Raw genomic sequence first — 57,671 nt, forward strand, 5'->3', positions numbered from 1 at the left:
ACAGATTATACTGGTCTGTCACTTAAGAAAAACATAGAAAAGTGTTGTGTATTATCACATGATGCATTACTTAATACTGATGGTGAGAAAGGCTTTAATACACTAAATGAAGAAATACAGGTAAAGAATGAGAAGATTAGCTACGAAGAAAAGGATCATAGACTACTCTGGTTAAACATAATAATCGGTAATATTAAAAATAATATTACTGGGATATATCATGGAATAACCAAAAGAGAGATGCCTTTATTCCTGAATGAACAGGAGTATAGATTTAACCATAGAAAGATGGGAAAGACTATCATGGATAAAATCAAGAAATACCTACAGAGATCATTTCCTATCAGTCATAGACAAATAGTCTATATCCTGAATATTTCTGCTCCACACTTCTCTTAAATCGTTACCTGTAGATTATGGGTATTCAAAAGAAATACTGTTTTCTTTCTTTCTTTTTTATTTTTTTCTTATATAATCATACATAAAGGAGTAAAAAACTTATGAGTAAAGTATTTGTACCAGAGAACTATCATTCACAACTCAATCTTATTGAGACTGAAGTTGCGATTAAGATGATTAAAGATTATTTTGAAAGACGTTTATCAGAAGAATTAAGACTCACTAGAGTATCTGCACCACTATTTTTATTAAAAAACACAGGATTAAATGATGATTTAAATGGAACTGAAAGACCAGTAGCTTTCAACAGCTATGAGTTAAATAATGATGATGAAATTGAAATCATTCATTCACTTGCAAAATGGAAGCGTGATGCGCTTTATAGATATGGCTTTGAAGCACATACAGGACTATATACAGATATGAACGCAATTAGAAGAGATGAAACAATTGATAACCTTCATTCTATGTATGTAGACCAGTGGGACTGGGAATTAGTGATCAAACCTGAAGATCGTACTGTTGATTTCTTCAAACAGACTGTTAAGAAGATTTATAAAGCTTTATTAGATTTAGATTTCTTAATGATTCGTCATTATCCAAAGTTGGATAAAGGATTATTACCAGAAAAGATTTTCTTTATTACCACACAGGAATTAGAAGATGTTTATCCTGATTTAACACCAAAGGAAAGAGAAAGAGCTATTACTAAGGCTAAAAAGGCTGTATGTTTAATGAAGATTGGGGATACCCTTAAGTCAGGTATTAAACATGATGGACGTGCACCAGACTATGATGACTGGACACTTAATGGTGATATTCTTGTTTATCACCCTATTCTTGATGATGCATTTGAATTATCTTCTATGGGTGTACGTGTTGATGCGAAAGCTTTAGAAGAACAGTTAAAGAAAGCACATGCTGAAGAGCGTACTGAACTTCCTTACCATCAGAACGTTTTAAACAATGTTTATCCATTAAGTATTGGTGGCGGTATTGGTCAGTCACGTTTATGTATGTTCTTCTTAAAGAAAGCCCATATTGGTGAAGTACAAGCTTCTTTATGGGATGAAGATACAATGCGTATCTGCGAAGAAAATGATATACATTTATTATAAAGTTCACTCATGTGAACTTTTTTTGATATAATGAGAGGGAAATTGGAGGAATGTTTATGAAAGATGGTTTTATTAGAGTTGCAGCTGGTTCTTTTAAAGTCTCTATCGCAAATGTGAAAAAGAATGCGCAGGAGATTATCCGTTTATCAAAAGAAGCCAACGCAAATCATACACAGGTTCTTGTATTAAATGAGTTATGTTTAACTGGTTATACAATTGAAGATCTTTTCTTTCAGAAAAGAGTATTGAATGAATCAGAAACACAGCTTCAATATATTCTAGATGAAACAAAAGATCTTGATACAGTGATTGTTATTGGAATGCCACTTGTCATCCGTAATGATCTTTACAATTGTGCTCTTGTATTACATAGAGGAGATATTCTAGGTGCTGTACCTAAGACATATATTCCAAATTATCATGAATTCTATGAAGGTAGACATTTCAAGAGTGGTCGTGATTTAGATGAGTATATTACTTTATGTGATCAGGAAATTCATGTGACAACTGAACAGATTTTTGAAGATGTAAATCATCCTTGGTTAAAGATTGGGGTAGAAATATGTGAAGATGTATGGGTACCTCATACACCAAGTACTGATGCATGTTTAAATGGAGCAACACTTATTGTGAACCCTTCTGCATCTAATAACTTAACTGGTAAGAGTGATTATAGACGTAGTTTAATTAGTGCAACAAGTGCAAGACTTGTATGTGGCTATGTTTATAGTAATACAGGTCTAGGTGAATCAACAACAGATGTGGTATTCTCTAATCATCATCTTATTTATGAAAATGGTACATTACTTAAAGAATCTACTCAATATTCTACAGGTTTAATCTATGCAGATATGGATTTAGAAAAGATTCATACAGAACGTATTGAAATGACAACTTATGATAGTGAAGATTATTTTGATGCCGTACCATTTGCATTAGATAATGAAGAATTAGATTTAGATCGTTATTATGATCCTCATCCATTTGTCCCTAGTGATAAAGATAAACGTGCTGCACGTTGTGAAGAAGTATTTAATATTCAGACTCATGGCTTAATGCAGAGACTTGAAGCAGCTCATATTAAGAAAGTCGTTGTTGGTATGTCTGGAGGACTAGATTCTACTCTCGCATTACTTGTAATGCATAAGGCTTATAAGATGTTAGGACGTCCTGTATCAGATATTATTGCGGTGACTATGCCTTGTTTTGGGACAACTGATCGTACTTTAAATAATGCCTTAACACTTATGAAAGAACTAGAAGTCACTTCTATGACAGTCAATATCAAAGATGCCGTTAACCAGCATTTTAAAGATATTAATCATGATCCTGAAGTTCATGATGTCACTTATGAAAACTGCCAGGCACGTGAAAGAACACAGGTTCTTATGGATATTGCGAATCAGGCAGGTGGTATTGTCGTAGGTACAGGAGACTTATCAGAAGTTGCACTTGGATGGTCTACTTATAATGGTGACCATATGAGTATGTATGGCGTTAATGTTTCTGTTCCTAAGACACTTGTAAGATATCTTGTAGATTATGTATCTACTTTATATAAAGGTGAAGTATTAGAAGCTACATTACAGGATATTCTTCATACACCAGTCTCACCTGAATTACTTCCTGCCAAAGATGGTGAAATTACTCAGAAGACTGAAGATATTGTAGGACCTTATGAATTACATGACTTCTTCCTTTATCATCATGCAAGATTCCATTATGAACCACAGAAACTATTACGTATTGCGATTCATACATATGGTGATAAATATGATGAAGCAACAATTAAGAAATGGCTCACTCTATTCTATAGACGTTTCTTTACTCAGCAGTTTAAGCGTAGCTGTATCCCAGATGGACCTAAAGTTGGTTCAGTGGCTTTATCTCCTCGTGGAGATTTACGTATGCCTAGTGATGCAGATGTATCTATGTGGCTTGATGAGTTACGTTAACCTGAAGCTTTCCACTTATGTGGAAGGCTTTTTTTCTTACCTCCATTATATAGGTGTTATAGAGACTGAACTTAATGCATGATTTTAGATGCAATGATATAATAGTACCAAAGTACAAATGAAGGAGAATCATTATGCAGATTATTAAAGGGATGCACCTCAATAAAAAACTCAATGAATTGGCAGAACACTTACAGGGGCCTGCTTATATCATTACAGAAAATACAGAATATGTAGAAGATCTATTCTTGAATAAGTATTCCTGTTTATTTGATATAGAAGTTCTAACACTTAAACAATATATAGATAAGATTTTGATTTCACATAAACAGTTTGCCCGTCATATTTATTCACAGGCAGATCTTGTTTTTATAATGCGTCATATTCTTTCTTGTCATACATTTAATACAATACAGTTTAGTTCTAATTCTTATGAGATGATTCTTGAACTCATTAATACACTTAAGAAGATTCATAGAAATAATATAACTCTTGAACAGTTTTTCGAAGATACTTTATTAAGTAAAAAATGTGAAGATTTATATACAATTAATTCTCTTATTCCAGGGGGATACTGGACAATTGAAGAAATGGTAGAAGATTTAATAGATGATTCTTTAAAGACTCCTCTTTATATTATGAGTGATGATTATCCTCATATTGCATCCAAAGAGTTGTTTAAGAAGATAGACAATTATGTTCCAGTCACATTATTAGAGATAACAGATGCAGATGAAGTATTAAGTGAATATGAAGAGGCTATTATTCATCACTTATTTGATAATAGTGATGTACATAAAGTTGCAAAAGGACGTGTTATTACAGGTGGTCATCCTATGCAGGAATGTATGAAGATTGCCTGTGATATTAAATCACGTATTGTGAATGAACAGCTGCAGTATGAAGATTTTATGATCATCACAAATCAGGCAAGCTATTCAGATTATTTGACTATTTGTTTTGATGAACTCAATATTCCTGCCACATTATCACAAAATGAAACATGTCATTATAATAGTGATTATCGTAAAATGTCTCGATCATTATCAGAGTGTATTGGACATACTTTTAAAGAAATTATTCAATTCCTTCAAAAACAGGATATCAGTGCCTCTATGATTAAAACTCTTGATGCCTATAAATGTGATGATGAAATTAGTCCAGAAGAGTTTGATTTATTCCTTCAATGTATTATCCCAGGTAATAGAGTTACAAATAAGACAGGTGTTATTGTGACTTCACTTGAAAAGGGACTCACTGCAACACAAAAACATATTTACTTAACAGGAATCAATGAAACATTCTTACCTTTAGAAATCAGTGATAAAGGATTCTTAATGGAGGAAGACTATAAACAGTTTAATCCTCATCCTCTATTATTAGATGAACAGTTACAGGCACATTATAAGCGTATTATACAGGTTCTTTTAAATCCTTATTTATCTTATACATTCTCTTATAGTAAGAAGAATATGGCTGCCAATGAGTTAATTCCTTCTATTCTTATGTCACGTTTGAGTGATCTCTTTGAATTAGAATATATCAATCCTTCATTGAATCTCATCAAGAATAACCTATATTTAAATCAGTCACGTATAGATGAAGATCCTATTAATCGATTGATTGATCATTATAAGATGACAAGTAACCAGCCTGAGTTTATTAAAGATACAAATAAGCTCGGAAGAGGGGTCAGTGTATCTCGTTTAGAAACATATAATAAGTGTCCTTTCTCTTATTACATTAAATATGGATTAAAGATTACAGAAAAGAGAGAAGATACTTTACAAACAAGTGAACTTGGTTCTTTATGTCATTATTTGATGGAGAAGTGTTTAGATAATGAATCTCTTGTAGATCAAGAAGCAATGCACTATATAGAAGAGAATCTGAAAGAGAAATATGATGGTCATCCAATGAACCAATACTTTATTGATAATCTCATTAAAGATATGAAGATGACAATCAAGATTATTCAGAAACAGTTAAAACTAGGTAACTATGTTCCTGTCGCAAAAGAGAAAGAAATATCTGGTCAGATTGGTGATGTTCCTTTTTCAGGTATTATTGATAGAGTAGATGAATTTGGAAATTATGCACGTATAGTGGATTATAAATCCAGTAATAAAGAAATTGATTTAAATCTTGCGATGCAGGGATTTAATATTCAAATGCTTGTTTATCTAGATATGTTATGCAAGCAGGAAAACAAGGACCGTGCAGGTATGTTGTACTTTAATATGAAGAAACGAATACTAACACGTGATACAAGTTATGTGCTTGGTGATGAGGATGTATTAAAAGAATATCGTATGGAAGGCTATATGGTGGATGATGGATCTACTAATTCTGTAAAAGGACTCGGATCTACTCCTGAATTAGTTGCACCTGTTAAGGTAAAGAAGTCTGGAGAATATGCGAATAGCGCAAAGGTTATTTCCCCTGATGAACTAGATTCAATTATGGAATATGTGGAAAATCATATTTCCGAACTATATAAAAAGATTCATGCTGGATTAATTCCTATCCATCCTACCTTAACAGATGGTGCCCAGCCAGACAGTGATTTTAAGGTTTATCCATGTACTTATTGCCCTTATAAGTCAGTATGTTTATTTGATGTATTTGAAAATGAAAATAGAATGATTGCGAAAGATATGTATAAAAAACTAAAAGGAGATGACGAGAATGCCTAAATACAATAAAGAACAACAGGCTGCAATTGATTTAAGAGGGAAGACTATTCTTGTCAGTGCTCCTGCTGGCTCAGGAAAGACAAGAATTCTTGTGGCCCGTTTAATTAGTTTGATTGTGAATGATTATTATTCAATGGATCAATTTCTAGTATTAACTTTTACTAAAGCAGCAGGAAATGAAATGAAACAAAGATTGAATGTGTCTTTACATGAAGAAGCTTTAGCTAATCATGATGAAGAAACATTGAGACATATTCAAGAACAGATTCAATTACTGCCTCATGCCTATATCACTACGTTTGATAGTTTCTGTAAGACACTATTAGAGAAGTATGGCTATTTAATTGGTGTGATGCCCGGATTTAAGGTGAACCCTTCACCTGATTTAATTAAAGACCAAGTACTAGATCAGTGTTTAGAGAAATGGATAGAAGATCCAGATTTCAAGGATTATGCTTACCGTCATAACACAAAAAATAACTTTGATGATTTAAAGAAGACTTTAATAGACTTCCAGAATATTACCAATTCTTTTGTGGATTTCCATCAATTCCTTGATCAAGTTCATGAAAGATATTATGATTTTAATCTTTCTAGAAACATGCCTATTCTAGAAGGCATGACTCAATTATATAGAGACTGCTGTCTTAAAAGTTTAAGTGCCTATAATATTTTATATCGCTTCTGTGAAAAGCATGATATTACTTATTTCTTTGAAACTGTTGAAAATGCGAAAAAACCTGCACCTGCCACTGCATTATATGATTATTATTCTGATCTCTACGATGCCTTAAATAGACCTCTTACCTTTGATACATTAAATAGTTTACTATCTCAAAAGTTAGAAATGGCAAGTATTAAATGGAGTGAATTAGGTGTAGATGATTCTGTTAAGAAACAATATACAAAGTTAAAAGGAAATGTCACTGATCCTCTTTCAAAATTAAAGAAGTTGTTATCTTTTACTTCAACAGAGGAGTTCAAAAAATATCTTGATTATTCTTTTAAAGATATTGAATTCTTACTTGGTAAAGATGGATTATTGAATCAGTTCAATAAAGATTATAGTGAAGCAAAGAAAGCTAGAAATGAATTAGACTTCCATGATCTAGAAGAATATGCAACAAGACTGTTGCAGCCTGATCTTCCAGTTGTAGAAAGATTGAATCATACATTAAAGGAAATCATGGTGGATGAGTATCAGGATACCAATGAAATGCAGGAAAACCTTGTCTTAAAGATTGCGAACTATGATGAACATATTCCAATGTTTATGGTCGGTGATATGAAACAGTCTATTTATCGTTTTAGACAAGCTGATCCTTCTATTTTCCAGTATAAGTTTGATACATTCACTAAACTAGAAGAGATGACAGAATATGATACAAACATTCGTATTGATTTAAAGTATAACTATCGTTCTGAAAAAGTTGTATTGGATAGTGTCAATTATATTTTTGATTGTATTATGGATAGTTCTGTAGGTGGATTAGAGTATATCCATGGTGATAATGCGATTTTAAGATATGATTTTGATGCGAAAGGTACAACACTTCCTGAACTAGAGAAGAATCATGATTTTGATACAGACATACTTATTTCTCTTTATAAGAATCAGGAAGAATATACAAAATCTGAAGTAGAAGCCCATATGATTGCCCAGAAAATCATCAGTATGAGAAAGTTAAAAGATTATAAATATCATGATTTTGCGGTACTCATGCGTTCTACAACTGAATTTATTACCTATAAGAAAGTATTTGAACGTTATCATATTCCTGCAAATATTACTTTATCGAGTGGTTTATTTGAGTCCAATGAAGTCATCAGTATGATGACGTTATTAAAGGCTTTGGTTAATCCATATGATGATATTGCGATGTTATCTGTATTACATAATAACTTCTTATTCTCTCATTTTACGGAAAATGAATTATTAGAAATCAGAGACGCAGAAGATCCTCTTTACATCAACCTCACACATCATACCAACAATAAAGTTCTTCATTTCTTAGAAGTGTTTGATGATTTAAGAAATACGGCCATGACATCTTCTCCTTATGAAACATTAAAGAAATGTTTAAAAGAAACAGGATACCAATCTTTTGTATCCCAGTTAATGAATGGTGAACAACGTAGCGCAAACTTAGATATTCTATTAGAAACATTCCGTACAAATGAAGAATATCCTTATTTAAAGGATTACCTAGAACTATTAGATTCTTCTTCTAACCAGGCACCTGGTTTTATTGCGAGTGATGAAAATGATGCTGTAGAGTTCATGACTATTCATAAGTCTAAAGGGTTACAATTCCCTGTTGTTTTTGTGAGTGCGATGCAGAAGAAATTTAATACTTCTGATGAAAAAGCGGAAATTATTATTTCTCAGCACGATGGAGTGGCAGGAAGTGTATGTAAGCTAGAAGAATCTCCTTTTGGTAATATTGTATGTAAATATGAACATCCTTATTCAAAGATGTTGAAGATGTTCATTCGTCAAGAAACAGTGAATGAAGAAATGCGTATTCTTTATGTTGCCTTAACACGTGCAGAAAAGAAACTCATCCTAACCGGTACAATCAAGGATGAAGAAGAGATTATTTCTATTGCCCGTCAAGTACAGGCCAATGATACAGATCCTACTCTAAAGAAGGGACAGGGTGTTGTATATAACCTTGCCATGCGTTCTACGAATAATTATTTGAATTGGGTGATAATGGCTTTATTAAGACATAAAGACTTCCAAAATGATTTAAAGATACTAATTCCTGAAATTAGACCTTATCTTTCATTAGATCGTTCTTCTTTTAAAGAACTAGATAATAAAGATACTCAGTTAGCGCGTTTCCATTGCACAATACAAGATAGCAGTGAAACAGTACAACGTATTCCACCTTATGCGAAAATAAAGATAGAGAACCAATATCGTGCCTATAAGAAGTATTATGATTTTGAATATCCATATCCTGTTGAACCACGTAGCATTGCGGTCACAAGTATGGAAGAAATGAAGAGTGATGAAACTCACTTTGATTTCAGTAATGAAGAAACACACTATCTAGCAACAGATAGAGGAACACTCGTACATAACTTGTTAAGCTACTTTAATTTCAAAGATGATGATCCTCAAGAATTGATTGAATCACTTTATACGAATCAGATGTTTGATGAAGAAGGATTGAGTGTACTAAAGAACTATCTTCCTCATATCAATGATTTTATCAATAGCGATACATATCAATTGATTAAAGATGCAGATCAAATTTACCAAGAAAAACAATTTAGATACAAAGATGAGAATGGTCTCATCATCAATGGTATATTTGACTTAGTCTTTATAAAAGACAATAAGGTTTATGTATTAGACTATAAGACAGATAGAGTATCAAAAGATAATAGTGATGAAACACTTAAAGATCTCCATCGCACACAGTTGTCTTATTACTCTAAAGTACTTAAAGAAGTATTCCATACAGATGTACAACCTATTATCTACTATCTTCACATCAATAAAGCTATTTACTTATAGAAAAAGACTGATATCACTTATGTGATATCAGCCTTTTATTTTTCTACAGTATTGTTTTCTTCATCTCTAAATAATTCTTTTTGACAATGGGGACACACTGTTAAACTACCTGCATCTTTTGTGGGAAGGTAGTTATGACAATAAGGGCATCTCCAATAAACGAGACCAAGAATAAAATAAATAACTAAACAAATAATAATCGCGATAGTAAGTATAATCGCAATTGAGGCGTAACCTATGAAATAACAGACTAATGCTGCAATCGCAAGGAGACTAGCTAGATAACTTTGTTTAGACATAAAAAACTGTACTCTTTTTAGTTTCATAAGATCACCCATTCCCTACTTGACTTATTATATCAATATTCAAAGTAGAATAGAACACCTTTTTCTGTATTTTCTACTCCAAAATGATATCCATGTCTCTCTAATATCGCTTTTACGATAGGAAGACCGAGTCCTGTTCCACCTTGATCCTTAGAAATATAGGCTTCCCAGATAGATTCCATCTCTTCCTGAGAAAGATGATGTCCTTCATTTTCTATCTCAAAGCGATGCTTCATAATACGATATGTGATTGTACCATGTTCTTCGGTATGTTTAATCGCATTAGATGTGAGGTTGTTAATGACTCTTTCTATCTGAATAGGATCACAATCTAAATCAACAACTTCATATTCCTTTACTACATGAAGTTGTTTCTTTTCTAATTCATATTCAAAATCATCTATAACTTCTTCTACTAATTCAGATAATGAAACATAATAGTTATTGAGTTCAATCTTACCTGATTCTAAACGTGAAAGTTCCAACATTGTGAGTACAATACCATTAATACGCTCTATCTGTTCATTGATGATAGAAATATATTTTTCTCTTGATTCCTGTGTTGTAGCATCTTCTAATAATTCAGAATAACCGGCAATAATACCAAGAGGTGTTTTGATCTCATGTGTGAAGTTCGCAATAAACTGTTTTCTTGTATGTTCAAGTCTTTGGACATGTTCTAATTGTTCAGTAAGCTGATTGATTGTATTCTCTAAGTTCGTACTCATAATGTTAATATTGTTTTCTAATTGTCCTATTTCATCATGACGTGTAATTAAAAACTTCTCACTGAAATCATTTTTCGCAATTTCACTTGTAACTTCTGATACATGTCTTAATGGTTTAGTAATCATATGTGAGATTACAATAGAAATCACAACATTTAACCAGAGCACAATAATATAAATATACCAGGAATGTTCAAAATAGTTCACAGCAGCTCTTTTAGTTAATTTTGGTATAAAGCTTGCAGATACAAAATAACCTTTTACACCACTTGTATTTGATACAGAAGAGATTTCCTGATTAAGTTCTGAAAGCACAATAGTCATTGTACCATCACCTACATTAATACTCTTAGAATGCACATAATCAGACCCTTTTGAATATTCAATACTATCAATCTTCTTGATTTGTTTCTCTAATGCCTTCTTTAGCTTCTTATAATCCGTAAACTCTCTTCCACCACTTGAACCATTTCTTTCATAAAAACATCTTTCTGACATATACCAAGATATTTTATACTTCTTCAATGATTTATGTGAGTTATTAAGTAACACCTTACCATTAATCGCAAGATAAGCAGGATGAATACCTGTTGTATCCATTGATGTATAGTATTCAACTTCTTGTTCACCATCATTAATATAATATTGTTTCTTTTTAGGCTGTGCACCGCCTATAACTACTTCATAATTCTCATCCGGATGGGCAATCATATATTCATTGATTTTCTTTACTAAATTATTTTCAGATATATCTACCATGATTTCTTGACTCTTATTTTCATCAAGAATCCATAATTGAGATACATGTAAAGAAGCACTGCTCACAAATGACTTAATATTATTATCACTATCAACAATTGCAGACATACCTTCATTGGTTAGGTAGTAATTCTTTAAATATTTAGTCATATTCTTATTATCTAATGAATATTCTGTTTGATAAATACTCTGCAAACCTGAAGTGAGTGAAGCATCGTAAGTTGAACTAATAAGACGCTCTTTGTATTCTGTAATACCTTGTAAGGACATAAGTCCTAGAATAATAATAAATACAAACAGCATTAAGAAGAAAGTACGCTGTACAAGTCCAAAAGACCATTTAGTCTTCTTCATCCGTATATGTATAACCTGCCTTCATAATAGTCTGAATACGATGTGAATGTACACCTAACTTTTTTCTTAGTTTCTTAATATAAGTATCTACAGCACGTCCATCACCATAATAATCATAACCCCAGACCTTATTTAAAATCTGAGAACGAGTAAATAACTGATTCTTATTATTTAAAAACAACTCCATCAACAAATATTCTTTATTAGGAAGCGCTACCGCTTCACCATCTACATACATGAGATGCTTACTTTCATCTAACCAGATTGTTTCTTTATCTTCTTTTTCTGTCTTCTTGCTTCTATTTAAAATAGCCTGACATTTCGCATATAAAACAGAAGGTTTAAAAGGTTTAGTAATATAATCATCTGCACCTACATGATAACCATCTAGCATATTATCAGTTTCAGATAACGCACTGATAAAAATAATAGGCATATCATATTTTTCACGGATCTTCTTACATGTTTCATACCCATCCATTCCTGGCATCATAATATCAAGTAAGACCATATCAATATCCTGATTCACTTTATCTAAAGCATCATAACCATCTACAGCTTCAATGACTTCATAATCTCTTGTTGCGAAATATTCTTTAATAATATCTCTAATCAGTACTTCATCTTCTACAACTAATAATTTATACATTTTACACCTCCAAATAATAAAGGACTCTATCGAAGATAGAGCCCCCATATGAGTTATTCACCAATTAATTCCATCATTGCTTTATGGAATACTTCTGTCTTATCAGCAGCATCCTTAGCATCTTTACCCTTAATTGAGAAATAGAATTTACATTTAGGTTCTGTACCAGAAGGTCTAGCAGCAATCCAAGAACCATCTTCTAGATAATACTTTAATACATTTGACTTAGGTAAGTCAATTGTAGTGCCATCAGAACGTTCACTTGTTGCATAATCTTCACTTAATACAACCTTTACGCCACCAATTTCAGTAGGCTTATCCTGTCTTAAAGTATCCATCATTTCTTTAATGCGTGCAGCACCTGCAGCGCCAGCCTTTGCTAAGGCAATCTGTGATTCCTTGAATGTACCATACTTAGCATATAATTCATTCAATACATCAATAAGATCCTTACCCTGCTTCTTATAGTAGTTACCACATTCAGCAGCAAGTAATACAGCCTGTACAGCATCTTTATCTCTTACGAAGTCTTCTACAACACAGCCATAGCTTTCTTCATAACCGAAGATGAACTGTTTTTCATGAGTCTTTTCATACTTTCTGATTTTATCACCAATGAACTTGAATCCAGTTAATGTCTTTTCAACATCAACACCATAGTTTCTCGCAACTAATTCACCAAGATCACTTGTGACAATAGTATTATACATAACTGCATTATCAGGTAATGTACCCTTCTCTTTTCTCTGAGATAAGATATATTCAAGATATACAGCAGCACTCTGGTTACCACTCATTAATACATATTCACCATTGTGCTTTGCGACAACACCAAGTCTATCACCATCTGGGTCTGTAATTGCGACTACATCAGCATCTACTTCTTTCGCAAGCTTAATAGCTAATTCATAAGAAGCGTCTACTTCTGGGTTTGGAGACTTAGTATTTGTATAATCTGGATCAGGTGCACACTGTGCAAGTACTGGCACAATATCATAACCTAATCTCTTTAAGCATGTTCTTACAGGGATGTTATCTGCACCATGCTGTGGTGAATAAACAATCTTGAAATCAGACTTATCTAGTCCAGGATTGATTTCAATACCCATTACAGCTTTATAATAAGCTTCATCTACTTCTTCTCCTACCCATGTAATGAATGGATAAGCTTCTTCATCACTGATCTGTTCGATTTCTAATTCGTCATCAATTTCATTTACATAATCAACAACGATATCACCCCATTCAGGGATTAACTGACAACCAGTATCATCATATACTTTATAACCGTTATATTCCTTAGGGTTATGAGAAGCAGTAATCATGATACCACCTGCACATTTTAAATAACGTACTGCGAAAGATAATTCTGGAGTAGGTCTTAAAGATTCCATGATATAAGACTTAATACCAAACTTTGCGAGAATCTTTGCAGATTCAATCGCAAAACGATATGACATATGTCTATTATCATAACTAATTGCCACTCCACGTTCTTTACCTTCTGGTAAATTAGCTACATATTTCGCAAATCCCATATTTGCTTTACGAACTGTATAAATGTTCATACGGTTTGTACCAGCACCTAAAATACCACGCATTCCTGCTGTACCGAATTCAAGATTCTTATAGAAAGCATCTTCCTTCTGTTCTTCTGTCATTCCGGCAAGTTCTGCCTTTAATGAAGCGTCCATGCCTTCATAATTTAACCATTGCTCATATTTCTTATTAATATCCATTTTTAAGCGTCACCTCTTGGTTCTATTATACCATTTTCAAAAACCTATAGAAACAAAAAGCGCTACAGTTACATTATTTTCTCATAACTTTCACTTATATTTTAGATACTTCTCTAAATAAAATAGCAATATTTACGAATATCAATAAGTTTTTGTCGATAACTCCTAAGTAAACACTTACAGATATATAAAAAGAGGTTAGTGATCTCTCACTACATCCCCTGTTTTTGCATCACAATAAGTTGTAATATCCTTTGATGAAACAATCATCTGATAGCCTCTTTTACCTGCTGAGAGAGCGATAGGACGGTCTTTTTCTATGCTGGCATCAAAATATGTTGGGAACTTCTTTTTCATGCCAACAGGAGAACAACCTCCACGCATATAACCTGTAAGACCTAGTAAATCCTTCATATGAAGCATTTCTACCTTCTTATGTCCAGATAGTTTAGCGAGCTTCTTCAAGTCTATTTCCTCTAATACAGGAATACAGCATACTAAATAATCATGGTCTTCATGTAATACAAGTGTCTTATAGATATCACCTGCATCCATATCTACTTGTGATGCTACATGTTCACCACTTAAATGTTCTTCATCATATTCATATGTTTTGATCTCATAAGGAATCTTATCACGATCTAACATTCTTAACGCATTTGTTTTAATTTTACTCTTTTTCATATATATCACCTTGGATGATATTATAGCACTTTATCGTGGCCAATGTTCATTTTCTACAAAATAAGTAGCTTCCATATCCGCTGTAGATAATGCGAAAGCTTCAGGGAAGCGACCAAATACATTACCTACAGTTCTGGCATCATCCCCATAGCTAAAGCCCATATGATAGGCAATAGCTGCTGTTTCTATATCTGTAAGCTTTAAATAGCGATTCATAATATAAACACTCTTAGAACCATGTCCTACAGGGAATGCATCTTCTATTGTATAGAAAGGCACCTGTTCCCATTGTCCTTGCGCATTCTTCTTGTTACGCATTTCTGTCTTATAAATATCAACCTTGCATAAATCATGAAATAAAGCACATAATGCTATACTTTCTTCACTCATAGATAAATGATAACCTGGTTCACAACGCTTTTTTACATAGCTTCTAAAGCAGAAATAGACATGGAGACTATGGTCACATAAACCACCCTCATAATCTCCATGATAACGTGTACTTGCAGGTGCTCTATAGAAATCAGTACCTTCTAGCCATGAAAGAAGATCATAAATTCCTTCTCTTTGTATATACTTATGACAAATATCATTAAATAAAGTTTTTACTTCAATAGAAGATAAATCATCCTTTTCAGGATACATATCTTTTGCGAGTCTTAATAAAATACCATCTTTACCAATTGTTTTCATGTTTACATCTCCTCGTCTCTATTATACCAAACTTTTTTGTAAGAAAAGTGTGATTTTGTTTGATATCTCTACTATACTATTTTTAGAGGTGATTACATGAACAAACTACATTTGGCTCAGCTACCTACTCCTATTGAAAAAATAGACTATCTTTCCAACAAATATAAACCAAGTATTTTTGTGAAAAGAGATGACTTAACAGCTAGTGTGGCATCTGGTAATAAGATTAGAAAATTAGAATACAGTGTTGCAGAAGCTTTATCTTTAGGGTGTGATACACTGATCACTAATGGTGGATTCCAATCCAACCATTGTCGATCTACTGCCGCAGTAGCCGCAAAACTAGGATTGAAGTGTATTCTTATACTTAGAAAAGAACCTGGTGAAAATATTGAAACAGCCAACTTCCTTTTAGATCATATGCTTGGTGCTGATATAAGAGTAAAGGAACATGATGATTTTCAAGCACATAAAGATGAGATGATGCTGGAAGTCTACCAGGAAGTATTAGATAAAGGTGGTAAGCCTTATATTATTCCTATGGGTGCTAGTAATGGAATCGGTACTTTAGGCTATATTGATGCTTTTGATGAAATACTAGAATATGAGAAAAAGACCGGTATTGTGTTCGATACTATTATTGATGCAGTAGGTTCTGGAGGAACTTATACTGGTTTATATTTGGGTAATGAATTAAGACAAGCTCATAAAGATATTGTAGGTATTAATGTATGTGATGATGCTAATTTCTTTATTAATGAAATTAATAGTATTATTGATGATACATTACCTCATCTTGATGTAAAAGATGTAGAGAGAAGTCATATTCATATTATTGATGGATATGTAGGAAGAGGATATTCTTTAAGTCGCAAAGAAGAATTAGAAGCTATTTCTGACTTATCTAGACATAGTGGTATTATTCTAGATCCTGTATATACAGGCAAAGCGTATTATGGACTAATCCATGAATTAGAAAAAGGTACATTTGATCATGCAAAGAATATACTATTTATGCACACAGGTGGTATATATGGTTTATTCTCTAAATCAAAAGAAATAATCTCAGCCTAGGCTGAGATCTTTTTCTTATAAGCGATAATCACTGTTTCTAAATACATAATAGATGTAATACCAATAGACTCTATTAATATTCTAGGTGTATAGGTTGTTTTGATCTTTCTTGTTTCTTTTTGTGACATATTCACATCATGCTGAGATAAATAAGTATTAATTGTATATTTAGAAAGAGATGGACTTGTGAAACATGAAATAGTAAATGAAATCATAAAGATAATAAGTATCTTACTAAGATTATGTGTTTTAAATAGTTTATGGCATATAAGTATTAAAAAGAGCGAACTAATAATTAATATAATCAAAGGAATCATCTTTAACTTATCACATATATTTTCAAAGATAGAGACACATGCATTATATTGTGCATCATTGGATGTAAGCTGGAGATGATTCCAATCCAATGGTTTTCTTTGTGCTTTCTTTATAAAGCCTTCTGTATGGCTTTTTTTATTTAAATAATAAGTAACAGAAGAAACAGTTTGTTCAGCATGACTTAATGACTGCGCTTTTGATAAAGAGATAAAGATAGTATTATAAGGCTTTAAATGACTTAATAGTCCTACTTTATTCTTATAGATTCCTACAACAGATAATGATACATCTCCTTTTTCTGTGTTTAATTGAATATCGTCTCCTAAACTTAGATTATTATTTTTCGCAAGTGCATAAGAAATCACTGCATTGGATGTATTCTCATCATTCTTGTTTAAAAGTCTTCCTTCTTTAAGTTTATATTCTTTTGAATTAAAGTCCTGGATCAGCGTCATAGAGGAATAACCTGCAAGAAGAAATGTATCTTCTTGTAATTCTGTCAAACAAATACGAGGAAAAGAAAGACGTGTATTGACTGATTTAAGTGTATGTGAAGATGCATTGACTAGTTGTTCATAGTTATAAGTTTTAACATCTTTAATAGTAGTTAATTGTTTGGCATCTCTGATGCTTATTCCATTATCAGATGATAGTGTGACTTCATACTTTAATTGTTTCTTATACTTATTAATAACCTGTGATGATCCCTGCTTAATGAACAAGCACATCATAATAAGATTCATTGTGATACATACAATGATAAATAACGACAAATAATGTAGACCCTCTTTCCCTTTAGACATAATAACGCCTCCTTATAAATATAGTAAGAAATAATATTTGCGTTATTATGGAGTAAATATGGGAAAAATTGTGTAAAAAAAACAGTGGATAAAATCCACTGTCAAAAACAAAAGTATATTATTCAGCAACTTTCTGTTCTTTGATAACCTTAGCGATAGATTCGATTACGTCCTTTTCGTCTTCACCTTCAGCTTCGATTTCTACAGTAGCCTTAGTTGGAACACCTAAAGACATAACACCCATGATTGATTTAAGGTTAACGCTCTTACCGTTATAGATTAAGTTAATATTGCTAGAGAATTTGCTAGCCTGGTTTACTAAGATTGTAGCAGGTCTTGCATGTAAACCTACTGGGTCAGATACTACGAATGATAATTTTTCCATTTAAAAAATTCCTCCTTATGAATATGGTCTTATTATATCACAAATCCTAATTTTTTCTATACCTTTATGTTATTTTTTACTAACGCTTACAAAAGTATTGATATATACGCTATTTTTTTGATAATAATTTTTTATAATTGTATAAATCCGACACCTAAAACAGAACCACAATTCCATTCTTTTGTATGTCCAGGGTGTTTAAAAGCTAATGCAAGATTACCCATTTCATAGACCATTACGCCACCTTTTGGGATATCTACAACTTCTACATGATCTAATATTTCAGGTCCAAACACCTTTTCATCACTATATACTGCCGCCTGCATATTTGTGATTGTCAGAAGTTTTCCCTTAATGATAAAAGAGAATTTATAAACATTCTGAGAACCTTCTAAAGGAATCTTTTCGACAAGAATCTTATCAGGATCAACGCCTAATGTTTCAAAGATACGAGACTGCTGGAAAGACATAGCTTTCTTTAGTTCTTCATTTAATTGTTTCTCTTTAGAATAATCATTTTTACTATAGTCATGCTGTGTTGCATTAACATCTACATCTAACATCCATGGATTAAATCTAAATTCCATTTTCTTTCTCCTCTAATTCATTTTTGGTTTCCGTACGATATTCTACTAATCTTTCAAACCAGATCTTACATAATGCACCTACTGGTACAGAAACGAGCATTCCTAAGAATCCACCAATCATACTACCGAAAATAAGTGATACGATAACAAGTACAGGATGAATATCAATACTTGCACTTAATAATCTTGGGTTAATAATATTACCATCTACCCCCTGAATAATAAGTAATGCAATCAAAGCTCTTAAAGCCATATGTAAATCAGCTGTCACAAGACCAATAATTGCGATAGAAGCATATCCAAGGAACGGGCCTACATAAGGTATTAGATTACCTATACCAACTAATAATGCAATCACAATCCAGAATTTAACATGCAAGAAGCCAAATGCTACACTTACCATGACAAACATAAGAAAAGCATCAATCACCTGACCACGTACATAACCAGAGAATACACCTTCAATATCAATTAATAATTGATGAATAGCAGTGTCTACTTTCCTACTTGTAAAAGCTTTAATACTCTTACTCCAATAATTCCATAATTTTTCTCCATCAAGCATAAAATAAATCGCAAAAATAATAGAGAATAGTAAATTAGTGAAGAAGTCCGACACTTTAGTGATACCGCCTAGAAGATTACTTGTAACACCATCAACTGCTGTCTTTAAGAACTGCTGTACTTGTACTGTAGAAATACTCATAGATTTAAGCTGTACGATGATTGCCTCATAAATCTCATTCACATTCTTTGCGACAATACGTAAGAAATCACTCATATCCTTAAACCGTGTGACTGCAAGTTCTTTACCAATACTTTTAATCACAAAAGTAGATAATAACGCAAAAACAAATAATACAATTAAAGAAGTAATCACAACAGATAACTGATGAGTTAACTTCTTCTTTTCTTTAAAATAAGAAACATTTCTAAGAGATGATTCTACCTTTTCTACTACTGGCTTTAATAAATAGGCAATCACAAAACCAATGAGTAATGGTGTAAATACCTGGCTTAAAAATCCCAATCCCTTCTTAAGAAACAAAAGAATATCTGATATGTTACTTCCTGCTGCAATCACAAGATAGATTGCAATGACAGTAAGTACTACATAAATAGATATCTGTGTATATTTTCTATTAGGTTTAAAACGAAACATAGTACCTCCTTACATAAGAGGGCTAAAGAAACGTAAAATACATCTCCATCCTCTTAATACAACACTTGTATTTATATACTTTTCTGATACATCCTGACTTATTTCAAATAGTTCATCGAAGTCTTCTCTTAATTCTTTGACTGCATGATTATGTGTAAACCAGCATCCATTTTCAAAGTGTAGATAAAGACTTCTAAAGTCAAAGTTAATTGTACCAACAACACCGACCTGATCATCAACCAAACATTGTTTTGAATGAATAAATCCAGGAGTATATTCATAAATATGAATACCTGCCTGCACAAGATGTGAATAATAGCTTCTAGTCATTGCAAAGACAACTGCTTTATCAGGAATACCAGGTGTAATGATTCTTACATCGACACCTCTTTTTGATGCAAGAATAAGTTCTCTTTGCATTTCGTCACTTAATATCAGATATGGTGTAGTGATATAGATATGATCAACAGCATGTTTAATCATATTTAAATAGACATTCTCACCTGTTTCTTCATCATCTAAAGGTGTATCCGAGTAAGGGATGATATATCCTTCTCCTGATACTTTATGACCTTTTAAATAAAGTGTGAGGTCTTCATTATCTTCTTTACTTGATGTCTGCCACATCTCAAAGAATATCTTTGTGAGAGAGTCTACTGCATCACCCTCTAATCTTACTCCAGAGTCCTTCCATAGTCCATAAGGATGTGTGTAATTGAAGTATTCATCGGCAAGATTATAACCACCAGTATAGCCTATTAGACCATCTATGACAGTAATCTTACGATGATCGCGATTATTCATAAAGGGATTTAAAACAGGAAAGATAGGGTTAAATACACGGCATTGTATACCTTCATCATGAAGACGTGCTCTAAACTTATTATTAATAAATCCTACGCTTCCCATATCATCATAAAAAACTCTTACATCCACACCCTGTTTTACTTTCTCTACAAGGATATCCTCTATCTGTCTCCATGCTTTTGAATCTTCTATCGCATGATATTCCATGAATATGAATTCTTTAGCGTTATTTAAATCATGTAGTTGTGCTTCCAATGCATCATTTGTAGAACTATAGAATTTTATCTTTGTATGATTAAAAGTAGGAAAACCCAAAGATTGTAGATAATAAGCTTCTGTGGCATGAAGAGGATCATTCTGTTGAAGTTCTTCATAACCTTGTGTTTCAATCTTATAACTGTTGAGATCATCATTTACTTTATTGAACTTCTTCTGTACTGTCTTCAACAATGAAGGTCTACCAAACAAGATATATATAGCTAAACCAAAGACAGGAAAGATGAGAATCAAAACAATCCAAGATAGCTTAAAAGCACTATTATCCGGTCTACCATAAATACGTAGTACACATATAAAGGCAATTATACTCATGATTGTATCAAAAGCTGCATAGTATTCAGAAAGATGTATCGCAAGATTCACAATCATAAATACCTGAATAATAATCAGAAGTGCAGCAATTATTACTCTTACAATACTATTTTTTACATCATTTTTATGCTCATATGTATTCATAAAATCCCCCTATTTAAAAAAGGCTTTCAATTAAGAAAGCCTATTAGAAATTCTTCTTTGCGACAACTAAGAAACGATATGTTGTCAACTGGAAATATGTATTCTGTTTAATCTGATCTAATGCATTCATATAGAAGCTCTTATATTGTGCGACATTTTCAGCCACTTCTGGAGCCACCTTACGGAAATAAGTCTGTATTTGGCGAAGATTATGGAAACGAATATAACCTTTATCTTCTTTAGTTTCTACAACTTCAAATCCTGCCTCAGCAAGAGTCATTGCACAGCTGTTCATATCCCATACACCTCTCATCTTAAAAGGCATATACATAGATAAGAATTCATGAAGGTTTTCACTACCATTCTGATTCACAATGAAAGTACCATTTGGTTTAAGTACACGTAATACTTCATTCTTATCATAGTTAGAGAATTGATCCATTAATACATCGATACGTTCATCCTTAAATGGAAGCAGGTTAGATTCTGTCAATTTAGTTGCCTTAACAGGTAATCCTTCTAGAGTTGCTTCTACTTCACTTGTTTCAGTATAAGGTTCAATATCAAATGTTGCTGCTGGATAATCTTTATAATCCTTTACAAACTGCCCTTTATCCACTGTCATAAAGGCTAAATGATCTTCTGGATGAACATAGCTCTTAGTAATAGCGACTTCATCATAAAGTGGTGCAGAGACTTCATAACCATAGTCTTCTTCATCTCCACGTTTTAATTCTTCAATTTCTTTCATTAGATGTGTAGCTGATTGAATCTGCTGACGACATCTGAACTTACCATACTTAATAATAATAAATTGTACGATTGCATCCGCAATCACACCACATGCCACAAAGATAATGAGTTCTAAGAACCACAGTGCTGACATGAATGGTGCATCTGTACCACCAATCATATAACAGATAATACATAATACAACCATGCTTGCTGTTCCTGTATAGTTGAAAGGACGATTGAATTGTTCAAACCACACTAAGTTATTCACTCTTAATGCACGTTTACGGCTGATTTCAAAGTAAATCAGCTGGAATGTTAACATCAATCCAACAAACGTTAATAAAGTTGCGAGTAAAATTGCCATAGAATTCCCCCTTATTTGATCTTCTGACCTGTAAGAGTATAGTATTGATCTCCAATTGTGAAATAGCCTTCATCATGAAGAACGATTTCTTTTTCAATAGAGTAAATTTCCTTCATATCATTATCTACATCATAGATATAAGAACGTCCATTCTTTTCTAATGCAAGATATGGATGTCCATCAAAGACAATTGCTGCCTTTTCAGGAATCTTTGTATAAACATCTGAAAGTGCTTCTTTTCCATTACAGTCATAGACCTTAAATTGGCCATTCTTATTATATGCTGCATAATATGAATTGCCGATGAATCCTAAACGTGGATATGATGATTTTAATACATTTTCACCTTCCGCATTAATTAATTCATACTTACCGTTTTTAAGCTGTACAATAGCACACTTGTTTTCATCATACTGATTGGCTTCCTGATAATAAGGACTGACCTTCTTACCATTGAAGTCATAATAAGCATAGCCTTTACCTTTTACAAAACCTGGATAACGAGACACCGTTAATTCATGTGCATATGGATAAACCTGTACATTCTTTAATTCACTTGTCTTCTTACCGTTATAAACTGTATGAGGTCCATAGGCAATCTTCTTATTTCTAGAAATGAAATGTGTATTGTCTTTAAAGTTAGAGTTTGTAGGAACAATCTCTCCCTTTCTATAAAGACTGACAGTATCATCTGCAGTTAATACGATATTGTTTTTGTTTGTGATCTCTGCACCAGTTAGTACATAATCATTTGAATAAATCTTAGTATCAATTACAGCTAATGTATTCTGGTTATCTGCATCATATAAAATAGCCTGATTCTTACGTGATGCAAGAATAGAATAGTTACCTACTTCCTTAATAGAAGATTTCTTACCATTCTTTAAATAAACATTAATAGAATCTTCAAAACCTACAATAGATGCATCATCTATACTAGAAGCATAGTAAACCTTCTTCTTACCAGCATATAGAGTCTTACCATTATTTACAACTTTATAAGTCTTACCCTTTACGATAACAGGTAGATCAGTCTTTAATAAACCGCTCTTAGTAGATGATTTATAAAGAACCTTACCTTTTGTATTGAGTACTTCAATACCACCTAAAGAAATATCGGCCGCTCTTGTTTTAGTTTCTGTTTCTGGATTTCTTATAACAGTTACTTCACTTATATGCTTCTTCTTACCTATAGTTGCAGTAATAGTTACTTTACCTGTTCTTATACCATATACAGTACCATTTTCTACAGTCGCAATATTCAAATCACTTGAATCCCATTTAACCTCTTCAGGATTTACATTAGTCACAGAAAGCTGACCCTGTCCACCTTTAATAACAGTCATTTCCTTCTGATCAATCACTTTAATAAGCTTATGAACTGTAACATCACATGTATAATCCTTCTTATCAATCGTTGCAGTAATAGTCACTTTTCCTGCTTTATTCGCATGAATTGTACCATTTTCTACAGTCGCAATTGTCTTATCAGAAGTTGTCCATTTAACCTTCTGATTTTCATAATTATTAATAGAAAGACCATAATCAGATTCTTCATCCATCTCAATCTTAGTTTCACTTAAAGAAAGAGGTTTAGCCTTAACAGTAATTTTAGCCTTAGCCTTTTGATTACCAGCCTGAACAGTAATAGTAGCCTTACCAGGTTTCACACCTGCAATCTCTCCAGTATCCGGTGCTACAATCACAACCTGATCATTACTTGTAGTCCATACTGCCTGATCTTCATCCTTCTTATTTAATACTTGTAAGAAGATATGCTGATCCTTTTCAATAGTAGTCTTAGAAGGATTAATCTTAATCTGTCTCTTCTTTACTGTAATAGTAGCCTTATATTTCTTCTTGCCGACCTTTGCAGTAATAACAGCTTTACCCTTCTTTAAACCTGTTACTTCACCAAATTCATTGACTGAAGCAATCTTTTTCTTATTAGAACTCCATTGTACAACTTCTTCTGGATTCTTCTTATCTAATACATTTAATACAACCTTCTGTTCAGTTAAAAGAGTCACCTTAGTCTGATCAAGTCTCTGTGTTCTCTTCTTTACAGTCACCTTAGATTTAACTGTCTGACCATTACTTGTTGCCTTGATAGTCGCTTTACCTGGATTAATAGCCCAGATATGTCCATCAGCAACAGTCACTACATTCGCATTACTTGTTTCCCACTTAATATCAGGATATGCATTTTCAATGCCATACTGACCTTCTTCACCTGTATAAAGTGTTGCTTCATTTTGAGAAATCTTTAAAGTCTTACGTTTTACTTTAATCTTACACTTTAAAGTATCATCCCCTACTTTTGCGATTATTGTAGTCTTACCAGGCTTTAATCCCTGAATGACACCATTGTCTACTGTTGCAATCTTAGGATCCTTAGACTTCCATTCAATTGTACGTGCACCAAAATCATTCACTGTAAGTGTAGCAGGTTCTGATGTATATACATCTAAAGATTCCTGAGAAAGATATGGATGTAATGCTTCTACCTTAATCACACAAGTCACTGACGCATTATCTTTAGTTGCAGTAAGTGTTGCAGTCCCTGCATGTTTTGCATAAACATAGCCTTCCTGATTAATATCAATGACATCATTATCATTTGTAGACCATACAACAGCATCATTCGCAAATACCTGTGTTAAAGTGTTTTCTGTCATATTAAGAGAAGATGCACTTAAATAAAGTCCAGTCTGTGGCTGAGATTCACCTACAAGCATATTACCCTGTGTTTTTAAGCTTGTATAACGTCCTGGTTTAATAATTGTTTTACCTGTATTAGAAATATAACCAGTCTGATCACTCTCATTAGTCACTAAATATCCACCTTCAAAAGGTGTATATGTCTTATACATATCTTTGGTATAACGCTGCCCCTTAGTATTATAAAGAGCATATAAACTATTCTTTCCTTCTTTCATGAAAGAAGTCTTCTTAATCTCATGATTATCGGATGATGATCCACAGCCACTTAATATTAATGCAGTAGCCAGGATTCCTATTACCTTCTTCATAGTCTGCCTCCTTGTTTTTTTCTACAACATCATTATAACATAATTCTTTACGTAAAAAAAATGAGAGATAATCTCTCATTTTAGAATCTTTCTGAAACGATAATTTACATTCCATAGGAACATAAGAAATACAACTACTAACATACCAAAAGAGACTAGTGTTTTACATTTTACACTACAATAGAAAAACAAGATACAAAGTACAGTAATCAAGAAACTCATAAGTAACATCATGAGACTTTTTGATTGTCTTCTTAATTCAAAGAAAATAAGAAGCTGTAACGCAATGGAAATTATGAAATATAAGTCATTATAATTCATAAGCGTATCTCCTCTCTTTTTTCTTATTATATACCAAGCAACAAAAAAAGGCCTTATAAAGGCCTCTTTTACATTAAATATGTAATGGATCGTTGTTTACACCATAAACCTTTTTATCTTTTGTAGTTGCTACATAATATACTGCGCTATCTTCAGGTTTATAGTAAACTTCTAAAGTTTCAAGAGTGTTAAGCTTGATTCCGTTAGCTTTGATATCTTCTTTAACTAATTTTTCGATATCAGACACATTAACATCTTTATTCATGAACTGTACTTCAATTTTTGTTTTCATGTTTGTATCCTCCATTTCCTAGTATGATAAAAACCACCTTTAATATAACACTTTTCCTTTTACAATCAACCATTTTTCTTGAAAATATCAACTATTTTCACCATTTATACATTTATATGTAAAATAGTAACTGTTTTTACGCTTGTCATATATAAACAAAATAATCAAAGTAATGATCATCAAAATAAGACCATAAAGTAAATACACAAGAAGTAATCCTATCAGACTTGAATCAAACATCATCCCTGGTACAACAACTAATGCCTGAATAAATGAAACACTTGATGTACCAATACGTTTAAAGGCTGCCTGAACAGAGAATGCACATGAAGCATATTGTGCAAAGAATAATACAAGAATATCTATTAAAGAAATAATAATCTTTGCCTTTTGATCAATATAGTGTCCTAGCTTCTTATATCCAATAAAGCTAAGCAATGATAATAGTATGGCATCTAGACAGATGATATAACCTAGGTTATAACCAAAAGCCCATATAATACCTCCAATGACTGCACCAATAAAAGCACCAAGTATTCCAAGTGGTGAAGCAGTGTGTTTGGTAATACGTTCATGTTTTTTAAAGCAGTCAGAACATAATATATCTATTTCATCATCTAATAAATAGACATTTAATGGTTTGCTTTGATGACAGTGATGACATTGTGGTGACTGATTAATTTCTTTCTTGAGTGTTAAGATAATATTCTCTAACTCTTCTTTTTTAATGCGCTTAGATAAAACAAGTCCTGCACCTTTCTCATTAGAATATATACGTTCTACATCATCTCTTTTAATAAAGAGTTGTTCTAGTATATCTCTTTGATGCTTACTATCTTCTGTAGTCAATAATAAAGCTATTTTATGATGAGGTAATACCTGTAATAATAAATAAAAATGATCTTGAATGTAGTAATAATAGTCTTTTTTAGGGGTTGGTTTAAAACCAATAGTTGTGAGTTCTTTAATTTTCATAACGTACTCCTGTTAAAAAAAGAGAGAGTAATTCTCATTACTCCCCTTATTCTGATGCTGAATTTTTAGATCTATAAGCTCTCTTACGATCAAGTTCAGAAAGATATTTCTTTCTTAAACGGATATTGTTTGGAGTGACTTCTACTAATTCATCTTCATTAATATAGTCAAGACAAGCTTCTAGGTTGAAGTGTCTAGGTCTCTTTAATACAACTGTTGTATCTTTTGTAGATGAACGTGTATTTGTCTGCTGTTTACCCTTAGTAACGTTTACTACTAAGTCATTGTCCTTTGCATGTTCCCCAACAATCATACCTTCATATACTTCTACACCTGGACCAACAAACATCACACCACGGCTTTCTACACCACCAAGTGCATAAGCAGTAGTCTGTCCTGTTTCAATAGAAATAAGAACACCTAACTGTCTTTCACCTACTGCTTCACCTTCTAATGGGCGATATTCTAAGAATGAGTGGTTAATAATACCATAACCCTTAGTCATTGTTAAGAAGTTAGTCATGAAACCAATTAAACCTCTAGAAGGTACAATATAATGAACCTTAGTCATACCATCCATAGAATCCATGTTTTCCATGATACCTCTTCTTAAACCTAATGATTCAATAACTGAACCAATACAATCATCTGGTGCTTCGATTTCTACATCTTCATATGGTTCACATGTTACACCATCGATTTCCTTTAAGATAACATGAGGTCTAGATACCTGTAATTCATATCCTTCTCTTCTCATTGTTTCAATTAAGATAGATAAGTGTAATTCACCACGACCACTTACCATCCATTCTTCTTTATTCTGAATACGTTCTACTTTTAAAGATACATCCTTGTTTGTTTCTTTGAATAAACGTTCTTCAATCTTAGATGCAGTCACAAACCTACCATCCTGACCAGCAAATGGTGAAGTGTTTGTACCAAAAATCATCTGGATTGTTGGTTCATCTACATGAAGTAATGGTAATGCTTCTTCACAGCTTGGTTCACAGATTGTTTCACCAACACCAATGTCAGCTAAACCTGCAACAGCCACGATATCACCAGCACTTGCTTCTTCTACTTCAAATCTATGCATACCTAAATAACTGAATAACTTCTGAACACGGAACTGTGTCTTAGAACCATCTGCTCTTAAACATACAACATTTTCATTTACTTTAATAGAACCTCTCTGAATTCTACCAATACCAATTCTTCCTACATAATCATTGTAGTCTAATAAAGCTGGCTGTAACTGTAAACCACCTCCAACATCTACTGCTGGTGCAGGAATTTCATTGATAATCATATCAAATAAACAGTCCATATTAGGAACCTGAGTACTAATATCAGGATCTAATGAGCTTGTACCATTTAATGCTGAAACGAAAACAGTTGGGAAATCAAGCTGATTATCATCAGCACCTAATTCCATAAATAATTCAAGAACTTCATCCATAACTTCCTGAATTCTTACAACTGGACGGTCAACCTTGTTGATAACAACGATAGGCTTAACATGAGCAGCTAATGCCTTCTTTAATACGAAACGAGTCTGAGGCATTGTACCTTCATAAGCATCAACTACAAGTAAAACACCATCCACCATGTGCATGATACGTTCTACTTCTCCACCAAAGTCAGCATGGCCTGGTGTATCCATGATGTTGATCTTATAGTCTTTATAATGAATAGCTGTATTCTTTGCTAAAATAGTAATACCACGTTCTCTTTCTAAAGCGTTACTATCCATAGCACGTTCAGCTAGTTCTTCGTGTGCTTCAAGTGTTCCAGATTTCTTAATAAGCTGGTCAACCAATGTTGTTTTACCATGGTCAACATGAGCAATAATTGCTATATTTCTAATATTCATAATCGCACCTCTTTCAATTTTTAGATTATATCATAGTTCGTCTTCATTTCAATAAAGAATAGTTTTCAAGATGAGAAAATTTATTAAATATTGAATAACTCAACTCTTTTTTAAAAAAGAACAGGCTTACATAACCTGTTCTTTTAAGAATTTATAAGTTGTAGAAAGAACTTCATGAATATGATCCGCATTATCATAATTATGAGATGCACCAACAACTGGATGGAAGATCATCTGCTTACCAAATAGTTTTGTATATCTTTCACTGATTGCATAAGGTACTGTTTTATCTTCAGTTCCATGAATGACTAATAAATCATTCTTATATGTATCTAAGTTCTTATAGAAATCTCTTTGAAGCATATCCTTTACAAAAGCATCGCTGATTTCAAATCCATTATGATCATAAACAGGTGCTTCTTCTACTGATCCTGTAAGATAGTCTAAAGAATCTGGTAAACTGAAGGCAGGAGCCCATAATACAAGTTTTTTAATATCTTCAGGATAAATTTTAGCAAGTTCACTCGCAATTGCACCACCCATAGAATGTCCTAAGACATATATATCTGTTACTTGAGGCATCTTCTTTAATTCTTCTAATAGAATACGTGCACATGATAATTCATCATCAAATGTCATTTCTTTAAAGGTAAGATCTGATTCACCACTACCTAGAAAATCCATTCTTAAAGTACCGACACCCTGCGCTTCTAATAAACGTGATAAAGAAACATAGGAAAACTTAGTTCCTGTGCATTGTCCTGTAAAACCATGGAATATTAATAATACAGGGAATTCTTTTCTATGAGGCACATGGAAGAATCCTCTCATAACACCCTTAGGTGTCGCAATTTCACAATACTGCTGCATAATTAAGCCTCCTCTACAAGTGAAACCATTCTCTTCACTTTCTCTTTATCTACATAATCATAGTTAATACCATTATAGCTAAATGATACATAATCATTGGCTGTAGTAGGATCTGCTCTCCAATTCTTACATGAAGAATGAACCTGATGAATACCTGTATAGTGAATAATGTCTACGACATTTGTTTCATTAATTCCAGAACCTGCCAATATTTCTATTTGATTGCCATATTTCTCCTGCAGTTCCTTAATAAGCTGAACTCCTTCACTCACAGTAGACTTCATACCACTTGTAAGTACTCTATCCACACCTAATTCAATTAATCTATGAATTGTTGCATCTGGATTATCACATACATCAAAAGCTCTATGAAATACTGCAGTCTTACCATAACTATGAATAATAGAGACCATTTCACCTGTACGTGCACTATTGATTTTACCATCAGGATCCAAGAACCCAAACGCAATACCATCAGCCCCATGTTCTAATAGTTCTTCTGCTTCGATAATCATCTGTTCAGATTGTAATTCATTATATACAAATCCTGCACCTCTGGGTCTTACCATGCAAATAACTTCTAGATCTGTATTATTCTTAATAAGTTCTAATGATGCAATAGTAGGTGTTAATCCACCTAACGCTAACGCACTATTTAATTCAATTCTTTTCGCACCACCATGATATGCATTCATTGCATCCTCATAGCTGCCACAACATACTTCTAGCTTATTCACTCACTTCTACCTCTACTTCATACTGTTCTTGATCTACAGTCATATAAATAAGATCTTTAATGGCTTTCTTCACTTTAGTTTCAGTCTTTTCTAAGAACTGATTCTTAATCGCTTCTTTTTCTACTTTCTTCTTCTGTTCTTTCGCGAAAGTCTTATAGTCTGTAATAGAAATCTGATTAAAGATGTTCTTTGTTTCATCATAAACCTTAATAGAATTCTCATTGATTTCATTAGATAAGATCTTTACTGCAGATGTTTTCACGATAATCTTATTATTTGTTTTTTCTACCTGTACATCAGAAAGATCAACACCTGCTTTCATCTTACCTTCATAAGTAATTAAGAAAGACTTCTGTGTTAAAGGAACAGTCCAGCCATTAAACTTTAATGAATTAGAAAACTTCCCTACTTTTGTATAATCATATTCAGATACAGCTAATTCATTAATATCTCTTATTTTCTGTGTTAAAGCTGTTGAAGTGATTTCTTCTTTAGCTGGTGTACTACGTCCTCCAAAGTACATACCACCCACAAACACAACAATAACTAACACAATAATGACTATAATTGATCTTAAACTAAATTTGTTTTTCATTTTCATCACCAACCAAATTATAGCAGATAAAGAAAAATATATACAGTTTGTTTTATAGTCTAGATGATTTGACAACAAATACAATAAATGATAGTTTTTAAGTAGGTGATGAAAATGAATTACGATAATGTACATATTTCTAGATGGGAAGAAATACCAGATTTTCCACTCTATATAGATCAGGTTGTATCTATTATAGAAAAGAGTTTGTCTTTCTTAAAAAATGACAATGACGCTATTATCACAAAAACAATGATCAATAACTATGTCAAACATAAGCTAGTAAAAGCACCTATAAAGAAGAAATATGAAAGAGAACAGATTGCTTATTTCACATTAATTTGTTTATTAAAGTCGGTCTTCTCTTTAGATGAGATTTCTAAGCTTATTCAATTACAACAGAGTCAGAAAGAATTATCTGAATTCTATAATATGTATTGTGACGTATTTGAGCGTATCCTTAAGACAAATTATTTAGACTCAGAACTACCAGACATATATAATAAATGTATCTTAAGTTCTGTCTATAAGATCAAGGTATCTGATAATCTTCTTGGTGAAGAAACAATGGAAGAAGCACTAAAAAAGGATTGAGTTTATTCAATCCTTTTTTACTTATCACCAAAAATGACATTCATATATTTTTCTTCATTTGTTAGAATACGGATGATTGTTACTGTGTCATGATCATATTTATAAAAAATACTATATTTTCCTGCAATGACATAATAAAGATCTGTTGTCCATCCAGTTCTATTAGATAGCTGACCACCTATTTCAGGGTGTGTTTTTAATACAGCACATAGTTTCACTATCTTTGGATTCAAACGCATAGGGTTTCTTAAATCAGCACGTGCTTGTCTTGTATATCTTAGATTCATAGTTCAATTCCAAATTCTTTTAAGATATCTTCTTCAGAAATACTATCATCTGCAGGTGCTTTTTCACCTTTATCTAATTCAATCATTAACTGAGAGATTGCCTGTTCTCTTAATGCCTGTTTACTATTTGCGGTTACTAAGAAAGGCATTCCTTCTACATTAATAGACTGCTGAATAAATGCATTAATAGCATCAGTAAGTGTCATACCACATTGTGCATAGATTCCTTCTACCTGTGCTTTGATTTCTGGATTAATACGCATCTGAAAAGTGCTTGTTTTGGGTGCTGTCGCCACTGTTAGTGTTGTTTTTTTCATAGTTCATAAACTCCTTCTCAACTATTATAAACATCACTCAATTAACAGTCAACACATTGTATATACAGAAAACAAATAAAGAAAAAAACTGATCAGAAATGAAATCATTTCATCACAGTTTCTTAATTAACGCTTTTTAGATTTATGTCTAGGTTTCTTAACAGCTTTTCTAGCACGAGGAGATTTCTTAACTACTTCTTTTAGTTCTTCTTTCTTCTCTTCTACTACCTTTACTGTATCTTCTACAGCTGCTTTTACTTCTGCTTTCTTTGTTTCCACAACTGCTTTAACTGGTTCTTTAGTTTCTTCAACCTTCTTAGTCACAGCTTTTACGGTCTTTTTAACCGGTTCCTTCACTACTTCCTTTACAGGCTCTTTAACTTCTTCTACCTTTTTAGCCACAGCTTTCACTGTCTTCTTGACTGCTTTCTTAGATGCAGCCTTTTTCTTCTTATGTGCAATAATCGCCTTAGTAATTTCATTTAACTTTGCTTTAGTTTTAGCACGGAAAACAAATATATGGTTACCTTCAGCCTGTGCAAGAACCTGAGGAATATCTGCTTCAATCTTGATATATTCTCTATACTTATCAGCAACTTCTGTATCAGATAATTCATAATCAATACCAAGACGTCTTCCTACATAACCTACATAATACTTTCTTTCAATTTCATAGAAACAAGTATTATAGATCATCATATCTGCCCAAATAGTATATGTATCTACATCATAAGCATAGTTCATCATATCAGGAATAAAAGCACCTGGTGCTCTCATATTCACTTCTAAAGGAACTAAATCACCTTTTCTACCTAATCCTGGTTTATCTTCAGATAATTTAATGAATTCAAAATGGAAGAAACGGCTTCTTGTATCAAATGCTTTAACAACCTTTTCACCAATTTCATAAATAGGTTTACCTTCTACAGGTTCAGAATGGAAATAGATATCAGATGCATCATTGACTGTATCCATAATAGAAGTATCCATATAATGACTTGTAGAGAATAAAATATTCTTATCCTTATCAGTCACACCTTCGAATGTTACAACATCACCAGGCACAAAATCTTCTAGAATATAATCAATATAATCCTGTTTATGATTATAGAAGTCTTTTAATTCTTCATCATCTTTCAATTTATAAGTATGAGTTGCTCCTACACCATTATCAGGCTTTACAATCACTGGATAACCATTCTTTTTAGTAAACTCTAAAGCTTCATCAAGTGTATCTAACTTAATATAGTCAGCCACCTTTAAACCAGCACTCTTATATACTTCCTTCATAGCTGATTTAAATTTCATCCAGCGCATATCCTGAATCTGTGGACCAGTAGTCACATTAAAGTCTCTTCTTAATGTTGCTTCTAATTCTAGCCAGTATTCATTTTCAGATTCAATCCAGTCAATCTTTCCATAATGACTAGAGAAATAAGCACATGCACGATATACTTCATCATAATTCTCTAAAGAACCTACATAGTAATATTCAGTCAATGAATTCTTTGTGTCATCACTGATCATATCATATGGGCAATCTCCAACACCTAATACATTCACACCACGATCTTTTAAACGCGAACAGAAATTATGATAATATTCTGGAAAATGTGGTGATATAAATACGACGTTCATCTATTCTTCTCCTCCTAGATTACTCTCTTTACAAAATATGGGAACTGTACTCTCCACCAATCCCAATCATGGTTTACATCATATCCCCAGAAATCAATCCATGCTGGAATATTCTTATATTCCAATAGTTCTTTCATTCTACTAGTTGAACGAACCATTTCGTCTTCCCAAGCACCCTGGCCGCAACATAATACGATACGACATTTTCTATACATTTCTACATATGGGTGATCATAACTCATACCTTCAATATATTTAATAGGACTATTACGATAAACATTATCATCCACATACTCATGAAAGAATAAATCACTATCATAATATCCACTTAATGCGATACATCCACTAAAAATATCCGGTCTTCTAAATAAGAAATTAGCTGCATGTGATGCACCTAATGAACATCCTGTAGTATAAATACCCTTTGCATGTGTACCACACATCGCATTAATATCAATAATTCTAGGTACTAATTCATCTACAATATAATGATAATATTGTTCTAACATATGTGAACGAGATCCAACATCATGACCGCCTTCTTCACTCCATGTTTCTAGATCAATACTATCACAGCAGAATAATTGTATATTCCCATTATCAATAAGGTCTTCTACTGTAGCGACCATGCCATTGTTTTCAAAATCAAAAAATCTACCGTTCTGTGATGGAAATACAAGTATAGGTGTTCCCGCATGTCCATACACCTTATATTCCATATCTCTTTCAAGACATGGACTGTACTCTTTATAATATTCTACTTTCATTCCCAAAGCCCCCTTTGCCTTTGCCTATTATATCATATTTACTAGATAATTCACTTATTTATCGGTATTTCCTATATACTCATTTAATTCTTTAGGAATATGCCTAGCACTTCTTATAGTTCTTAATTGATATGTCTTAAGTACTTCCAATGGATAAAGAGTAGGATCATATGTTTTTAGACGTTTAAGAAGCATACTTGTTTCATTACTTTCTACTACCTGACACTTATACATAATTGCAGAATAAGGAGCACCATAATAGATATATACATTCGCATCTTGATGAATATTCCCTTTCTGATGCCATCTTATATAATCGCTTTGATGAAATGCCTTTATTAAATCAAAACGTTTAGGAGAAGCAGGAATAACCCAATCTTCACATATCACAGTAGTATGATAGCTTTGATCAACAAGAGACATGATATCTTCATCACTCAATGTTTCATCTAATAGTATACTGATCCAATGTTTCTTATTCATATGAAAAGCTGGATAGATAGAAGGATGATTCACTGTATCCATAGAAATCTTAATATTCAAACATTCTATTTCTCCTTGTTTATCACAAAACTTAGAATAGTCTGTATGCATAATAAGTCCAAACCACTTATCATTATTTCTAAATACAAATGAATCACCATTAGTAAAAGGACAATCTGGAAGAACATGATACTTTTCTTCAATAAGATGCATCAAACGTTTAGATTGAGGAAAAATAAAATAATCATATACAAAACAATGATTCAATATATCCTCTATACAGTCTTCATATGCAGTTCTCACTTTTTGTACAAACTTTCCCTGCTTACCTACCAGATGAATATTTGTATATTCTTCATCTGTATCAGTATCATAAACCTTTGCATCTAAAATACTATTTATAATGACTTCTATCCTGAAATCACCATCTAGTATATCTTTCTTATATATATAATTATGCTCCTGTTTCTTAAATCCATAATCAATAAGTTTATTCTCATCACAGTGATAACGTCTATAATCCTTCATCATAAACCTCCAAAGAATGCCTTACATATCAATTTTGATATTCTTTACTTTCTGTTTTGCTTCTTCTTTCATATGAGGAATAGTCAGATTAGGAAAACCATGCTTCTCTACTAACTCATTCGTATAATCCTTCAAACGATAAACAGAAAAATCATGTCTTTCTTTTTTGCCTGTTAAAGTATAGTAATTCACAAATGGTGTAAAGACCACGTTCTTAATTTTCTTTTTTTCTATATCAAAAGAAAGCATACCTTCTAATTGACATGATTCTTCCAACATGCCACTTACAAAATTACCTAAACTATAAGCAACTAATGTACGCTTACCATCCGCTCTTTGAATATATTCTACATCCTGTAATGTATGTGTATGTGTTCCAATAATCACATCTGCACCTGCAAGCTGCTTAGCCATATTCTTCTTGAATGTATTAGGATGATAATCATACTCAATACCCCAATGACAGGATACTATCACAATATCCGCATTCTCTCTTGCTTTTTTCATATTCTCCATCATAGTGGATTCATGAAAATTAATCATATAAGGTAACTGTTTCTGATAAGTCACACCATTCACATATTGATTAAAAGATAGAAATGCAATCTTAATACCATTCTTTTCTACTATATTAATATTCTGTTTCTCTTCTTCATTCTCATAGAGTCCTAAATAAGTCATCTGAGGATGTTTATTAAATACCTGGATAGAATGTAGTATGCCAGATGCCCCCCTTGATCATATGCATGATTGGTAGCACCATTCACTATATTAAATCCTACCTTTTCTAAATCATCTGCCACACTATCAGGTGCATTAAAGAGAGGATAACCAGAAGGTTTTCCTCCCCCCCTAATATTGTTTCCTGATTCACAAAACAATAATCTGCCTGGATATACTTCTTAATATTCTTATAATAGTTTGAAAAGTCATAACCCCTAGAAGTCTTGGCTTCATCAAGCATACATTGATGATAGAGATTATCTCCTACAGCAACAAAAGAAACACTTGGTGTCTCTTTCTTTACTTCTTCTTTAGGAGGTGTACTACATCCTGAAAGAAGTAACATAATTGCAAGAAGAAATTTATATTTCATAAATTATTTAGTTGTTGATCCAAATCCACCATTACGTGTTTCAATGGCATCATCATCTTCAGTAATACCATATGTCATGAAGATTCCCTGGGCAATACCCTGGCCAGCCTGAACATCAACTACTTTTCCTTCATTTGAATCATTTGTCATCTTAATAAAGATATGACCTTCATTATCTGAATAGAAGTAATCACTATCAATTACACCGACAGTATTATTTAACTGTAGACGATATTTAAATCCCAAACCACTTCTAGGATAAATCATTAATACCCATCTTTCATTCATTTCACAACGGATTCCTGTAGGAATCTTTACTGTTTCTCCAGGCTCTAAATGTATATCAATAGGTGTATAAAAATCATATCCTGCAGATCCTTTAGTTGCACGACGTGGAAGCTTAATCGCATCATAGATGTCCTTTACATCTTCCTTTTCCATTCCTGTTTGAAATTGTTCATAAGATACTTTATAAAATTTAGCGCTATTCATTTCAATCTCCTTTCGCTCTTATATATATTATACACAAAAAGCCTAGATTTTACTCTAGACTTGTGAGTCAAAACGATATTTAAATTCTTTATAAGTTTTCTCAGTTTTTGTATCCTTCACTACAGCATTACAATAATGATCACCCTGGTTTACTTCTATACTTATCGCAACATTTCGCTTATCTGAAAAAGTAAATGTAGACTTTTCTACACGTGGACTATTTAAATCATTATTAGGAACTGAAATTGTAAGAAAATACTTAAGAGAAGAATTCTCTCCTGTCTTCATATTTCCATGATAACAACGCACAATCTTATTATCCTTCTTCATTGTATAAGCAATATCTAAATTCTTTTTTACTACATAAGAATCAATATCCTTAAATTCCTTCTTATGTAGGTTCTTATTCATTTCTTTAAAGAAAGCTGTCTTATAATCTCTATCTTCACATGTAATAGAAATTTCTTCCCCATTCAACATACCTGAATAGAATGTTCTTACTTCCTGTGCAATATAATTTGAATTGGCACGTGTTGAACACCCACTTGTCAACAAAAGTGCGATTAACCAGAGTATCTTCATGCTTTATCACCTGTAAGCATTATACATATTTATTATGGAATAACTGTGTATTTTCAAAAAATGAAGCACTTATTTGTGCTTCATTCATACTTTTATTAAAAGAGTTACTGTGGTAGGTGATCAACCGCATATTGTGCTTCTTCAGCAGTGAATTTTTCTCCATAGCTTGAAGTTAACTGTTCATAGATAGCTGAACGAGACATATTCATACTTGTCTGATAATCCTTAGCTTTTTCTAATGCATTTGCCTTATAATCAGCTACTAAATGATCCACTGTATACTGTGCTGATTCTGCAGGAAAACCTTCCCCATAGGATGAAGTCAACTGATCATAGATAGCCGCCTTAGACATATGCATCATAGATGAGTAAGATTCTGCTTTTGCGAGCGCATTCTTATCTTCCATAGTAGGTTCTTTACCTTTTGAATAATGAACAGTGACAGTACTTCCCTTTTCTATTTGTGTACCTGCCTGAGGTGATTGACTAATAAATCCTCCCTGTGCAATACTATCAGAGAAATCTTCTTCTTTACTTAACTGGAATCCATTTTGATCACACCAAGCCTGTGCATCTGTTTGACTCAAATCAGCAACTTCTACTTTCTCTACTTTCTTTTTCTTCTTAGCTTCCTTTGTAGTAGCTACTTCAGGTGAAGATTCAATTGGTTCTGGATCACTGATACTGCCTGCATATGCAAAAACCAAGAAACCTGCAAGAATCATACATAATGCTTTTTTCTTAGGCTGTTTCTTAAACAAGTAATATACAAGATAACCGATGCCTAATACAAAAGCGATGAAGCCAAGCATCACAAATGCATCCACTGATACACAGCGAATCACAAATAATACAAAGAAAGCAAGCAAGCCATTAAAGTCTTTTTTGCCTTATCATTTGGTTCATTGTTTTTCTTTAATTTAATGAAATACACAATGCCTAGTACAAGTAAAACTAAAAATAATAGAAATAAAATCATATCAACATACCCTTCCTTGGACAACTATATTGTAGTACTATCCATCAAAAGATGTATTGAGTAAGTGCTGGAGAACAACTATTAATAGGTGTCTAGAAAAATTAATTAAAAAAGCTGTACGATGACAGCTTATGATTTGTTAGGAAGAGTAATCGTAATACAAGTCCCCTCTCCTAATTGACTATGTAATTTCACTGTTCCTTTATTATAAGAAACAATATGCTTAACGATGGCAAGACCTAAACCTGTACCACCTTTGATTCTACTACGTCCCTTATCAACACGGTAGAATCTTTCAAAAATACGGCCTTGGTCTGCAAGAGGTATACCAATACCTGTATCCTTGACTTCAATGATCATGTTATCTTTCTTACTATAAATATGAACATAAACATGACCATCTTCTTTGTTGTACTTAATAGCGTTACTTACAAGATTAGAAATCAATGTTTCTATTTGAGATCCATTTCCAATATAAGTAATGGGTTCTACATCTATATGAAGCTCTACATTATATTTTATTAATAGACCTTCATAATCTTCAGAAATATCTTTCATTAATGCCTGCATCTTAACAGGAACTTTTTCAACAATCAAATCATCACTATCTAGTCTAGATAACATCAAGATATCATTAATTAAAGAAGACATATTAGTCACTTCGGTTTGAATCTTAGAAAGCATCATCTTCTTCTGATTTTCATCATTGATGAATCCTTGTGATAATAATTCACTATAACCTCTAATAGCTGTAATAGGTGTTTTTAATTCATGAGATACACTAGAGAAGAATTCTTCTCTCATCTTCTGTGAATTCTTCATTGCAGTAATATCTACAAAGAAGAGTGCTGTACCAAATGGAAGGCAGGAGATTGCACATTGGTAATCAAAATCATGAATCTTTAATTCTATACGCTGTTTCTTAGGTGCACTATTTAACGCATTTATAAGATTAGGATAAGTAATATGATCTATTAAGTTATCCTTTTCTTTTAAAGGTCCTAGAATCTTTATAGCACTATCATTGACACTTAAGATCATGCCATTCTCATCAAGTAAGATGAAGCCTTCCTCCATCTTTCTTAATATCGCATTGATCTTATCTTGTTCAAATCTTGTTTCTCTCATAGATTTTCTTAATCGATGAGAAAGTTTTTCTATTGTATCAATAATAGGTGTAAATTCTTCATAATCTGTTGTTGGGAGTTCAAAACGATAGTCTTCAGTCATGTTATTAAGAGACTCACTGATTTCTGTCAAAGGCTGAGTGACTCTCTTAGAGAGTTTACGTGCAACTATGTATGAAAATAATATACTAATCAGTATAGAAATCGCAAATGCAGGAGCAAGTTCTGGAAAATAACCCCATACCCCTGAATAAGGGATGGACAATCTTATAATGTGGGTATCTTTATAATATGCAGCATAGAGAAGTGGCTGATTGGTTGTCTCAGAACGTCTCATTGCATACCCTTCATGATTTGAAGAATGAAGTGCCTGTTGTACTTCTTCTCTTTTCAAATGATTAGAAGAGATGTCATTCTTATATGTATCTGCAAGAACTTTACCTTTTTCATCTATGATAGATATTCTTGTATCATCAGAGAAAGCAAGTGGATTAAGTGTTTCTATCTGTGTATTGAGATCCTTAGAGTAGTCTAGATTATATTCTATAAGTTTTACAGAATACATCATTTCTCTTTCGGAATCTTCTTTCATTGAACCAGAAATAATAAATATACTCGTTGCACTACAGATACATAGAGATACTAATAAAAGTGAGATAAAATACCTCAATATAGATTGTCTCATTATTGACCATCCTCAATAAAACGATAACCTACACTTCTGATTGTCTTAATATAATGATGTCCATCATCACCAAGTTTTGCACGTAAAGAACGAATATGAACATCTAAGGCTCTTGATTCGCCTACAAAATCATAACCCCAGATATTATTTAAAAGTTCTTCTCTTTCTACAACACGTTCTTTATTTTCTACTAAATAGAGTAATAACTGATACTCTTTATGAGTTAATTCAAGTTTTTCACCCTGCTTTAAAATAATATGCTTAGACTTATCAATTTCTAAAGATGTTGTCTTAATAACCTTTGAATGATGCTGGCTTCTTCTAAGTAATGAGCGAACACGTGCAGCAAGTTCCAGCACTCCAAATGGTTTCGTCATATAATCATCACAGCCTGAATCTAAACCTCTTACCTTATCTATTTCACGATCCTTTGCAGAAAGAATTAAGATAGGTAAAGTTGTATTAGTCTTTCTAATCTGTTTAATGGCTGAAATACCATCTAATTCTGGTAGCATGACATCAAATATTGCAAGATCAGGTGTATCTTCATGAATTGCGACAATAGCATCTATCGCATTATTAAAGAGGGTAATTTGATACCCACTTGATTCAAGAGATAACTTGATAATTTCCTGAATATTCTCATCATCTTCTATTACATATATACGTTCGCTCATTGGTTATATCCCCCTTAAATAATACGCTGCTGGTTGATAGATCCTGTTTCCATGAAGTCTAACCATTCACAGATATTAGATGCATGATCACCAATTCTTTCAAGATATTTAGCAATCATGAAGTAATCTAAACAGTCATCTGCATTTTCACTATTTTCTTTCATAATCTGGATGATTTCATTCTTAATATCCAAGAATAATGCATCAATATCATCATCCATTCTAGAAATGTTATGGGCTTTATCTACATCACCTTCTACAAAGGCTTCAATAGACTTATGCACCATTTCTTTTGCAGTCTTTAACATTTCTGGAATATGTTCTACTGTTCTATAAATATGATCACCAGATAAATCCAAGATAATTTCACAAATATCAGAACACTGGTCACCAATTCTTTCTAGATCAGTCACAATCTTTAATGCAGTAGTTACAATACGTAAATCTCTTGCCACTGGCTGCTGTCTTAACATTAATTTAAAACAAATAGATTCAATAGAACGTTCCATATCATTGATCATACGATCATTTTCCATAACTTCTTTCGCAAGCTTAGTGTTCTTGTTTTTAAATGCAGCAATAGTATTTTCTAACGCATTTTCTACAAGACCACTCATCTTTTGAAGATCTACATTAAGCGTATCTAATTCTCTATCAAAACGACTTCTCATAATATTTACCCCTTCATTATAATATATTGATTTAGATTATTAAATATTAACCGAATCTACCAGTGATATAATCCTCTGTTCTCTTATCCTGAGGGAATGAGAAGATCTTTTCTGTATCACCAGTTTCGATAATTTCACCCTGTAAGAAGAATGCTGTATTGTCTGCAATACGTGAAGCCTGCTGCATGTTATGAGTCACAATCACAATTGTATAATCTTTCTTAAGATCCATTAATAAGTCTTCAATCTTAGATGTAGAGATTGGATCTAAGGCACTTGTAGGTTCATCTAATAAGATAACATCTGGGTTAACAGCTAAACATCTCGCAATACATAATCTCTGCTGCTGACCACCAGATAAACCTAATGCACTTGTATCTAGACGATCTGCAATTTCATCATATAAAGCAGCCTGCTTTAATGATCTAATCACAATTTTTTCTAATTCAGCATGATTCTTAATCCCATGAATTCTAGGTCCATAAGCAATGTTATCAAAGATACTCATTGGGAATGGGTTAGGCTGTTGGAATACCATCCCCACTTTCTTTCTCAATAAAGTTGTATCTACTCTAGGATCAAAGATGTCTTCACTATCCAATGTCACCTGACCAGTAATCTTTACCCCTTTTACATAATCCTGCATACGGTTTAATGTTTTAAGGAATGTAGATTTACCACATCCAGAAGGACCGATGAACGCTGTGATCTTATGTTCTGGGATATCTAGACTTGTATCCTTTAAGGCATGCTTTTCACCATACCATAAGTTTAAATTCCTAATTTCCATTTTATTCATATATATTTACCTCATTATTTTGCTTTTTCTACATTAAACTTACTTGATAGCCACTTAGCGATAAAGTTCATGATTAATACAAGAATAATTAAAATCATCGCAATCACAAAGGCCTGTCCATATTCTGCGTTACTCATTGCCATATAAAGCTGGATAGTAAGTGTTCCACCACTTTCCATTAAGTGAGTGAAAAATCCTCTTGGCATAAAATAACCACTACCTGCTGTAAATAATAAGGCAGCTGATTCAGCCACAATACGCCCCATACCAAGAATCACACCAGTTAAGATACCAGGCATAGCACTTGGAAGAATAACAGTACGAATCATATACCACTTAGTTGAACCAATACCTAATGCGGCTTCACGATATGAAGAAGGAACTGATTCTAAGGCAACCTGAGTGTTTCTAATAATAATTGGTAAGATAAGAATAGTTAATGTGAGGCATCCATTTAAAACTGAATAACCAAGTCCTAACATTTCACCAAAGAAGATCATACCAAATAGTCCAAAGATAATAGATGGAATACCTGATAATACTTCTGTTGTAAATGAGACAGCTGCAACGAACTTCTTATTCTTTGCATATTCATTTAAGTAAATGGCTGCACCAATACCAATTGGGCAGGCAAATAATAATGTACCTACGACAATATAAAGAGTATTGATGATGTTACCTAATAAACCTTCAGGGTTCATTAACTGACTCATTGGTTCAATTAAATTCTTGAAATGGAAATGGGGGATGGCTTTAGAGAATACATAACCAATGATGACAAGAATTAAGATACTAGAGAAACCAGCACATAGGTAAATAAGTCCACGTAGTATAGTGTCTCCTATTCTTTTCTTTTTATGATATAACGTTCTATCCACAGCATTCACTTCCTTTAATGGGGATGTAGCTGACACTTTTTTTAGAATCTGCTTTATCCATTTTCTTCACCCTTCTTTAGAATCTTCATTAATATGATATTGATAATCATAATGAAGATGAATAATACTAAACCGATTGTAAATAATACTTGTCTATGTACACCACTTGAGTAAGACATTTCAGATACGATAGCTGTTGTTAAGAAACGTACTGAGTTGAATGGTGCAGGTAAATTAACTGCGTTACCAGCAACAAGTAAGATAGCCATTGCTTCACCAATAGCACGTCCAACACCTAACACAATAGCACTCATGATTCCATTCTTAGCGGCTGGAATAACTACTTTAAAGATTGTCTGAATTTTAGTTGCACCAAGTGCATAAGAACTTAATCTTAAATGATTTGGAACAGTTTCTAGAGCTGTTTCAGAGACATTGATTAATGTTGGTAAAATCATGATCACTAATACAATAATTGCGGCAATGAGGTTTGCCCCACCAGTGAACTGATGTGAATGAGATGTATGATAAAAAAACTTTTCTAACTTATACATCTGTGGGTTAATGATCAAGATACCAAGTAACCCATAAACAACGGATGGAATACCAGCTAATAATTCAATAGCTGCTTTCATAATCTTCTTTGGAGTACCAGTGACCATTTCACTTAATGCGGCTGCAGTAAATAAACCAACAGGTATTGCGATTAAGACTGCAAGTAAAGTACCAACAATAGAAGTTAAGATAATGTAAAGAATACCAAACTTTCCTTGAGAAGGAACCCATTCTGTTTTAAATAAGATATTTCCGATACCAACCTTAGCAAGTGCAGGTGTGCCGCTATAGATCATGTAGGCAGTAATAGCGACGACTGCAACTATTGAAAAAGCAGCACATACACTAACGATTAATGCGGCTGCCTTTTCTGATGCTTGTCTACTTTTATTGGTACCGACAATGCTATTTAGCACTGATTAGACCTACTTTTTTAATGATAGCCTGCCCTTCATCACTATCAATGTAATCGAATAATGCCTGAACTAATTTAGACTGCTTTTCAATTTTACCTTTAGTAGCCATTACGAATGGTCTCTGTAATGCATATTTACCAGCTTTGATGTTCTTAACTGTACAATCAACACCGTCTAACTGTAATGTGTCGATTGATTTATCAACTGCATCTAGTGATACATAACCAATAGCACCTTCAATAGAAGCACATTTCGCAACAACTGCACCAGTATTATCTAATTCCTGTGCATATTTACATTTATCTTTTACTTCTAATAATTCTTCGAAAGCACCTCTCGTACCAGAAGCAGCTTCTCTACCAATAACAACGATCTTTTCGTCTTTACCACCAAGTTCTTTCCAGTTAGTGATTTCACCAGTATAGATCTTAGTTAACTGTTCTTTAGTTACATTCTTAACAGTATTATTTTTATTAACCGCAACTGCGATACCATCAATAGCTACGATGTTTTCTTCAAGACCCTGGCTCTTTTCTTCATCTGTTAATGCTCTTGAAGAATCACCGATATCAGCCTTACCACTTAATACTGAAGCAATACCAGCAGATGAACCTGTAAACTGAGATTCAACTGTAACGTTAGGGTTCTTTTCTTTGAAAGATTCGCCTAAGGCAGTTACAAATTTTTCCATTGATGTAGAACCATCAAGTGAGATCTTTCCTGATAAATCTCCTGAACCAGCAGTTGAAGAATCTTTAGATCCTCCACAACCAGCAAGTGAGAATGCAAGTACACATGTAAGTACAATCGTTAATATTTTTTTCATATTTACTTTTTTCCTCCCGTCTTCTTAAGACACCTACATCATAAATTTTTCTCCTTAACAAAAAAATCATATTTGTGTATGTATTATCTTAAGATTATGTAAATGTGTTTTTTCACTTTTTACATAATTACGGTTGTTTTATAGTATAAACAATAGTACAATTTGGTCGAATTTTCGGAGGTAAATGTTAAATTTATGTTATATGAAAAGGAAATACAACAAAAAAAATCAATAAAAGCCCTCAAATCATTCGTATGCGTCATTCTTGCGTCATGTTTAATGGCCTTTAATATTAAGACGTTTGTACGTGCTGGTGAATTAGTCCCTGGTGGTATTACCGGTATGACTCTATTAATACAGAGAATAATGTTAAAGTATGCTAACATTTCTGTACCTTATTCTGTGCTTAATATTTCATTAAATGCGATACCAGCTATCATTGGTTTTAAACTTATTTCAAAACGTTTTACTGGTTATAGTGTATTAATGATTGTTTTAAACTCATTCTTAGTTGATTTGATTCCTTCTTATAAGGTGACAACTGATCCATTATTAATTGCTTTATTTGGTGGTTTATTAAATGGTTTGGCTATTTCTATTGCTTTATATGGTAAAGCAAGTTCTGGAGGAACAGACTTTATTGCAGTCTATATTCATCGTAAGTGGAATATCTCTTCTTGGAATATCATTTTAGGTTTTAATATTATTCTATTATTAACTTCTGGAATGTTATTTGGATTTGAAGCATCTCTTTATTCTATTGTCTTCCAGTTCGTATCTACTCAGGCAATAGATACTTTCCACAAATCAGATCAGCAGATGACTTTATTCATCATATCTAATAAAGCAGATGAATTAGAAAGAGAATTATTAGTTAAGACACATCATGGTATGACTCGTTTTACTGGCGAAGGATCTCATACACATGAAGATCGTGTCATGCTTTATACAGTTGTCAGTGCTGCAGAAGTCAATGATGTTTATGAAATTATTAAAAGTATTGATAACCAGGCTTTTGTGAATATAGTCAAAACAAATGCTGTTAAAGGAAGGTTCTATCAGGAACCTATTGATTAACCTGGATTTATTCCAGGTTTTTTAAATGCAAAAATAAGTAGGTCACCCTACTTATTAATACATTGAGATATCAGATCGTGAACAACGTTTTCTTTGCCTACAACTAAATTTGTGATTAATTGGTTTTTAATTGGATGTCCACGATAATCACATAGTATACCGCCAGCTTCTTCTAATATCACCTTACCAGCAGCATAGTCCCATAATTTGACACGACGTTCTAAATAAGCCTCTACACGCCCACACGCTGTCCATGCAATATCTAATGCACAAGAACCACTACGACGTATATCAGAACAATGTTTCATAACTTCCTTAATCGTATAGAAGTTCTTGTCCAGCATTTCATCATCTTTATAATAAGGACTTGTCCCTACAGATACTAAGCTTAATGAGAGGTTCTCTTGATGGCTTACATGAATACGATGTTCATTCAGATACGCACCTTGTCCTTTAATACCATAAAACAGTTCACCCATATAAGGGTTATAAATCAACCCTATTGTTGGTTCACCATTTTCCAACAATGCTAACGAGATAACACTGCAATGGTAATCATGAATAAGATTTGTTGTACCATCTATTGGATCTAATACCCAGCATGGTTGACTGAAATCCACTTCATTGATCTGTTCTTCGCTCATGAACTGTACATCAGGATATTTATCCATTAAACATGTCTTAATCTGATCCTGTACAATGAGGTCTATTTCGGTTACATAATCATCTTTCCCTTTAGAATAGATTGAATCATCCCTTAACTGCCCCATAATATATTCACCAGCATGATAAAGCACTTCTTTTATATAATTGACATCATAATTCATATAATTTCCTCTCTGTGCACAAGTATAGCACCTTATACAATAAGTATGGTTATCATCGAGTGAAGAGTATATTAATAATTGGTTAAAAAAAGAATCCTCCATAAGGAGGATCATGCACTACATAAATATTCTTTTGGCTTGATATGGATGAAATATGAATGCAGTGGCTGTTTTTCAATCAATGCCCTAATGATTAAAAGGATCAGCGTTCCTGGGAAAATCAAAGTTATAATGAGTTAAAAGTATGAGGGTTTCATTAATTACTCACTTTATATCCATGTTCAATAAGGGATTTAATTATTAGCAATACTCTTACGAGCAGTGATCATTCTTATCCTCGCACCCGAATAAGAATGTACAGGAGATGCAGATATATCTGCACAAGATCATGAGGTCCCTACACCTCACGATATGTATAACTAGATTTTCCTATCTTAAGACCTTAATCTTAAGATGATAATATATTATCATCTTATCGGTATTTTATCAATGATAATAATAAAAAATGTCATGAGCTGGACATCTCATGACGATTTAGGAAGCAAAAATTTATTTTCTTTTTGCATCTTTATAATAATCTAACAAAATGATTAAACAAGTATTCTTAAGGATGTTGTATAGTTGTTACAAAAAAAGCGAATTTGTATGCATAAATCCACTCTTTTTGTCACTTTAATAGATATATTCTTCTTTCTTCTGTTTTCTCTCATATATATAAATAAATGGCGCATACACAAGTAATGAGATACATATACATATGAGATGTGATATTGCCCCATAGATACTTCCTCCAGTAACTAAGAAGCCAAATAAAATAGGTGGCATAACCCAAGGTACCTCCATGATCACATGTGGACAGAATCCTATTTGAATAAGGAAATATCCCACTGTAAGAGAGATAAGTGGTGCAAGAATAAATGGAATATCTAATAGAGGATTAAGCACAATAGGCATACCAAAGATCACTGTTTCATTGATATTCACTAAACTTGGGAATAAAGAAATATTTGCTATTAAACGATTATCATGTCTTTGAGAAAAAACAAGAATATATATCACAACCCCTAATGTACATCCTGAGCCACCAACTTCTCCAAACATCTGAAACATCGTTGAATTGAATACATATGGTATATCTTTTCCTCTTAACCCCGCATTAAATGCTGCCATATTAATATAGAGTAATGGTCTATACAAAGATTCAACGATAGGCAACATAAGATTCTTCCCATGGAATCCAACAGTCCAAAACAATAAGATAATAAAATACAAAACAAGAACCGCAATTAAATTATCCCCTGCCATCAGCTGTAACGGAAGCTGTATAAGACTATATATATTTGTATTAAGTGTATGACCTGTGCTTAGAATACAAAGATAAGAGACAGAACTCATAATTAAGCATGTCAAGAACGTAGGAACAATATTCATGAATGATAATACCTGATTGGTAGAAACCTGACTAGGAAGCTTAATTAAGAGACAATCGCAGTTTCTTAATAAATGATAGAGTTCTGTCGCAAATATAGCGACAAACATTGCGGTAAAGAGTCCTGATAAAGATGTATAAATTGAGCCTATTCCCTGCGTAGTAAAATCTTTCAAAGTGATTCCTATAGAAGGTGGTATATGCACAAAGGTGGATAGTTTTGTATGTATAATAGCACCACCACCTGTATGTAATAGCACATTAATATGAAGACCATCAATAATATGTGGTGTGACAATCAACCAGCATATAAAACTAACAATCACAGGATAAATATCATAATCCCCATTCGCCTGAGCAATTTCACTAGATAATAATAATACAATTATGATAGAGATACATGAAATAGCTGCATAATTCAATGCTTCAAAGATTGGATTAAAGATTTTTAAATCCATAATAAGTGGAAAAACAGTACCTAATCCCCCATGATCATTGACTAGTACATTTATCCAAAATATTCCAACAGCACCTGTAAGGGATATTGGCATATAATTCTGGAAGGTATTTTTAATTGCATTTAAATATTTATTCTGAGTACATTTCATAGCCACCCAGGATAAAGCATCTACTAATTTATTCATCCCATCACCCCTTCGCACTCCCATCTTACATTTTTCAATAGAAAAAGTCCATCACTAAGATGGACTATTCAAAAAGAAGGATTTAGAAAACAATCTTCGCAATAATTCTAGCTTTAATAACACCTTCATGATTTTCAATCACTTTGGTGATATCTTCTGATAAATCATTTGTATCAATGACAGTATATGCATATTCACCACGTGCTTTATTGACCATGTTTTCAATGTTCATGCTCTTTTTCGCAAATGCGTTCGCAAATACAGCTAACATGTTAGGAATATTCTTATGAATAATACATACACGATATGTTGTAGTACGTGGTTCTACAACTGTAGGCAAGTTAACAGAGTTCTGAATATTACCATTTTCTAAGTAATCAATCATTTCTTTTACAGCCATAGTTGCACAGTTATCTTCTGATTCTGGAGTAGAAGCACCTAAGTGTGGCAATACAACTGTATTTTCAGTTTCTACAAGTTCTTTAGAACCAAAGTCTGTAATATAACGTGCCACTTTTCCTGACTTTAATGCTTTAATGATATCTTCAGTATTTACTAATGTATCACGTGCAAAGTTCAAGATACGTACACCGTCTTTCATCATTGCAAGTGACTTCTTGTTGATCATATTCTTTGTATCAGGAGTTGCTGGTACATGGATAGTAATATAGTCACATTCCTTGAATAATTCTTCTACAGTAGCTGCTTTATGAACCCATTTAGATAGTTTCCATGCTGCATTGACACTGATATATGGATCATAACCATATACTTCCATACCTAATTTAACAGCTGCATTGGCTACATTCACACCAATTGCCCCTAAACCAATAACACCAAGCTTCTTACCATCAATTTCAGGACCAACAAACTGGCTCTTACCTTTTTCTACAGCTTTTCCAAAATCATCAGCTGGTAATGTCTTTACCCATTCAATACCAGGAATCACCTGTCTTGAACTTAAGATTAAAGCACATAATACTAATTCTTTAACCGCATTCGCATTAGCCCCTGGTGTATTAAATACACAGATCCCTTTTTCAGTACATGTATCTACAGGAATATTGTTGACACCTGCACCTGCTCTTGCAATAGCCTTTAATTCAGCTGGAAAATCATAGTCATGTAATTTAGCTGATCTAACTAAGATCCCATCTTCATGTTCTAAATTATCACCGACTTCATAATTATCGTCAAAGATTTCTAAGCCCTGTTCAGAAATCTTATTTAAAGTTTTAATCTTATACATACTATTTATGTTTCTCCTCGAATTCTTTCATGAAATTAACTAAATATTCTACACCTTCATAAGGCATTGCATTGTAGATAGATGCTCTAATACCACCTACACTACGATGTCCTTTTAAGTTTGTCATACCTGCTGCAATAGATTCCTTTACAAATTCAGCATCTAATTCCTTAGATGATGTTGTGAAAGTCACATTCATATTAGAACGTGCATCTTTCTTTGCATGTGGTTTATAGAAATCAGACTGATCTAAGTAGTCATAAAGAAGTTTAGCTTTCTTTTCATTCTTTTCCTTCATCACTTCTAGTCCACCCTGTTCATCAATCCATTTCACTACAAGACCTAACATATAAATAGCCCAGCATGGTGGTGTGTTATACATAGAATCCTTTTCTAACATAGTATCTAATTCAGAAAGAACTGGAATATTAGCTGGATGTGGTTTTACTAGATCTTCTCTAATAATCACAACACCGAGTCCGGCAATCCCCATATTCTTTTGTGCACCGGCATAAATAACACCATATTTAGAAACATCTACAGGTCTTGATAAGATATCAGAAGACATATCTACTACAAGTGGTGCACCCTTTGTATCTGGTACATAGTTCCACTCTGTACCATAGATAGTGTTGTTGTTACAAAGATGTACATAATCAACACCTTCACGAATATCTAACTGATCCTGTGTAGGAATTTCTGTAAAATCGTTGTCCTTACCGTTATAGGCAATATGAACATCCCCAAACTTGGCCGCTTCTTTTGCAGCTTTGCCAGAGAAGCTTCCTGTAACGATATAATCTGATTTACCATTCACCATAAGATTTAAGGCAATGTTTGTGAATTCCTGTGTTGCCCCTCCTTGTAATAATAGAATCTTATAGTTATCTGGAATATTTAAAACTTTCTTTAAAGTTGCTTTTGTATCATCAAAAATCTTTTGGTATGTTGAGGAACGATGACTCATCTCCATTACGCTCATTCCTGAGCCTTTATAATTCAGCATCTGATCTGCTGCTTCCTTTAATACCTCTACAGGTAACTGAGATGGTCCTGCAGAAAAATTATAAACTCTCTTATCTGTCATTTTCGACGTCCTCCTTTTTTAATTTATATGCATTATATTAGTTTAATACAAATTTGTCCACTGATATTATTAAAAAATACAAATAATTTAAAAATTATTTCAGATTGTATACAATATAGGCGCATTTTGATAGAGATAGACTCATTTTGATAAATCATTATAATTAGAATTAAGAAAGAGGTGGCGTATGAAGAAATTTAAGAATGCGACAATGAATGATATTTTTGCAGGTATTATTGTTGCTTTTATATCTATTCCTATATCCATGGGTTATGCTCAGGTAGCAGGTCTGCCAATGGTCTATGGTTTATATGGTTCTTTGGTTCCTATTCTCGTATTTAGTTTTTTTACTACGAGTCATGATTTTGTATTTGGTGTAGATGCAGCCCCTGCAGCTCTTACTGGAAGTGCTCTTGCATCTCTTGGTATTACTGCAGGAACTAAAGAAGCAATGCAGGTGGTCCCTGTTATTGCACTCATGGTGGCTTTATGGTTGATCTTCTTTTCAATTATTAAAGCAGGACGTGCTGTTAAGTATATTTCTACACCTGTCATGGGTGGATTCGTAACAGGTATCTGTTTATCTATTATTATGATGCTTGTTCCTAAACTCTTTGGTGGGACAACAGGAACAGGTGAAATATTCGAATTAGTCAATCATATTATTAAAGAGTTACCACTCTTTAATGGTTTATCTTTTGTATTAGGTATTAGGTATTAGTACCCTTGTCATTATTCTTGTCGTAAAGAGAATAAATAAGAAGATTCCTATGCCTATTCTTATGATGTTTATAGGGGCTTTATTGACTGCCGTATTCCCTTTAGAAAAATATGGAGTAAAACTGTTACCTCATGTTGATTCAGGTTTACCAAAACTTGTGATCCCTTCTATTGCCCATGTAGATATTTCTGCTTTATTCTTTACTACATTATCTATTGCGATAGTTGTACTCGCACAGACTTTATTATCTGCACAGGGTAATGCAATGAAAGATGGCTATAAATTAGATGGAAATAAAGAAATATTTGCCTATGGTATGGCTGAACTGGCTACTTCACTTGTAGGATGCTGTCCAACGAATGGTTCTGTTTCTAGAACTGGTCTCGCAAGACAGTATGGATGTAAGACTCAGGCGATGAGCTTATCAGCTGCTGCAACTATGGCACTTCTTCTATTATTTGGTACAGGGTTCATTGAATATCTTCCTGTTCCTATTTTAACTGCGATTGTGATTACTGCCTTACTTGGTGCCTGTCACTTTGCGTTAGGTAAACGTTTATTTAAAGAAAGTAGAAATGAGTTCTATATCTTTATGGCAGCATGTTGTGGAGTACTTATCTTTGGAACTATTTATGGTGTTGTAATTGGTATTGTCTTATCATTCCTCGCTGTAGTTATTAAGGCAGTCACTCCACCAGCCCATTTCTTAGGTATAATTCCAGGGCAGACAGGTTTCTTTAATCTAGAAAAGAATGTGAATGCAAGACCAATTAGACATACTATTATTTATCGTTTCCCAGGAAATCTATTTTTTGCGAATATTGATAAGTTCCAGGAAGATATAGAAAAAGCGATTAAAGAAGATACTGAGCAGGTTATTGTAGATGCATCTGGTATTAGTAATATTGATTTTACTGCAATTGATCGTTTGGTTATCTTCTATAATGATCTACAGAAAAGAAATATAGATTTCTATCTAACACGTCATATGGATCATCTTAATCAGGCATTAAGAGAAAATGGTGGTATAGAAATAATTACAAGTGGTCATGTAAGACGTACAATGCAGCAGGCTTTATTAGATTGTGGGCTTGTACCTCCTTATCCATTAGAAGATTTAGAAACATCTCATATCTCATTTATACAACCTGAATTAGAATGGGCCTTTGGAAATGAAGCTGAAAAGTATAAACAGAAGATGACTCAAGAAATGTTGGATAAGATTCATTCTAAAACAGACTTATCTCCTGATCTATTAAAGGATATTGAAAATCATACAAACTTTGGTGAACTAGGTTTGATTGAAGCGGATGAATTCTTATCAAGACTAGAAATGCATATTCCAGAAATCATGGAAAAGATTCATGAAAATGAGCAGTATGTAGAAGAACGACTCGAACAATATCGTGATCGTATTGAAGAAAAGTTACAGGAAATGAATCCTGAAACATTACGTGTATTAAAACAGTACCGTAGCAAATATGAAAAGAAGCTGCAGGAATTAAATCCTCATGCTTTTAATCATTATAAAGAGCTCCATCAGAAACATTTAGAAAGACTGGAGAAAAATAAAAAGTGAAGATGACCCCATCTTCACTTTTCACATTAAGGAATAATACAATTATCAAATATTATCCGAGGATTTTCAGAGCAGCATCTAAAACCTTTTCACCATTCATCATACCATAGTCACGCATATTGATAACTTCAATAGGTGTAGATGTTAATTCTCTTAATCTCTTTTCCATATGACGAACTTGTGGACCTAACATAATGACATCCCAGTCATTGAGTTCTTTTTCTGCATCTGTTACTGGGAGAGCCTTTACTTCCATTTCAATACCTTTATCCTGTGCTGCTTTTTCCATCTTGAGTACAAGCATACTTGTTGACATACCAGCATTACACACCAATAAAATCTTCTTCATAAGTTTCTCTCCTTCCTCTATATTTATTATATATTCATTAAATTCCAGTGAATCATTCAATATAAAATTAGAAACAAACTTATCAATATTTGTATATCATTCAAGTACTATTATGATAAAAATATATCAAAAAAGTGAAGATAGTCTTCACTTCATTGTTTTATCCCAGACATCCGCTATATTACGACCTACATCTTCTGGATGATGCGCATCACTTGCAGTAATCATCTGGACATGATGTTTTTTAAAGGTCTGTAATAACTGATCGGATAAGCCTATATCAGGTGTATGATAACGATAGTAACATCCTACATTGTTTTCTGCTTTCATATGATGTTCATTTAATAATTCAGCAAGTTCATCATATGTAGGCTGTAAGTCATAAGTAGGATAATGGCCAAACATCTTAATCGTATCTGGATGTGCAAGCTGTGTAAATAAATCAGATTTTACAAGTGAGAAAACACATTCATAGTATCTCTTATAGATTTTATCCACAGGATACTTGTTCCATAAGATTTCTTCTGACCATTTCATATCATAGAGTTTACCGTCGATAGAATGAATGGCTCCTACTAAGAAATCAAAATGATAAGATTTTAATATTTCTCGAATTGTTTCTTCATATTCAGGTACATAACATACCTCTAAACCAAAAGACACCTTAATAGGTAAATCCATTGCCTTGATTTCTTTAATCAAAGCACAATATTCATCTAAAGTACTATGAAACTTCATTTCTTTATTGTTTAACCATTCTTCTTGATAAGGAGATGCTTTTCTTACGCCTTCATAAACAGGTCTAAATTCCTTAAAACGATGTGTGTGATCAAGAATCTGTATTTCATCCATACCATTCTTTACTGCACTTTCCACAAACTGTAGTATATATTCTTTTGAGAGATCCCCATATTCTAGATGCATATGTCCATCTATCATAAATATCACCTTCCTTTTTTGGGATTATAACACATACATATACATAGTTATAGAAATATAATAAATATTTTAGATAATTCTAAGAACGTGATTCATGTGTCTAACCAGGAAATAAGTGAAGCATGTTTTGGTGATTTCTATTTATCACTTAGCGACTAAAAGTAATACATCAGAATATAAAAGGAAGATTGAATTCTTAAAAGAAGAATATCAATCACAATTATTTTTTGCATCAAATGATTCTTCTCGCCTTGCAATAGTCACTACATTTAATGGACGTGGGATGTTATCAGATAAGATTCCTTCAATTTTGCATAAGAATCATGTCCCTATTCTACTGATTTCTTCTACTGAATAAGATTCTGAAATTGAGATTACGTTAAAAGAAAATCACTATAAGAAAATATCTTCCTATAGCACAAAATTAAGTCTATTATTTGTATTAGATACTCTTTATACAGCTTATTTAGGAGACATTATGAAGAGAATATTGAAAAGAAGACAAAGTACTATAATAAAAATGACGGGGGAATAAATATGGATATACGGGCTATTGTATGTGATGTAGATGGAACATTACTGACTAGTAAACAGGTCGTAGATGAAAGAACTGTTGCAGCTATCAAGAAAGCAAGAAGTAAAGGTATATTATTTGGAATATGTACAGGTAGAGATGCAGATAGTGTAAGAAATCATATGAAATCATGGGGTATTGAAGGATGTATTGATTTTGTAGTGGGTTCTGGAGGTTCTGAGATTGATGATTATATTCTTGATATATATCAGGAGAATCATACTTTGAGTCCTGAATTGATTAAAGAAATCATGAATCATTACAAAGATATGGATTGTAACTTTACAATCTGTCATGAAGGTATTCTATATGCACCTAAGGATGATGACTATATTAGAAATATGGCTGAGGGTGATGGAATTGAATATAGAGTTGTAGATTTTGATACATTCTTAACACGTCCTTATCGTAAATTGATGATTATATGTAATCCAAGCTATATGCCTCAGATAGTAGAACGTTCTAAATCATTTAAGAATAAAGAATATAAAGCGTCTGCCTTAGTGACTACCAGTTTCTTATATGAATATATGAATCCTCATGTGTCTAAGTCTAATGGTTTGAAAGAGGCTTTAGCCCTTCATGATATTTCTATATCTCAATGTATGGCTTTTGGTGATGAAGATAATGATATAGATATGTTGGAAGAAGCAGGTGTTGGTGTAGTAATGGAAAATGGGTCTATTCATGCGAAAGCTGTCGCTAACTATGTCACAGAGGATAAAGATTCTAATGGAATAGGCTTATTTATTGAAAAGTTTATATAAGCTTTTTTATCATTTTATGAGCGTTTTTTAAGAAAAATGATATAATGTGAGATGGTTAAGAAAGGAGTCAATAAAATGGCAAAAGTTGATATTATTTCTGGATTCTTAGGTGCTGGTAAAACAACACTTATTAAAAAATTATTAAATGAATCTTTAAAAGATGAAAAGTTAGTACTCATTGAAAATGAGTTTGGTGAAATTGGAATTGATGGTGGTTTTATGCGTGATGCAGGTATTACTGTCAATGAATTAAGTCAGGGTTGTATTTGTTGCAGTCTTGCAGGTGATTTTGAAACAGCTCTAAAGGAAGTTGTAGATACATATCATCCTGATCGTATTATTATTGAACCAACAGGTGTTGGTAAGTTATCTGATATTATTGCGGCTGTACAGAAGGTACATGGTGCTGATTTAACACTTGATCGTTTCTTTACTGTAGTAGATGCAAAGAAATGTAAGATGTATCATAAGAACTTTGGTGAGTTCTTTAATAACCAAATTGGAGCAGCAAGCTGTGTAATCTTAAGCCGTTCACAGGATGTATCTGAAGAAAAGATTGCGGAATGTTTAGATATTATTAGAGAATTAAATCCTCATGCACCAGTCGTTACTACTCCATGGGATCAGATTACAGGTGATATGATTCTTGAAGCAAGTAATCATAAGGATGCTTTAGAAAAGGCATTGATTGCGGCTGAAAAGGAACATCAGGAAAGTGTTCATGGACATCATCATGAA

The 57,671-nt window shown here is 32.9% G+C and carries 57 protein-coding genes (1 of these 57 running past the window's edge); 13 read left to right on the forward strand and 44 right to left on the reverse strand.

All coding sequences use genetic code 11. The features are described 5' to 3' along the window. From ABUA27_RS00005 to ABUA27_RS00025, 5 genes are all read left to right on the forward strand, one after another. A partial coding sequence (locus ABUA27_RS00005; protein WP_349820005.1) for a transposase occupies positions 1 to 399 on the forward strand: 399 nt, incomplete at its 5' end. Between the two features lie 101 nt (positions 400 to 500). Continuing rightward, positions 501 to 1,517, forward strand: coding sequence for an aspartate--ammonia ligase (gene asnA, locus ABUA27_RS00010; protein WP_022425155.1), 1,017 nt, complete (start codon positions 501 to 503; stop codon positions 1,515 to 1,517). Positions 1,518 to 1,573: 56 nt separating this feature from the next. Then, positions 1,574 to 3,472, forward strand: a complete 1,899-nt coding sequence (locus ABUA27_RS00015; RefSeq protein ID WP_129980881.1) for an NAD(+) synthase — start codon at positions 1,574 to 1,576, stop codon at positions 3,470 to 3,472. A 134-nt stretch (positions 3,473 to 3,606) separates the two neighbouring features. Beyond that, positions 3,607 to 6,168: a PD-(D/E)XK nuclease family protein gene (locus tag ABUA27_RS00020; RefSeq protein WP_349820006.1), complete on the forward strand. Its 2,562-nt coding sequence runs from the start codon at positions 3,607 to 3,609 to the stop codon at positions 6,166 to 6,168. Continuing rightward, the gene (locus ABUA27_RS00025) at positions 6,161 to 9,697 is read left to right on the forward strand and encodes a UvrD-helicase domain-containing protein (protein ID WP_349820007.1); all 3,537 of its coding nucleotides are present in this window, start codon (positions 6,161 to 6,163) and stop codon (positions 9,695 to 9,697) included. The genes ABUA27_RS00020 and ABUA27_RS00025 overlap by 8 nt, the downstream gene beginning before the upstream one ends. Before the next feature lie 35 nt (positions 9,698 to 9,732). Here ABUA27_RS00025 and ABUA27_RS00030 read toward each other — a convergent pair whose 3' ends face one another. From ABUA27_RS00030 to ABUA27_RS00055, 6 genes are all read right to left on the reverse strand, one after another. Then, positions 9,733 to 9,996: a hypothetical protein gene (locus tag ABUA27_RS00030; RefSeq protein ID WP_295250767.1), complete on the reverse strand. Its 264-nt coding sequence runs from the start codon at positions 9,994 to 9,996 to the stop codon at positions 9,733 to 9,735. Between the two features lie 59 nt (positions 9,997 to 10,055). Continuing rightward, positions 10,056 to 11,864: a sensor histidine kinase gene (locus ABUA27_RS00035; protein WP_349820008.1), complete on the reverse strand. Its 1,809-nt coding sequence runs from the start codon at positions 11,862 to 11,864 to the stop codon at positions 10,056 to 10,058. Beyond that, positions 11,851 to 12,513, reverse strand: coding sequence for a response regulator transcription factor (locus tag ABUA27_RS00040; protein WP_281082050.1), 663 nt, complete (start codon positions 12,511 to 12,513; stop codon positions 11,851 to 11,853). The genes ABUA27_RS00035 and ABUA27_RS00040 overlap by 14 nt, the downstream gene beginning before the upstream one ends. Before the next feature lie 53 nt (positions 12,514 to 12,566). Further along, positions 12,567 to 14,252, reverse strand: a complete 1,686-nt coding sequence (locus ABUA27_RS00045; RefSeq protein ID WP_022425161.1) for a phospho-sugar mutase — start codon at positions 14,250 to 14,252, stop codon at positions 12,567 to 12,569. 198 nt (positions 14,253 to 14,450) lie between these two features. Continuing rightward, positions 14,451 to 14,936, reverse strand: coding sequence for a Cys-tRNA(Pro) deacylase (gene ybaK / locus ABUA27_RS00050; RefSeq protein WP_303352520.1), 486 nt, complete (start codon positions 14,934 to 14,936; stop codon positions 14,451 to 14,453). 30 nt (positions 14,937 to 14,966) lie between these two features. Then, on the reverse strand, positions 14,967 to 15,629 hold the full coding sequence (locus ABUA27_RS00055; RefSeq protein WP_192923989.1) for a hydrolase: 663 nt from the start codon (positions 15,627 to 15,629) through the stop codon (positions 14,967 to 14,969). A 96-nt stretch (positions 15,630 to 15,725) separates the two neighbouring features. Between ABUA27_RS00055 and ABUA27_RS00060 the strand changes: the two genes are divergently transcribed. After that, positions 15,726 to 16,703, forward strand: coding sequence for a D-cysteine desulfhydrase family protein (locus ABUA27_RS00060; RefSeq protein WP_349820009.1), 978 nt, complete (start codon positions 15,726 to 15,728; stop codon positions 16,701 to 16,703). Here the strand turns inward: ABUA27_RS00060 and ABUA27_RS00065 are convergent. The 14 genes from ABUA27_RS00065 to ABUA27_RS00130 all read right to left on the reverse strand — a co-directional run bounded on the left by ABUA27_RS00065 (position 16,700) and on the right by ABUA27_RS00130 (position 31,294). Further along, a complete protein-coding gene (locus ABUA27_RS00065; protein WP_129980872.1) occupies positions 16,700 to 17,824 on the reverse strand; it encodes an ABC transporter permease in 1,125 nt (374 codons plus the stop codon). The two genes, ABUA27_RS00060 and ABUA27_RS00065, sit on opposite strands and share 4 nt — an antisense overlap. 118 nt (positions 17,825 to 17,942) lie before the next feature. After that, the gene (locus tag ABUA27_RS00070) at positions 17,943 to 18,209 is read right to left on the reverse strand and encodes a phosphocarrier protein HPr (protein WP_022425165.1); all 267 of its coding nucleotides are present in this window, start codon (positions 18,207 to 18,209) and stop codon (positions 17,943 to 17,945) included. A gap of 131 nt (positions 18,210 to 18,340) precedes the next feature. Next, the gene (locus ABUA27_RS00075; protein ID WP_281082087.1) at positions 18,341 to 18,796 is read right to left on the reverse strand and encodes a hypothetical protein; all 456 of its coding nucleotides are present in this window, start codon (positions 18,794 to 18,796) and stop codon (positions 18,341 to 18,343) included. Then, the gene (locus ABUA27_RS00080) at positions 18,786 to 19,958 is read right to left on the reverse strand and encodes an AI-2E family transporter (protein WP_129980870.1); all 1,173 of its coding nucleotides are present in this window, start codon (positions 19,956 to 19,958) and stop codon (positions 18,786 to 18,788) included. The genes ABUA27_RS00075 and ABUA27_RS00080 overlap by 11 nt, the downstream gene beginning before the upstream one ends. 9 nt (positions 19,959 to 19,967) lie before the next feature. Continuing rightward, entirely contained in the window at positions 19,968 to 21,500 is a 1,533-nt protein-coding gene (gene cls / locus ABUA27_RS00085; protein ID WP_303352523.1) for a cardiolipin synthase, read from the reverse strand. A gap of 43 nt (positions 21,501 to 21,543) precedes the next feature. Continuing rightward, complete coding sequence (locus ABUA27_RS00090; RefSeq protein WP_129980868.1) at positions 21,544 to 22,599, reverse strand: class I SAM-dependent methyltransferase; 1,056 nt, start codon at positions 22,597 to 22,599, stop codon at positions 21,544 to 21,546. Between the two features lie 11 nt (positions 22,600 to 22,610). Further along, entirely contained in the window at positions 22,611 to 25,631 is a 3,021-nt protein-coding gene (locus ABUA27_RS00095) for an Ig-like domain-containing protein (RefSeq protein WP_349820010.1), read from the reverse strand. 75 nt (positions 25,632 to 25,706) lie between these two features. After that, a complete protein-coding gene (locus ABUA27_RS00100) occupies positions 25,707 to 25,952 on the reverse strand; it encodes a hypothetical protein (RefSeq protein ID WP_129980866.1) in 246 nt (81 codons plus the stop codon). A 73-nt stretch (positions 25,953 to 26,025) separates the two neighbouring features. Beyond that, positions 26,026 to 26,244, reverse strand: coding sequence for a DUF6465 family protein (locus ABUA27_RS00105; RefSeq protein ID WP_022425172.1), 219 nt, complete (start codon positions 26,242 to 26,244; stop codon positions 26,026 to 26,028). 87 nt (positions 26,245 to 26,331) lie between these two features. Continuing rightward, the gene (locus tag ABUA27_RS00110; RefSeq protein WP_349820011.1) at positions 26,332 to 27,219 is read right to left on the reverse strand and encodes an FUSC family protein; all 888 of its coding nucleotides are present in this window, start codon (positions 27,217 to 27,219) and stop codon (positions 26,332 to 26,334) included. A 46-nt stretch (positions 27,220 to 27,265) separates the two neighbouring features. Then, the gene (gene typA, locus ABUA27_RS00115) at positions 27,266 to 29,092 is read right to left on the reverse strand and encodes a translational GTPase TypA (protein WP_349820012.1); all 1,827 of its coding nucleotides are present in this window, start codon (positions 29,090 to 29,092) and stop codon (positions 27,266 to 27,268) included. Between the two features lie 126 nt (positions 29,093 to 29,218). Further along, the gene (locus tag ABUA27_RS00120) at positions 29,219 to 29,962 is read right to left on the reverse strand and encodes an alpha/beta hydrolase (protein ID WP_129980817.1); all 744 of its coding nucleotides are present in this window, start codon (positions 29,960 to 29,962) and stop codon (positions 29,219 to 29,221) included. A 2-nt stretch (positions 29,963 to 29,964) separates the two neighbouring features. After that, entirely contained in the window at positions 29,965 to 30,699 is a 735-nt protein-coding gene (locus ABUA27_RS00125) for a copper homeostasis protein CutC (protein WP_129980816.1), read from the reverse strand. Beyond that, on the reverse strand, positions 30,692 to 31,294 hold the full coding sequence (locus ABUA27_RS00130; protein WP_288835022.1) for a DUF4230 domain-containing protein: 603 nt from the start codon (positions 31,292 to 31,294) through the stop codon (positions 30,692 to 30,694). The genes ABUA27_RS00125 and ABUA27_RS00130 overlap by 8 nt, the downstream gene beginning before the upstream one ends. A 114-nt stretch (positions 31,295 to 31,408) precedes the next feature. On the opposite strand from ABUA27_RS00130, the gene ABUA27_RS00135 reads away from it, so the two are divergent. Beyond that, positions 31,409 to 31,888 (forward strand): DUF1836 domain-containing protein, encoded by a 480-nt coding sequence (locus ABUA27_RS00135; protein ID WP_238634359.1) that lies wholly within the window; start codon positions 31,409 to 31,411, stop codon positions 31,886 to 31,888. A gap of 17 nt (positions 31,889 to 31,905) precedes the next feature. Here ABUA27_RS00135 and ABUA27_RS00140 read toward each other — a convergent pair whose 3' ends face one another. The 18 genes from ABUA27_RS00140 to ABUA27_RS00220 form a co-directional block, all read right to left on the reverse strand. After that, positions 31,906 to 32,175 carry a type II toxin-antitoxin system RelE/ParE family toxin gene (locus ABUA27_RS00140; protein WP_006505231.1) on the reverse strand — a complete coding sequence of 90 codons (270 nt, stop codon included), beginning with the start codon at positions 32,173 to 32,175 and terminating at the stop codon, positions 31,906 to 31,908. Next, positions 32,172 to 32,492 carry a type II toxin-antitoxin system RelB/DinJ family antitoxin gene (locus ABUA27_RS00145; protein ID WP_022425189.1) on the reverse strand — a complete coding sequence of 107 codons (321 nt, stop codon included), beginning with the start codon at positions 32,490 to 32,492 and terminating at the stop codon, positions 32,172 to 32,174. The genes ABUA27_RS00140 and ABUA27_RS00145 overlap by 4 nt, the downstream gene beginning before the upstream one ends. 126 nt (positions 32,493 to 32,618) lie before the next feature. After that, positions 32,619 to 34,130, reverse strand: coding sequence for an ATP-grasp domain-containing protein (locus ABUA27_RS00150; RefSeq protein ID WP_349820013.1), 1,512 nt, complete (start codon positions 34,128 to 34,130; stop codon positions 32,619 to 32,621). Positions 34,131 to 34,144: 14 nt separating this feature from the next. Beyond that, positions 34,145 to 34,897: an esterase family protein gene (locus ABUA27_RS00155; protein WP_129980812.1), complete on the reverse strand. Its 753-nt coding sequence runs from the start codon at positions 34,895 to 34,897 to the stop codon at positions 34,145 to 34,147. A 54-nt stretch (positions 34,898 to 34,951) separates the two neighbouring features. Then, positions 34,952 to 35,908, reverse strand: coding sequence for an MmcQ/YjbR family DNA-binding protein (locus ABUA27_RS00160; RefSeq protein WP_161220269.1), 957 nt, complete (start codon positions 35,906 to 35,908; stop codon positions 34,952 to 34,954). Between the two features lie 21 nt (positions 35,909 to 35,929). Next, positions 35,930 to 36,589, reverse strand: coding sequence for a CapA family protein (locus ABUA27_RS00165; protein WP_288835026.1), 660 nt, complete (start codon positions 36,587 to 36,589; stop codon positions 35,930 to 35,932). After that, complete coding sequence (locus ABUA27_RS12670) at positions 36,586 to 36,711, reverse strand: hypothetical protein (protein WP_288835027.1); 126 nt, start codon at positions 36,709 to 36,711, stop codon at positions 36,586 to 36,588. Before ABUA27_RS12670 ends, ABUA27_RS00165 begins: the two co-directional genes overlap by 4 nt. Beyond that, positions 36,696 to 37,004, reverse strand: a complete 309-nt coding sequence (locus tag ABUA27_RS00170; protein WP_287968702.1) for a Slp family lipoprotein — start codon at positions 37,002 to 37,004, stop codon at positions 36,696 to 36,698. Before ABUA27_RS00170 ends, ABUA27_RS12670 begins: the two co-directional genes overlap by 16 nt. Positions 37,005 to 37,007: 3 nt before the next feature. Further along, entirely contained in the window at positions 37,008 to 37,496 is a 489-nt protein-coding gene (locus ABUA27_RS00175) for a dUTP diphosphatase (protein ID WP_129980810.1), read from the reverse strand. Positions 37,497 to 37,550: 54 nt separating this feature from the next. Next, positions 37,551 to 38,078 (reverse strand): hypothetical protein, encoded by a 528-nt coding sequence (locus tag ABUA27_RS00180; RefSeq protein WP_303352527.1) that lies wholly within the window; start codon positions 38,076 to 38,078, stop codon positions 37,551 to 37,553. Between the two features lie 104 nt (positions 38,079 to 38,182). Further along, positions 38,183 to 38,923 (reverse strand): Ltp family lipoprotein, encoded by a 741-nt coding sequence (locus tag ABUA27_RS00185; RefSeq protein ID WP_349820014.1) that lies wholly within the window; start codon positions 38,921 to 38,923, stop codon positions 38,183 to 38,185. A gap of 263 nt (positions 38,924 to 39,186) precedes the next feature. Beyond that, on the reverse strand, positions 39,187 to 40,776 hold the full coding sequence (locus ABUA27_RS00190; RefSeq protein WP_192923985.1) for a sensor histidine kinase: 1,590 nt from the start codon (positions 40,774 to 40,776) through the stop codon (positions 39,187 to 39,189). A 92-nt stretch (positions 40,777 to 40,868) separates the two neighbouring features. Then, a complete protein-coding gene (locus ABUA27_RS00195; protein ID WP_006507030.1) occupies positions 40,869 to 41,546 on the reverse strand; it encodes a response regulator transcription factor in 678 nt (225 codons plus the stop codon). A 14-nt stretch (positions 41,547 to 41,560) separates the two neighbouring features. After that, the gene (gene phoU / locus ABUA27_RS00200) at positions 41,561 to 42,217 is read right to left on the reverse strand and encodes a phosphate signaling complex protein PhoU (RefSeq protein WP_022425337.1); all 657 of its coding nucleotides are present in this window, start codon (positions 42,215 to 42,217) and stop codon (positions 41,561 to 41,563) included. 46 nt (positions 42,218 to 42,263) lie between these two features. Next, positions 42,264 to 43,016 (reverse strand): phosphate ABC transporter ATP-binding protein PstB, encoded by a 753-nt coding sequence (gene pstB / locus ABUA27_RS00205; RefSeq protein WP_129980805.1) that lies wholly within the window; start codon positions 43,014 to 43,016, stop codon positions 42,264 to 42,266. Between the two features lie 14 nt (positions 43,017 to 43,030). Further along, entirely contained in the window at positions 43,031 to 43,894 is an 864-nt protein-coding gene (pstA, locus tag ABUA27_RS00210; RefSeq protein ID WP_129980804.1) for a phosphate ABC transporter permease PstA, read from the reverse strand. A 53-nt stretch (positions 43,895 to 43,947) separates the two neighbouring features. After that, a complete protein-coding gene (gene pstC, locus ABUA27_RS00215) occupies positions 43,948 to 44,865 on the reverse strand; it encodes a phosphate ABC transporter permease subunit PstC (RefSeq protein WP_129980803.1) in 918 nt (305 codons plus the stop codon). Beyond that, positions 44,855 to 45,691 (reverse strand): phosphate ABC transporter substrate-binding protein, encoded by an 837-nt coding sequence (locus ABUA27_RS00220; protein ID WP_349820015.1) that lies wholly within the window; start codon positions 45,689 to 45,691, stop codon positions 44,855 to 44,857. The genes pstC and ABUA27_RS00220 overlap by 11 nt, the downstream gene beginning before the upstream one ends. A 195-nt stretch (positions 45,692 to 45,886) precedes the next feature. On the opposite strand from ABUA27_RS00220, the gene ABUA27_RS00225 reads away from it, so the two are divergent. After that, positions 45,887 to 46,768 carry a YitT family protein gene (locus ABUA27_RS00225; protein WP_129980801.1) on the forward strand — a complete coding sequence of 294 codons (882 nt, stop codon included), beginning with the start codon at positions 45,887 to 45,889 and terminating at the stop codon, positions 46,766 to 46,768. A 47-nt stretch (positions 46,769 to 46,815) separates the two neighbouring features. Here the strand turns inward: ABUA27_RS00225 and ABUA27_RS00230 are convergent, their stop codons facing one another. The 4 genes from ABUA27_RS00230 to serC all read right to left on the reverse strand — a co-directional run bounded on the left by ABUA27_RS00230 (position 46,816) and on the right by serC (position 52,004). Further along, the gene (locus ABUA27_RS00230; protein ID WP_287968628.1) at positions 46,816 to 47,595 is read right to left on the reverse strand and encodes an inositol monophosphatase family protein; all 780 of its coding nucleotides are present in this window, start codon (positions 47,593 to 47,595) and stop codon (positions 46,816 to 46,818) included. Between the two features lie 672 nt (positions 47,596 to 48,267). Then, the gene (locus ABUA27_RS00235) at positions 48,268 to 49,668 is read right to left on the reverse strand and encodes a PTS sugar transporter subunit IIC (protein WP_287968629.1); all 1,401 of its coding nucleotides are present in this window, start codon (positions 49,666 to 49,668) and stop codon (positions 48,268 to 48,270) included. An 82-nt stretch (positions 49,669 to 49,750) separates the two neighbouring features. Continuing rightward, on the reverse strand, positions 49,751 to 50,917 hold the full coding sequence (locus ABUA27_RS00240) for a phosphoglycerate dehydrogenase (RefSeq protein ID WP_006507039.1): 1,167 nt from the start codon (positions 50,915 to 50,917) through the stop codon (positions 49,751 to 49,753). Position 50,918: 1 nt separating this feature from the next. After that, positions 50,919 to 52,004 carry a 3-phosphoserine/phosphohydroxythreonine transaminase gene (gene serC / locus ABUA27_RS00245; protein ID WP_349820016.1) on the reverse strand — a complete coding sequence of 362 codons (1,086 nt, stop codon included), beginning with the start codon at positions 52,002 to 52,004 and terminating at the stop codon, positions 50,919 to 50,921. Between the two features lie 187 nt (positions 52,005 to 52,191). Here serC and ABUA27_RS00250 point away from each other — a divergent pair, with 187 nt between their 5' ends. Together ABUA27_RS00250 and ABUA27_RS00255 are read left to right on the forward strand one after the other, a co-directional pair. Next, entirely contained in the window at positions 52,192 to 52,725 is a 534-nt protein-coding gene (locus ABUA27_RS00250; RefSeq protein WP_349820017.1) for a SulP family inorganic anion transporter, read from the forward strand. Positions 52,726 to 52,768: 43 nt separating this feature from the next. Beyond that, complete coding sequence (locus tag ABUA27_RS00255) at positions 52,769 to 54,304, forward strand: SulP family inorganic anion transporter (protein ID WP_349820024.1); 1,536 nt, start codon at positions 52,769 to 52,771, stop codon at positions 54,302 to 54,304. 52 nt (positions 54,305 to 54,356) lie between these two features. On the opposite strand, the gene ABUA27_RS00260 is transcribed toward ABUA27_RS00255, so the two are convergent. Together ABUA27_RS00260 and ABUA27_RS00265 are read right to left on the reverse strand one after the other, a co-directional pair. Then, a complete protein-coding gene (locus tag ABUA27_RS00260) occupies positions 54,357 to 54,653 on the reverse strand; it encodes a PTS sugar transporter subunit IIB (protein ID WP_022424927.1) in 297 nt (98 codons plus the stop codon). A 147-nt stretch (positions 54,654 to 54,800) separates the two neighbouring features. Further along, positions 54,801 to 55,592 carry a histidinol-phosphatase HisJ family protein gene (locus tag ABUA27_RS00265; RefSeq protein ID WP_349820018.1) on the reverse strand — a complete coding sequence of 264 codons (792 nt, stop codon included), beginning with the start codon at positions 55,590 to 55,592 and terminating at the stop codon, positions 54,801 to 54,803. Between the two features lie 115 nt (positions 55,593 to 55,707). Here ABUA27_RS00265 and ABUA27_RS00270 point away from each other — a divergent pair, with 115 nt between their 5' ends. The 3 genes from ABUA27_RS00270 to ABUA27_RS00280 form a co-directional block, all read left to right on the forward strand. Next, positions 55,708 to 55,950 (forward strand): hypothetical protein, encoded by a 243-nt coding sequence (locus tag ABUA27_RS00270; RefSeq protein WP_287845383.1) that lies wholly within the window; start codon positions 55,708 to 55,710, stop codon positions 55,948 to 55,950. Positions 55,951 to 56,129: 179 nt separating this feature from the next. Then, positions 56,130 to 56,933, forward strand: coding sequence for an HAD family hydrolase (locus tag ABUA27_RS00275; RefSeq protein ID WP_129980794.1), 804 nt, complete (start codon positions 56,130 to 56,132; stop codon positions 56,931 to 56,933). Positions 56,934 to 57,008: 75 nt separating this feature from the next. Then, positions 57,009 to 57,671, forward strand: the 5' portion of a protein-coding gene (locus tag ABUA27_RS00280) for a CobW family GTP-binding protein (protein ID WP_217747076.1). It continues 468 nt past the right edge of the window; 663 of the gene's 1,131 nt are visible here — the first part of the coding sequence; the start codon lies at positions 57,009 to 57,011; its stop codon lies off the right edge, out of view.

Source organism: Catenibacterium sp. RTP21428st1_D7_RTP21428_210409, from assembly GCF_040227455.1.
In the GTDB taxonomy this organism is placed as follows: Bacteria; Bacillota_I; Bacilli_A; order Erysipelotrichales; family Coprobacillaceae; genus Catenibacterium; species Catenibacterium mitsuoka_A.

Excerpts from the sequence above, each read along its gene's own strand:
- asnA (WP_022425155.1), top strand. The coding sequence starts at position 501 with ATGAGTAAAGTATTTGTACCAGAGAACTATCATTCACAACTCAATCTT.
- ABUA27_RS00015 (WP_129980881.1), top strand. The coding sequence starts at position 1,574 with ATGAAAGATGGTTTTATTAGAGTTGCAGCTGGTTCTTTTAAAGTCTCT.
- ABUA27_RS00020 (WP_349820006.1), top strand. The coding sequence starts at position 3,607 with ATGCAGATTATTAAAGGGATGCACCTCAATAAAAAACTCAATGAATTG.
- ABUA27_RS00025 (WP_349820007.1), top strand. The coding sequence starts at position 6,161 with ATGCCTAAATACAATAAAGAACAACAGGCTGCAATTGATTTAAGAGGG.
- ABUA27_RS00030 (WP_295250767.1), bottom strand. The coding sequence starts at position 9,996 with ATGTCTAAACAAAGTTATCTAGCTAGTCTCCTTGCGATTGCAGCATTA.
- ABUA27_RS00035 (WP_349820008.1), bottom strand. The coding sequence starts at position 11,864 with ATGAAGAAGACTAAATGGTCTTTTGGACTTGTACAGCGTACTTTCTTC.
- ABUA27_RS00040 (WP_281082050.1), bottom strand. The coding sequence starts at position 12,513 with ATGTATAAATTATTAGTTGTAGAAGATGAAGTACTGATTAGAGATATT.
- ABUA27_RS00045 (WP_022425161.1), bottom strand. The coding sequence starts at position 14,252 with ATGGATATTAATAAGAAATATGAGCAATGGTTAAATTATGAAGGCATG.
- ybaK (WP_303352520.1), bottom strand. The coding sequence starts at position 14,936 with ATGAAAAAGAGTAAAATTAAAACAAATGCGTTAAGAATGTTAGATCGT.
- ABUA27_RS00055 (WP_192923989.1), bottom strand. The coding sequence starts at position 15,629 with ATGAAAACAATTGGTAAAGATGGTATTTTATTAAGACTCGCAAAAGAT.
- ABUA27_RS00060 (WP_349820009.1), top strand. The coding sequence starts at position 15,726 with ATGAACAAACTACATTTGGCTCAGCTACCTACTCCTATTGAAAAAATA.
- ABUA27_RS00065 (WP_129980872.1), bottom strand. The coding sequence starts at position 17,824 with ATGTCTAAAGGGAAAGAGGGTCTACATTATTTGTCGTTATTTATCATT.
- ABUA27_RS00070 (WP_022425165.1), bottom strand. The coding sequence starts at position 18,209 with ATGGAAAAATTATCATTCGTAGTATCTGACCCAGTAGGTTTACATGCA.
- ABUA27_RS00075 (WP_281082087.1), bottom strand. The coding sequence starts at position 18,796 with ATGGAATTTAGATTTAATCCATGGATGTTAGATGTAGATGTTAATGCA.
- ABUA27_RS00080 (WP_129980870.1), bottom strand. The coding sequence starts at position 19,958 with ATGTTTCGTTTTAAACCTAATAGAAAATATACACAGATATCTATTTAT.
- cls (WP_303352523.1), bottom strand. The coding sequence starts at position 21,500 with ATGAATACATATGAGCATAAAAATGATGTAAAAAATAGTATTGTAAGA.
- ABUA27_RS00090 (WP_129980868.1), bottom strand. The coding sequence starts at position 22,599 with ATGGCAATTTTACTCGCAACTTTATTAACGTTTGTTGGATTGATGTTA.
- ABUA27_RS00095 (WP_349820010.1), bottom strand. The coding sequence starts at position 25,631 with ATGAAGAAGGTAATAGGAATCCTGGCTACTGCATTAATATTAAGTGGC.
- ABUA27_RS00100 (WP_129980866.1), bottom strand. The coding sequence starts at position 25,952 with ATGAATTATAATGACTTATATTTCATAATTTCCATTGCGTTACAGCTT.
- ABUA27_RS00105 (WP_022425172.1), bottom strand. The coding sequence starts at position 26,244 with ATGAAAACAAAAATTGAAGTACAGTTCATGAATAAAGATGTTAATGTG.
- ABUA27_RS00110 (WP_349820011.1), bottom strand. The coding sequence starts at position 27,219 with ATGAAAATTAAAGAACTCACAACTATTGGTTTTAAACCAACCCCTAAA.
- typA (WP_349820012.1), bottom strand. The coding sequence starts at position 29,092 with ATGAATATTAGAAATATAGCAATTATTGCTCATGTTGACCATGGTAAA.
- ABUA27_RS00120 (WP_129980817.1), bottom strand. The coding sequence starts at position 29,962 with ATGCAGCAGTATTGTGAAATTGCGACACCTAAGGGTGTTATGAGAGGA.
- ABUA27_RS00130 (WP_288835022.1), bottom strand. The coding sequence starts at position 31,294 with ATGAAAAACAAATTTAGTTTAAGATCAATTATAGTCATTATTGTGTTA.
- ABUA27_RS00135 (WP_238634359.1), top strand. The coding sequence starts at position 31,409 with ATGAATTACGATAATGTACATATTTCTAGATGGGAAGAAATACCAGAT.
- ABUA27_RS00140 (WP_006505231.1), bottom strand. The coding sequence starts at position 32,175 with ATGAATCTAAGATATACAAGACAAGCACGTGCTGATTTAAGAAACCCT.
- ABUA27_RS00145 (WP_022425189.1), bottom strand. The coding sequence starts at position 32,492 with ATGAAAAAAACAACACTAACAGTGGCGACAGCACCCAAAACAAGCACT.
- ABUA27_RS00150 (WP_349820013.1), bottom strand. The coding sequence starts at position 34,130 with ATGAACGTCGTATTTATATCACCACATTTTCCAGAATATTATCATAAT.
- ABUA27_RS00155 (WP_129980812.1), bottom strand. The coding sequence starts at position 34,897 with ATGAAAGTAGAATATTATAAAGAGTACAGTCCATGTCTTGAAAGAGAT.
- ABUA27_RS00160 (WP_161220269.1), bottom strand. The coding sequence starts at position 35,908 with ATGAAGGATTATAGACGTTATCACTGTGATGAGAATAAACTTATTGAT.
- ABUA27_RS00165 (WP_288835026.1), bottom strand. The coding sequence starts at position 36,589 with ATGACTTATTTAGGACTCTATGAGAATGAAGAAGAGAAACAGAATATT.
- ABUA27_RS00170 (WP_287968702.1), bottom strand. The coding sequence starts at position 37,004 with ATGAAATATAAATTTCTTCTTGCAATTATGTTACTTCTTTCAGGATGT.
- ABUA27_RS00175 (WP_129980810.1), bottom strand. The coding sequence starts at position 37,496 with ATGAATAGCGCTAAATTTTATAAAGTATCTTATGAACAATTTCAAACA.
- ABUA27_RS00180 (WP_303352527.1), bottom strand. The coding sequence starts at position 38,078 with ATGAAGATACTCTGGTTAATCGCACTTTTGTTGACAAGTGGGTGTTCA.
- ABUA27_RS00190 (WP_192923985.1), bottom strand. The coding sequence starts at position 40,776 with ATGAAAGAAGATTCCGAAAGAGAAATGATGTATTCTGTAAAACTTATA.
- ABUA27_RS00195 (WP_006507030.1), bottom strand. The coding sequence starts at position 41,546 with ATGAGCGAACGTATATATGTAATAGAAGATGATGAGAATATTCAGGAA.
- phoU (WP_022425337.1), bottom strand. The coding sequence starts at position 42,217 with ATGAGAAGTCGTTTTGATAGAGAATTAGATACGCTTAATGTAGATCTT.
- pstB (WP_129980805.1), bottom strand. The coding sequence starts at position 43,016 with ATGAATAAAATGGAAATTAGGAATTTAAACTTATGGTATGGTGAAAAG.
- ABUA27_RS00220 (WP_349820015.1), bottom strand. The coding sequence starts at position 45,691 with ATGAAAAAAATATTAACGATTGTACTTACATGTGTACTTGCATTCTCA.
- ABUA27_RS00225 (WP_129980801.1), top strand. The coding sequence starts at position 45,887 with ATGTTATATGAAAAGGAAATACAACAAAAAAAATCAATAAAAGCCCTC.
- ABUA27_RS00230 (WP_287968628.1), bottom strand. The coding sequence starts at position 47,595 with ATGAATTATGATGTCAATTATATAAAAGAAGTGCTTTATCATGCTGGT.
- ABUA27_RS00235 (WP_287968629.1), bottom strand. The coding sequence starts at position 49,668 with ATGAATAAATTAGTAGATGCTTTATCCTGGGTGGCTATGAAATGTACT.
- ABUA27_RS00240 (WP_006507039.1), bottom strand. The coding sequence starts at position 50,917 with ATGTATAAGATTAAAACTTTAAATAAGATTTCTGAACAGGGCTTAGAA.
- serC (WP_349820016.1), bottom strand. The coding sequence starts at position 52,004 with ATGACAGATAAGAGAGTTTATAATTTTTCTGCAGGACCATCTCAGTTA.
- ABUA27_RS00250 (WP_349820017.1), top strand. The coding sequence starts at position 52,192 with ATGAAGAAATTTAAGAATGCGACAATGAATGATATTTTTGCAGGTATT.
- ABUA27_RS00260 (WP_022424927.1), bottom strand. The coding sequence starts at position 54,653 with ATGAAGAAGATTTTATTGGTGTGTAATGCTGGTATGTCAACAAGTATG.
- ABUA27_RS00265 (WP_349820018.1), bottom strand. The coding sequence starts at position 55,592 with ATGATAGATGGACATATGCATCTAGAATATGGGGATCTCTCAAAAGAA.
- ABUA27_RS00275 (WP_129980794.1), top strand. The coding sequence starts at position 56,130 with ATGGATATACGGGCTATTGTATGTGATGTAGATGGAACATTACTGACT.